The organism is Enterococcus diestrammenae (assembly GCF_049384045.1).
GTDB lineage: Bacteria > Bacillota > Bacilli > Lactobacillales > Enterococcaceae > Enterococcus_C > Enterococcus_C diestrammenae.
In genome coordinates this window covers 1-57,671 of record NZ_JBMRGR010000010.1, presented here as the reverse complement: position 1 = coordinate 57,671, position 57,671 = coordinate 1, and the positions used below count along the sequence as shown (strand labels likewise).

52 protein-coding genes and 1 other RNA gene (1 of these 53 running past the window's edge) are annotated in these 57,671 nt (G+C 43.9%); 8 read left to right on the top strand and 45 right to left on the bottom strand.

Features of this window, described 5'->3' with window-relative positions; genetic code table 11:
• Positions 1-908: the 3' portion of a fibronectin-binding protein EfbA gene (efbA, locus tag ACO03U_RS08405; protein WP_204686900.1), read on the top strand. It extends 799 nt beyond the left edge of the window; only the last 908 of its 1,707 coding nucleotides appear in the window; its start codon lies off the left edge, out of view; the stop codon is at positions 906-908.
• A 610-nt stretch (positions 909-1,518) separates the two neighbouring features.
• Here the strand turns inward: efbA and ACO03U_RS08400 are convergent.
• The 17 genes from ACO03U_RS08400 to ACO03U_RS08320 form a co-directional block, all read right to left on the bottom strand.
• A complete protein-coding gene (locus tag ACO03U_RS08400) occupies positions 1,519-2,232 on the bottom strand; it encodes a carbonic anhydrase family protein (RefSeq protein ID WP_423104582.1) in 714 nt (237 codons plus the stop codon).
• 96 nt (positions 2,233-2,328) lie between these two features.
• Positions 2,329-2,970, bottom strand: a complete 642-nt coding sequence (pyrE, locus tag ACO03U_RS08395; RefSeq protein ID WP_161869236.1) for an orotate phosphoribosyltransferase — start codon at positions 2,968-2,970, stop codon at positions 2,329-2,331.
• On the bottom strand, positions 2,967-3,683 hold the full coding sequence (pyrF, locus tag ACO03U_RS08390) for an orotidine-5'-phosphate decarboxylase (protein WP_204686899.1): 717 nt from the start codon (positions 3,681-3,683) through the stop codon (positions 2,967-2,969). Before pyrF ends, pyrE begins: the two co-directional genes overlap by 4 nt.
• Positions 3,680-4,615: a dihydroorotate dehydrogenase gene (locus tag ACO03U_RS08385; RefSeq protein WP_161869238.1), complete on the bottom strand. Its 936-nt coding sequence runs from the start codon at positions 4,613-4,615 to the stop codon at positions 3,680-3,682. The genes pyrF and ACO03U_RS08385 overlap by 4 nt, the downstream gene beginning before the upstream one ends.
• Entirely contained in the window at positions 4,616-5,413 is a 798-nt protein-coding gene (locus tag ACO03U_RS08380) for a dihydroorotate dehydrogenase electron transfer subunit (protein ID WP_161869239.1), read from the bottom strand.
• Positions 5,414-5,545: 132 nt separating this feature from the next.
• A complete protein-coding gene (carB, locus tag ACO03U_RS08375) occupies positions 5,546-8,731 on the bottom strand; it encodes a carbamoyl-phosphate synthase large subunit (RefSeq protein ID WP_204686898.1) in 3,186 nt (1,061 codons plus the stop codon).
• The gene (locus ACO03U_RS08370) at positions 8,731-9,807 is read right to left on the bottom strand and encodes a carbamoyl phosphate synthase small subunit (RefSeq protein WP_204686897.1); all 1,077 of its coding nucleotides are present in this window, start codon (positions 9,805-9,807) and stop codon (positions 8,731-8,733) included. The genes carB and ACO03U_RS08370 overlap by 1 nt, the downstream gene beginning before the upstream one ends.
• Positions 9,808-11,091 carry a dihydroorotase gene (locus tag ACO03U_RS08365; RefSeq protein WP_204686896.1) on the bottom strand — a complete coding sequence of 428 codons (1,284 nt, stop codon included), beginning with the start codon at positions 11,089-11,091 and terminating at the stop codon, positions 9,808-9,810.
• A gap of 39 nt (positions 11,092-11,130) precedes the next feature.
• Entirely contained in the window at positions 11,131-12,063 is a 933-nt protein-coding gene (locus ACO03U_RS08360) for an aspartate carbamoyltransferase catalytic subunit (RefSeq protein WP_161869243.1), read from the bottom strand.
• Between the two features lie 53 nt (positions 12,064-12,116).
• Entirely contained in the window at positions 12,117-13,394 is a 1,278-nt protein-coding gene (gene uraA, locus ACO03U_RS08355) for a uracil permease (protein ID WP_204686895.1), read from the bottom strand.
• A gap of 20 nt (positions 13,395-13,414) precedes the next feature.
• Positions 13,415-13,948: a bifunctional pyr operon transcriptional regulator/uracil phosphoribosyltransferase PyrR gene (pyrR, locus tag ACO03U_RS08350; protein ID WP_161869245.1), complete on the bottom strand. Its 534-nt coding sequence runs from the start codon at positions 13,946-13,948 to the stop codon at positions 13,415-13,417.
• Positions 13,949-14,197: 249 nt separating this feature from the next.
• Positions 14,198-15,106: an RluA family pseudouridine synthase gene (locus ACO03U_RS08345; RefSeq protein ID WP_161869246.1), complete on the bottom strand. Its 909-nt coding sequence runs from the start codon at positions 15,104-15,106 to the stop codon at positions 14,198-14,200.
• Positions 15,103-15,564 carry a signal peptidase II gene (gene lspA / locus ACO03U_RS08340; protein WP_202625827.1) on the bottom strand — a complete coding sequence of 154 codons (462 nt, stop codon included), beginning with the start codon at positions 15,562-15,564 and terminating at the stop codon, positions 15,103-15,105. The genes ACO03U_RS08345 and lspA overlap by 4 nt, the downstream gene beginning before the upstream one ends.
• A gap of 59 nt (positions 15,565-15,623) precedes the next feature.
• Positions 15,624-16,331, bottom strand: coding sequence for a CBS domain-containing protein (locus ACO03U_RS08335; RefSeq protein WP_161869247.1), 708 nt, complete (start codon positions 16,329-16,331; stop codon positions 15,624-15,626).
• Positions 16,332-16,353: 22 nt separating this feature from the next.
• The gene (locus ACO03U_RS08330) at positions 16,354-16,749 is read right to left on the bottom strand and encodes a hypothetical protein (protein ID WP_204686894.1); all 396 of its coding nucleotides are present in this window, start codon (positions 16,747-16,749) and stop codon (positions 16,354-16,356) included.
• Between the two features lie 275 nt (positions 16,750-17,024).
• On the bottom strand, positions 17,025-18,695 hold the full coding sequence (locus tag ACO03U_RS08325; protein ID WP_204686893.1) for a formate--tetrahydrofolate ligase: 1,671 nt from the start codon (positions 18,693-18,695) through the stop codon (positions 17,025-17,027).
• 191 nt (positions 18,696-18,886) lie between these two features.
• Entirely contained in the window at positions 18,887-19,309 is a 423-nt protein-coding gene (locus ACO03U_RS08320) for an EbsA family protein (RefSeq protein ID WP_204686892.1), read from the bottom strand.
• Positions 19,310-19,482: 173 nt separating this feature from the next.
• Here ACO03U_RS08320 and ACO03U_RS08315 point away from each other — a divergent pair, with 173 nt between their 5' ends.
• Positions 19,483-19,905: a ribonuclease HI family protein gene (locus ACO03U_RS08315; RefSeq protein ID WP_204686891.1), complete on the top strand. Its 423-nt coding sequence runs from the start codon at positions 19,483-19,485 to the stop codon at positions 19,903-19,905.
• Here ACO03U_RS08315 and cls read toward each other — a convergent pair.
• From cls to ACO03U_RS08295, 4 genes are all read right to left on the bottom strand, one after another.
• Positions 19,885-21,363 (bottom strand): cardiolipin synthase, encoded by a 1,479-nt coding sequence (gene cls / locus ACO03U_RS08310; RefSeq protein ID WP_204686890.1) that lies wholly within the window; start codon positions 21,361-21,363, stop codon positions 19,885-19,887. The two genes, ACO03U_RS08315 and cls, sit on opposite strands and share 21 nt — an antisense overlap.
• A 44-nt stretch (positions 21,364-21,407) precedes the next feature.
• The gene (locus ACO03U_RS08305) at positions 21,408-22,562 is read right to left on the bottom strand and encodes a cation diffusion facilitator family transporter (protein WP_204686889.1); all 1,155 of its coding nucleotides are present in this window, start codon (positions 22,560-22,562) and stop codon (positions 21,408-21,410) included.
• Between the two features lie 586 nt (positions 22,563-23,148).
• Positions 23,149-25,788, bottom strand: a complete 2,640-nt coding sequence (gene alaS / locus ACO03U_RS08300; protein ID WP_204686888.1) for an alanine--tRNA ligase — start codon at positions 25,786-25,788, stop codon at positions 23,149-23,151.
• 724 nt (positions 25,789-26,512) lie between these two features.
• On the bottom strand, positions 26,513-27,571 hold the full coding sequence (locus ACO03U_RS08295; RefSeq protein WP_204686887.1) for a DUF7278 family profilin-like fold-containing protein: 1,059 nt from the start codon (positions 27,569-27,571) through the stop codon (positions 26,513-26,515).
• Positions 27,572-27,635: 64 nt separating this feature from the next.
• On the opposite strand from ACO03U_RS08295, the gene ACO03U_RS08290 reads away from it, so the two are divergent.
• Complete coding sequence (locus tag ACO03U_RS08290; RefSeq protein WP_423104577.1) at positions 27,636-28,091, top strand: GNAT family N-acetyltransferase; 456 nt, start codon at positions 27,636-27,638, stop codon at positions 28,089-28,091.
• Positions 28,092-28,288: 197 nt separating this feature from the next.
• Here ACO03U_RS08290 and ACO03U_RS08285 read toward each other — a convergent pair whose 3' ends face one another.
• Positions 28,289-29,638 (bottom strand): DEAD/DEAH box helicase, encoded by a 1,350-nt coding sequence (locus tag ACO03U_RS08285; RefSeq protein ID WP_204686886.1) that lies wholly within the window; start codon positions 29,636-29,638, stop codon positions 28,289-28,291.
• Positions 29,639-29,774: 136 nt separating this feature from the next.
• The gene (locus ACO03U_RS08280; protein ID WP_204686885.1) at positions 29,775-30,917 is read right to left on the bottom strand and encodes a VanZ family protein; all 1,143 of its coding nucleotides are present in this window, start codon (positions 30,915-30,917) and stop codon (positions 29,775-29,777) included.
• A gap of 81 nt (positions 30,918-30,998) precedes the next feature.
• Here ACO03U_RS08280 and ACO03U_RS08275 point away from each other — a divergent pair, with 81 nt between their 5' ends.
• Entirely contained in the window at positions 30,999-31,337 is a 339-nt protein-coding gene (locus ACO03U_RS08275; protein ID WP_204686884.1) for a hypothetical protein, read from the top strand.
• A gap of 489 nt (positions 31,338-31,826) precedes the next feature.
• Here the strand turns inward: ACO03U_RS08275 and ACO03U_RS08270 are convergent, their stop codons facing one another.
• The 7 genes from ACO03U_RS08270 to ACO03U_RS08240 form a co-directional block, all read right to left on the bottom strand.
• On the bottom strand, positions 31,827-32,183 hold the full coding sequence (locus ACO03U_RS08270; protein ID WP_270789389.1) for a hypothetical protein: 357 nt from the start codon (positions 32,181-32,183) through the stop codon (positions 31,827-31,829).
• Between the two features lie 79 nt (positions 32,184-32,262).
• Positions 32,263-32,910 (bottom strand): HD domain-containing protein, encoded by a 648-nt coding sequence (locus tag ACO03U_RS08265; RefSeq protein WP_204686883.1) that lies wholly within the window; start codon positions 32,908-32,910, stop codon positions 32,263-32,265.
• Positions 32,903-34,414: a carboxypeptidase M32 gene (locus tag ACO03U_RS08260; protein ID WP_204686882.1), complete on the bottom strand. Its 1,512-nt coding sequence runs from the start codon at positions 34,412-34,414 to the stop codon at positions 32,903-32,905. Before ACO03U_RS08260 ends, ACO03U_RS08265 begins: the two co-directional genes overlap by 8 nt.
• A 27-nt stretch (positions 34,415-34,441) precedes the next feature.
• Positions 34,442-35,614, bottom strand: coding sequence for a THUMP domain-containing class I SAM-dependent RNA methyltransferase (locus ACO03U_RS08255; RefSeq protein ID WP_204686881.1), 1,173 nt, complete (start codon positions 35,612-35,614; stop codon positions 34,442-34,444).
• A 169-nt stretch (positions 35,615-35,783) separates the two neighbouring features.
• An RNA gene (gene rnpB, locus ACO03U_RS08250) (RNase P RNA component class B) lies at positions 35,784-36,154 on the bottom strand.
• Positions 36,155-36,173: 19 nt separating this feature from the next.
• Entirely contained in the window at positions 36,174-36,620 is a 447-nt protein-coding gene (gene gpsB / locus ACO03U_RS08245; RefSeq protein ID WP_204686880.1) for a cell division regulator GpsB, read from the bottom strand.
• A gap of 80 nt (positions 36,621-36,700) precedes the next feature.
• Positions 36,701-37,249: an SLOG family protein gene (locus tag ACO03U_RS08240; RefSeq protein ID WP_204686879.1), complete on the bottom strand. Its 549-nt coding sequence runs from the start codon at positions 37,247-37,249 to the stop codon at positions 36,701-36,703.
• A gap of 61 nt (positions 37,250-37,310) precedes the next feature.
• On the opposite strand from ACO03U_RS08240, the gene recU reads away from it, so the two are divergent.
• Both recU and ACO03U_RS08230 read left to right on the top strand, forming a co-directional pair.
• Complete coding sequence (gene recU / locus ACO03U_RS08235) at positions 37,311-38,009, top strand: Holliday junction resolvase RecU (RefSeq protein ID WP_204686878.1); 699 nt, start codon at positions 37,311-37,313, stop codon at positions 38,007-38,009.
• Entirely contained in the window at positions 38,010-40,445 is a 2,436-nt protein-coding gene (locus tag ACO03U_RS08230; protein WP_204686877.1) for a transglycosylase domain-containing protein, read from the top strand.
• Positions 40,446-40,641: 196 nt separating this feature from the next.
• On the opposite strand, the gene nth is transcribed toward ACO03U_RS08230, so the two are convergent.
• The 8 genes from nth to ACO03U_RS08190 all read right to left on the bottom strand — a co-directional run bounded on the left by nth (position 40,642) and on the right by ACO03U_RS08190 (position 47,623).
• Positions 40,642-41,322, bottom strand: coding sequence for an endonuclease III (nth, locus tag ACO03U_RS08225; protein WP_161870434.1), 681 nt, complete (start codon positions 41,320-41,322; stop codon positions 40,642-40,644).
• A gap of 5 nt (positions 41,323-41,327) precedes the next feature.
• Positions 41,328-42,047 (bottom strand): DnaD domain protein, encoded by a 720-nt coding sequence (locus ACO03U_RS08220; RefSeq protein ID WP_204686876.1) that lies wholly within the window; start codon positions 42,045-42,047, stop codon positions 41,328-41,330.
• A gap of 99 nt (positions 42,048-42,146) precedes the next feature.
• Positions 42,147-42,527, bottom strand: a complete 381-nt coding sequence (locus ACO03U_RS08215; protein ID WP_161870436.1) for a RidA family protein — start codon at positions 42,525-42,527, stop codon at positions 42,147-42,149.
• Positions 42,528-42,531: 4 nt separating this feature from the next.
• Positions 42,532-42,963 carry a Fur family transcriptional regulator gene (locus ACO03U_RS08210; RefSeq protein ID WP_161870437.1) on the bottom strand — a complete coding sequence of 144 codons (432 nt, stop codon included), beginning with the start codon at positions 42,961-42,963 and terminating at the stop codon, positions 42,532-42,534.
• Between the two features lie 111 nt (positions 42,964-43,074).
• The gene (cysK, locus tag ACO03U_RS08205; RefSeq protein WP_204686875.1) at positions 43,075-44,004 is read right to left on the bottom strand and encodes a cysteine synthase A; all 930 of its coding nucleotides are present in this window, start codon (positions 44,002-44,004) and stop codon (positions 43,075-43,077) included.
• A gap of 176 nt (positions 44,005-44,180) precedes the next feature.
• A complete protein-coding gene (locus ACO03U_RS08200; RefSeq protein ID WP_161870439.1) occupies positions 44,181-45,095 on the bottom strand; it encodes a glucosaminidase domain-containing protein in 915 nt (304 codons plus the stop codon).
• A 206-nt stretch (positions 45,096-45,301) separates the two neighbouring features.
• Positions 45,302-47,293 carry a transketolase gene (gene tkt, locus ACO03U_RS08195; protein ID WP_204686874.1) on the bottom strand — a complete coding sequence of 664 codons (1,992 nt, stop codon included), beginning with the start codon at positions 47,291-47,293 and terminating at the stop codon, positions 45,302-45,304.
• A gap of 87 nt (positions 47,294-47,380) precedes the next feature.
• Positions 47,381-47,623 (bottom strand): DUF896 family protein, encoded by a 243-nt coding sequence (locus tag ACO03U_RS08190; RefSeq protein ID WP_161870441.1) that lies wholly within the window; start codon positions 47,621-47,623, stop codon positions 47,381-47,383.
• 293 nt (positions 47,624-47,916) lie between these two features.
• Between ACO03U_RS08190 and lexA the strand changes: the two genes are divergently transcribed.
• Together lexA and ACO03U_RS08180 are read left to right on the top strand one after the other, a co-directional pair.
• Positions 47,917-48,540, top strand: coding sequence for a transcriptional repressor LexA (gene lexA, locus ACO03U_RS08185; protein WP_161870442.1), 624 nt, complete (start codon positions 47,917-47,919; stop codon positions 48,538-48,540).
• 120 nt (positions 48,541-48,660) lie between these two features.
• Positions 48,661-48,861, top strand: coding sequence for a hypothetical protein (locus tag ACO03U_RS08180; RefSeq protein WP_161870443.1), 201 nt, complete (start codon positions 48,661-48,663; stop codon positions 48,859-48,861).
• A 328-nt stretch (positions 48,862-49,189) separates the two neighbouring features.
• Here the strand turns inward: ACO03U_RS08180 and ACO03U_RS08175 are convergent, their stop codons facing one another.
• From ACO03U_RS08175 to ACO03U_RS08145, 7 genes are all read right to left on the bottom strand, one after another.
• Positions 49,190-49,702, bottom strand: a complete 513-nt coding sequence (locus ACO03U_RS08175) for an adenine phosphoribosyltransferase (protein WP_161870444.1) — start codon at positions 49,700-49,702, stop codon at positions 49,190-49,192.
• A gap of 112 nt (positions 49,703-49,814) precedes the next feature.
• A complete protein-coding gene (recJ, locus tag ACO03U_RS08170; RefSeq protein WP_204686873.1) occupies positions 49,815-52,118 on the bottom strand; it encodes a single-stranded-DNA-specific exonuclease RecJ in 2,304 nt (767 codons plus the stop codon).
• 197 nt (positions 52,119-52,315) lie between these two features.
• On the bottom strand, positions 52,316-53,107 hold the full coding sequence (locus ACO03U_RS08165) for an SDR family NAD(P)-dependent oxidoreductase (protein WP_204686872.1): 792 nt from the start codon (positions 53,105-53,107) through the stop codon (positions 52,316-52,318).
• A 44-nt stretch (positions 53,108-53,151) separates the two neighbouring features.
• Positions 53,152-54,075: a ribonuclease Z gene (gene rnz, locus ACO03U_RS08160; protein ID WP_161870447.1), complete on the bottom strand. Its 924-nt coding sequence runs from the start codon at positions 54,073-54,075 to the stop codon at positions 53,152-53,154.
• Between the two features lie 148 nt (positions 54,076-54,223).
• The gene (locus tag ACO03U_RS08155; RefSeq protein ID WP_161870448.1) at positions 54,224-54,820 is read right to left on the bottom strand and encodes a DUF1269 domain-containing protein; all 597 of its coding nucleotides are present in this window, start codon (positions 54,818-54,820) and stop codon (positions 54,224-54,226) included.
• A gap of 299 nt (positions 54,821-55,119) precedes the next feature.
• Complete coding sequence (obgE, locus tag ACO03U_RS08150) at positions 55,120-56,436, bottom strand: GTPase ObgE (protein WP_270789458.1); 1,317 nt, start codon at positions 56,434-56,436, stop codon at positions 55,120-55,122.
• A gap of 177 nt (positions 56,437-56,613) precedes the next feature.
• Entirely contained in the window at positions 56,614-57,126 is a 513-nt protein-coding gene (locus ACO03U_RS08145; protein ID WP_204686871.1) for a GNAT family N-acetyltransferase, read from the bottom strand.
• Positions 57,127-57,671: the final 545 nt, after the last annotated feature.

Here is a 57,671-nt window from a genome sequence, read left to right as displayed (position 1 = left end):
TTTTCCCGGATTTAAGCAGTCTCTTAGATGCCTTTTATCACGACAAAGCCGAACGGGATCGGGTGAAGCAACAAGGTGGCGAGTTGATTCGCAAAGTTGAAAACGAGTTGAAACGAAATCGCAGTAAACTGGCCAAACGCCAAAAAACCTTAAAAGACTCAGAGAATGCAGAGGAGTTTCGCCAAAAAGGAGAATTACTCACGACGTTTTTGTATCAAGTTCCTCGGGGAGCTTCTACAGTTGAACTGGCAAATTACTATGACGAAGATCGCCCGTTAACCATCGCCCTTGATCCGGCGTTGACCCCCAATCAGAATGCTCAAAAGTATTTTACCCGTTACCAAAAATTAAAAAATGCTGTCAAACTAATTCATACCCAAATAGCGGAGTCTGAAGCGGAGATTAATTACTTAGAATCAGTAGTTGCCCAGCTAGAAATTGCCGGTCCCTTAGATTTGGCAGCAATTCGTGAAGAACTCACTACTCAAGGGTATCTTAAAAATCGTAACCCGAAAAAGCGGAAGGAAAAGCCTTCTCAACCGGAGCATTTTCAATCCTCCGATGGCACTGAAATCCTGGTAGGTAAAAACAATCACCAAAATGATCAACTCACCTTACGCACGGCCAAAAAAACGGATATTTGGCTGCATGCAAAAAACATCCCCGGCTCCCATGTGATTATCAAAAGTGCGTCCCCCTCAGAGACTACCTTGTTGGAGGCCGCTGAATTGGCCGCTTATTTTTCAAAATACCGGCAATCGGCTCAAGTGCCAGTGGATTACGTCCAAGTCAAACATATCCGTAAGCCCAATGGTGCCAAACCTGGCTACGTTATCTACGAAAACCAGAAAACCCTCTATGTGACCCCTGAAGAAAGTCAAATCAATCGCTTACGGAAAAAACTATAATAAAACAGCGTGGACATGCTTCCGGAGACTCCTTCCAGCAAGTCCACGCTGTTTTATCGATAATCGATTATTGGCTTTGCGCCTTAAGACTAGCATTTTTCTTCCTGGGAAAGATAGCAAGCCTATCGTAACAAAGATGAAATTTTGCGCAGTAGGATTAACATGGCTTTAAAAGCACAACGCATATAGTCATTTCTAAGCAGAGAACGCTAAGAAAGACTAGCAAATGTACTTAAAGTTGGCGGCACTTGCGACACTTACTCTAAGTTTAAAGCTCATAGACAAAGCTAAAGATACGTTCGCGCATACAGTTACATCTAAGCAAAAACCGCAAGATGAACATGCAATGTCAAAGTGCTTTGTAATTAGTATTTTCCGGTCTAGCTATCGTCATGTCAATGCCTAGGTCACTAATTGCGCGACATCAAAATGACGGCATGATACGCCACTTAATTCCTGATAGATCAGCCTGTTGGGCGCATGATTTTTTAAAAGTTCTTTATCCACTAAAAAAACAGCAGTGCTTCAAATATTGAAGTTCTGCTGTTTCTTTGTCCTTTTATCCAATTCAAGGCACTCGCTAAAAGCAAGCCCTGCGATTGTCAATAAACTATTCGGTTCTATCTGGAAAATAATAGACGTCGCGTCCTTTTAACTCCTGCAATGGTCGGTTGTTTCCTTGCAAGATTTCCTCTTGAAACTGAGAGAGGAAAGCACGGGAAAGTTGGGCGATTTCATCAAAAACAAACCAGTTGATGGGCCCTTTGGTGGGAGGTGTCGTTAATGATCCGACATAGTGAAAATGGCTACGTGTTTTTGGTAAAAAGACACTTGGATCAAACACTTCTAAATGGCGATCCAAATCCCACACTGCTGATTGACGCAAAGGTCCCTCGGCCAGTATTTCTGGAGCAATTTCGCATAAGACACCAACGACGAGGTTATTGCCTTCTTTATCCATATGCACCAAATGAATTTCTACTGATTGCTGTTGGCCATCGATCCAATGCTCGCTAGGCAGATGATAATGAATATCTGTCAACGCATAATCCACGTTATTGAAGGTCACATAGCTGTCACATTCAAAGGGAATGAAGTGAATCGTATTTTTAAATTCTTTTTCGGTAAACCTTTCTGTCTGGTAATGAAAGGAGATTGCTTCAGATGAATCCACTATCTGGCTAGCTGCGTCATGTCGCAGGTGAATAGGCGACTGATAGCGAAAGGTTGCGCCTTCTGCATACCAGTCACACAAGGTATGCCAGTACTCAGGACCGTTGGCGCCACTGTAACTCCAGGGCACATCCATATTTCGTTTGACCATCTCCATCCTCCTCTCCTAATCCTGCAAAACAAGATGAATTCCAAGAACCTGTTGTGCCAGTTTACCCCTAAAATATTTTTCCAGCAAAAAAAGTGCTCAAGCTTGCAACCAGCCGTTTGGATCTTCTTTAAACCGTTGCAACAATTGCAAGTCTGCTTCATTGATGTAGTTGGTTTCCAACGCCGCTTGTATCAAGGTGGAGTAATTCGTCAAGGTTAACAAAGGAATGCCAGCTTTTTCAAAATTGGCTTGGCCTTTGGGAAGTTCATAGGTGAAAATTGCAGCAACGGCTAAAACATCAGCTCCTTCTCGTTTGGCTGCTTCAGCTGTCCCTAGAACCGAACCGCCGGTAGAGATCAAGTCTTCAATAATTACCATTTTTTGACCTTTTTCGATACGCCCTTCGATTTGATTGCCTTTACCATGATCTTTGGCTTTTGCTCGGATGTAAACCATTGGTAAATCTAAAATATCTGCCACCCAGGCAGCGTGAGGTACACCACCAGTAGCCGCACCAGCAATGACTTCTACATCAGGATAGGCTGCTTTAATTTTCGCAGCTAAGCCTTGAGCGATTTGTTTACGCACTTTTGGGTAACTGATGGTGATCCGGTTATCACAATAAATCGGACTTTTAATCCCAGAGGCCCAGGTAAAAGGATCATTGGGACTTAAGAAGACGGCCTTAATAGCTAATAAGTCTTTTGCAACTGCAGCTTCAATCGATTGATTTGTCATTTAGCAACACCATTCCATTCTTTTTTGATTTGAGTATAAGCGTCATAAGGGTCAGCAGCCTGTGTGATTGGCCGACCCACCACGATGTAATCTGCGCCGATTTCGCGGGCAGCACCAGGAGTCATAACCCGCTTTTGGTCCCCAACTGCTGCACCAGTTGGGCGAATTCCTGGTGTCAAACAAATAAATCCTGCATCGGTAGCCTTTTTGATAGCGGCAACTTCTTGACCAGAGCAGACTACCCCATCGAGTCCGGCTTTTTGAGCACATTGGGCATAGTGACGGACGCTCTCTTCAAGACTGGCTGCAATCAGTTGATCTGCTTGCATTTGCTTTTCAGAGGTCGAAGTTAGCTGGGTGACAGCGATTAATTTCGCCCGTGTTGCGCCTGCTGGTTTACCAGCTTCCAGTCCACGCAAGGCAGCCGCCATCATTTCCGTTCCGCCTGCCGCATGGACATTGGTAATCGCGACGCCCATGCCAGCAATTCGGCGCATTCCACTTTCGACAGTGTTGGGAATATCATGTAATTTCAAATCCAAAAAAATATCGTGGCCTTGACGTTTTAAGTAGCGTACCACTTCTGGGCCATCTTCATAAAAGAGCTCCATTCCGACTTTTACAAATAATTTTTCATGGCTAGGAAACTTTTTGAGAAACAATTGAACACTTCCTAAGTCAGGAAAGTCTAAGGCAATAATTGGTCGATTCATGCGCGTTTTTTCTCCTCTCGTACTTCTCGGATCAATTGCTCCAAGCTGGTAATCCCCAGTTCGGCCATCCGCAGGGGTAATTGTTGTATTAATTTCGGACAAATCCATGGATCCGTGAAATTTGCCGTACCCACTGCTACTGCAGAGGCCCCGGCCATAAACATTTCCAAGACATCATCCACGGTTTGCACGCCTCCCATCCCGATGATCGGTAAATTGGAGATGCTCGCCACTTGGTGGATCAACCGAATCGCGACTGGTTTAATCGCTGGACCAGATAAGCCCCCAGTTTGATTTGCCAAAATCGGTTTACGAGTCTGTAAGTCAATCCGCATTCCCAACAAGGTATTGATCATGGTAAAGCCATCCGCGCCACCGGCTTCCACCGCTTTAGCAATCGGTACAATATCAGTTACGTTAGGAGAAAGTTTTACATAAACAGGGACTTTCGCCACTTTTTTCACAGCTGCCGTTAAACGACCTGCAACTTCAGGATCCGTACCAAAGGCAATGCCACCATGACGAACATTGGGACAGGAAATGTTCAATTCAATAGCTTTGACGTTGGGGGCATCTCCTATGTGAGCGCAGACTTCGACATAGTCCTCCTCACAAGCACCAGCCACATTGGCAATAATTGGTAGTTCGGGATAGTCTCTGGCTAGTTCTGGCAAATAGCTAGCCATCACCACTTCCATCCCCGGATTTTGCAAACCGATGGCGTTTAACATCCCACTAGGAGTCTCCGCGACCCGTGGTGTTTCATTGCCAAAACGAGCCTTAGGGGTGGTAGCTTTAATCATGATGGAGCCTAGTTCATTGAGGTCATAATAATCCCCGTACTCCTTACCAAAGCCAAAACACCCGCTGGCTGGCATGATAGGATTTTTTAAATCCAATCCCGGCAATTTTACTCGTAGCGTCTCTGCCATTTAGATAACCACCTTTCCGACAGGGAAAACAGGACCCTCGTCACAGACCTTCAAGCTTTTTTGTCCCGTATCATCATCAGCTACATGACAGACGCAAGCGTAACAGGCGCCTACACCACAAGCCATTCGAGCCTCCATGGAAATTTGAGCGTTGGGATGATTTTGGAAGAGTTGGTCGACGGTTTTTAACAGCCCATTGTTGCCACATGCAAAGACTGCTGCTGGTTGCTTAGTTTCATAGTCGGGGTGATGCATCGCGGCTAACAACAAATTGCCGACGTTGCCTTGTACGCCAAAACTGCCATCATCGGTTGCAAAACGGCATTCCCCTAAGGCTAGAAACTCTTCTTGGTAATACATCACTTCCTGACTAGCGAATCCTAAAAAGTGGACGGGCTGGGCGCCTAGTGCCAAGAGCTGCCGAGAAAGCTCGTATAAAGGTGGAATTCCGATACCACCCCCGACAATGTAGACGAGATCGCCAGCCGTTATTTTTGACAGATCAAAGCCATGACCTAAAGGCCCGAGAACATCTAATTGGTCCCCGGCTTTTAGTTCGGCAAAAGCCTTGGTGCCGGCTCCTTCTGTGCGGTAAATGATCCGACAAGTATTGTTAGTTAAATCCACTTGATTCAGACTAATCGGTCGCCGTAACAGCAAGTCTGCTTGTGGTACTCGGATATGCAAAAACTGGCCAGCTGTCGTCATTTCTTGCACCAATTCCCCTTGTAAGGTGAGCTCATAAATCCGAGGAGCTAATTGGCGTTGTGCCGTGATATTCATCATTTCTTGTTTCAATCAAAACGCCCCTTTTTCCTGTATCCTGCCATCATTTGAGTGACGGTGTCATGATTCTTAGCGAAAGCTGTCTTCCCCCAAGCTTTCTAACTTTGGGAAAAACAGCTTTCAGCATGTTATTGTTCGATTATCTTAAATTGCTTGAGTAGCAAACGCCCGATCTTCCATGACTTTTAAGATTGCATCCGCCGTATCCAGTGAAGTGAACAATGGTACGCCATGTTCCACAGCTTCCCGTCGGATAATAAACCCATCCTCAGATGTCCCTTGGCGATTTTTATCCATAGTGTTGATGACCATTTGTGTATTGCCACTGCGAATCAAGTCAATCACATTTTCATCACAAGCGGTCTCAGATATCTTGCAGATTGTTTTGACCCTTAAGCCTTGTGCTTCAAAGTATTGGGCTGTACCACTAGTCGCTAATATGCTAAAGCCGACTTCTTGAAACCGCTGTGCCAAGGTCAGGGCTTCTGCTTTGGCATCATCGGCAATCGTAAACAAGACGGCACCATAGTCAGGAATTTTTAGTCCAGCGGCTTCAAATGCTTTGTACAGTGCTTTTTCAAGACTGCGGTCAGAACCCATGACTTCCCCAGTGGATTTCATTTCTGGTCCCAAGTAGGTGTCCACTTTCAAAAGCTTCGTGAAGGAGAAGACTGGGGCTTTGATGTGGACATTTTTATCTTCTGGATAAAGCCCGTTTTGGTAGCCTAAATCTTTCAGTTTCGTCCCAAGAATCGCTTTGGTTGCGATTTGTGCCATTGGAATTCCGGTGACTTTACTCAAAAATGGTACGGTCCGACTAGCACGTGGATTGACCTCGATGACATAGACTTTGTTTTCATGAATGACAAATTGGATATTCATCATACCGATACAGTTTAAGCCGATTGCTAGCTTTTGAGTATAATCAGCGATCGTCCCTTTGATTTCTTCTGACATAAATTGTGGGGGATAAACCGCCATGGAGTCTCCTGAGTGGACCCCTGCCCGCTCGATATGTTCCATAATGCCTGGAATCAAAACCGTTTCCCCGTCACAAATGGCGTCGACTTCACACTCAGAACCAGTTAAGTAACTATCCACTAAGACTGGATGTTCTGGTGATGCTTTCACCGCCGTCTCCATATAGTTTTCCAAGTCTGCTTGATTTTCGACGATTTCCATCGCGCGACCACCCAAGACATAGCTTGGCCGTACGAGGACGGGGTAACCAATTCGTTGGGCGATGGCGACTGCTTCGGCTTTGTTTGTAGCGGTATCCCCTGGTGGTTGAGGGATATCTAACTGTTTCAAAGCTTGTTCGAACAAATCACGATTTTCTGCTCGGTCCAAGTCTTCAATAGCGGTACCGAGAATCTTAACGCCATTTTTTACCAAGGGTTCCGCTAAGTTGATGGCTGTTTGGCCCCCAAACTGGACGATGACACCGATTGGCTGTTCCAAATCAATCACATTCATAACATCTTCCAAAGTCAGCGGTTCAAAGTAGAGTTTATCGGATATTGAAAAGTCGGTTGAGACTGTCTCTGGGTTGCTATTCATGATGATGGCTTCATAACCGGCAGCTTGAATGGCTTTGACTGAATGAACGGTGGCATAGTCAAACTCTACCCCTTGACCAATCCGAATCGGTCCCGAGCCTAAGACCAAAACGGACGGTTTTTTGGTTGGAATACTTTCATTTTCAAATTCATAAGTGCTGTAGAAGTATGGTGTTTCCGATTCAAATTCGGCGGCGCACGTATCAACCATTTTGAAGACCGGCAGCAGCTTTTCCTCATGACGTAGCTGACGAACTTCAGCCTCTGTCAGGTTCCAAAGTTGAGCGATTTTACGGTCAGCAAAACCATGCTGTTTGGCTTGCTTTAAGACATTAATATCTCCGGGGGCTGCGGCTAATGCTTGCTCGATTTCGACAATGTGCAAGAGTTTGTCTAAGAAGAAGAGATCAATCTTAGTCAAATCAGCAATTTCTTCGATTGGATAGCCCCGGCGAATTGCTTCTGTGACATAAAACAAGCGATCATCTTGCGCGCGCACCATTTTTTTGGTCAACTCAGCGTCACTAACGGCAGCAAACTCTGCAATTTCCGCGTGATAGGTGCCGATTTCTAATGAACGAACAGCTTTTAACAGAGACTCTTCGATATTGCGACCAATCGCCATCACTTCTCCAGTGGCTTTCATCTGAGTTCCCAGTTGTCTTTCGCCACTTTCAAATTTGTCAAACGGCCAACGAGGAATTTTTGCGACAACATAGTCTAAGGCTGGTTCGAATTCAGCGTATGTGGTGCCAGTGACGGGATTCTTCATCTCATCCAAGGTTAGACCAACAGCGATTTTAGCGGCTAACTTAGCAATCGGATACCCTGTCGCTTTTGAGGCCAAGGCTGATGAACGAGAGACTCGAGGATTGACTTCAATGACGTAATAATTGAAGCTATGAGGATCCAAGGCTAGCTGAACGTTACAGCCCCCTTCAATCTTCAAGGCGCGAATAATCGATAAGGACGCGTCCCGCAACATTTGGTACTCGTAGTCACTCAAAGTTTGGCTTGGAGCAAAGACGATGGAATCCCCTGTATGAATCCCCACTGGATCAAAGTTTTCCATGTTGCAGACAACGATTGCATTGTCAGCGGAGTCCCGCATCACTTCGTACTCGATTTCTTTAAAACCGGCAATGGAGCGCTCAATCAAGCACTGAGTTACCGGAGAAAGCTTCAAGCCATTTTCAGCAATAGTCCGCAGCTCTTCTTCGTTATCACACATCCCGCCACCAGTTCCGCCGAGGGTAAAAGCCGGTCGCACGATGATCGGATACCCGATTTGGTTGGCAAAGGTCACCGCTTCTTCCACCGTAGAGACGATTTCAGATTCGGGTATTGGCTGGCCTAAATCTTCCATCAACTGTTTGAAGAGATCCCGGTCTTCGGCTTGGTCGATGGCGGAGAGTTTGGTCCCTAAGAGTTCAATGTTTAACTCGTCCAAAATACCGGATTCCGCCAGTTCCATCGCCATATTTAACCCAGTTTGCCCGCCTAAAGTTGGCAAAAGCGCATCGGGATTTTCTTTCCGCAGAATTCGTGAGACAAACTCGTAAGTGATGGGTTCGATGTAGACTTTATCGGCGATTTCTTTATCGGTCATGATGGTAGCTGGATTTGAGTTCACCAAAACCACTTCATAGCCCTCTTCTTTTAAGGCGAGACAAGCCTGAGTTCCGGCATAATCAAATTCGGCAGCTTGCCCAATGATAATCGGACCGGAACCGATCACCATAATTTTCTTGATATCTGTACGTTTTGGCATTATCTCTTCTCCTTTGTCGCATCCATCATTTCGATGAACTCGTCGAATAAATGCAAGGCATCGTGGGGACCAGGTGCTGCATCTGGGTGAAATTGTACGGTAAAGGCAGGGTACTTTTTGTGACGCACGCCTTCGATGGTCCCATCGTTGACTTCAACGTGAGTGACTAACAAACGTTCAGGGTCAATGGAGTCCCCATCGACTGCATAGCCGTGGTTTTGTGAGGTAAAGTCGATTCGCCCGGTAGCAATTTCCCTTACTGGGTGGTTCAAACCTCGGTGTCCAAATTTTAATTTGTAAGTATCTGCCCCATTTGCTAAGGCAAATAATTGATGGCCCAGACAAATCCCGAAAATTGGAACTTTTCCTTGAATCTTTTGAATCATTTCAATGGCTTCTGGGACATCTTTAGGATCGCCGGGGCCATTAGTAAGCATTACCCCATCAGGAGCCAGCTCCAAGATGGTTTCTGCCGGCGTATTGTATGGTAAAACTGTTAAATTACAATTGCGACGGGATAGTTCCCGTAGGATTGAGTGTTTCAACCCAAAATCGATAACCACCACATTATGACCGATACCAGGACTTGGGTAAGGTTTTGAAGTAGAGACTTGTTCCACCTGATTGGTAGGCAAGACCACCGCCTTTAACTGGTCGTAGGCATGGGTGAAATCCTCTTCGGAAACAATCGAGGCTTTCATCGTTCCGTGTTGGCGAATTTTGCGAGTCAAGGCCCGGGTATCGATGCCGGCAATTCCGGGAATTTCTTTGCGCTTTAGAAATTCGTCTAAGGTAATCTGATTGCGCCAATTACTAGCCCGGCGCGCATGTTCCTTTACCACGACCCCTTTACAAGTAGGGGCAATCGATTCGTAATCATCACGGTTGATCCCATAATTTCCCACCATCGGATAGGTGAAGGTGATGATTTGTCCATTAAAGCTTTGGTCGGTGATGGTCTCTTGGTAGCCGGTCATGCTGGTGGTAAAGACGATTTCACCAGAAACATTGGTAGCCGCGCCAAAGCCTTCTCCTTCAAAATAGGTGCCATCTTCTAATATTAACCATCGTTTCATTTACTTACTCCCCTTTTGCCAAACTGGTTGTCCTTTTACAAAGGTAAATATGGTGTCCCCATAATTCTCCCACCCCACAAACGGTGTGTTGACTCCTAGGGATTTAAATTCTTTGTCATCGATAGTATAAGATTCATCGATGGCAAAAACTGCTAAGTCAGCGGGTTGGCCGACTTCCAAACGGCCAGTGTTCAGCCCGAAAATAGCGGCAGGCTTTACCACCATCCAATCGATCACTTGCTCTAAAGTAAAACGGCCATTTTTGACGAAGTGGGTATAGATTAATTGAAAGGCGTATTCCGAACCTACGATACCAAAAGGAGCCTTTAGAAAACTCTGATTTTTCTCTTCAAAACCATGGGGGGCATGATCGGTGGCGATACAGTCTAAAGTCCCATCCAATAAGCCTTCAATCAACGCTTCTCGATCCTCACTACCTCGCAAAGGAGGATTCATTTTCCAATATCCGAAATCTTCTGGAATATCCTCCTCACATAAAATCAAGTGATGGGGAGAAACCTCTGCAGTCACCTTGATACCGGCTTTTTTCGCATCTCGAATCACTCGGACACTTTCTTTCGTAGAGACGTGGCAGACGTGGTAATGGCACCCCGTCGCTTCCGCTAAAAGCAAGTCCCGGGCAATTTGTGAGGATTCAGTGACGCTTAAGATTCCCGGTAAATTCAATTCGGAGGCTCGTTTTCCAGCATGTATCACTCCACCGAATAACAAGGATTCATCTTCTGTGTGGGCGACCACAGCCATGTCGTTTGCTGCTGCTTCTTTCATAGCCAAGTACATGGTCCCTGCCGTTTGTACACCGACGCCATCATTGGTAAAGGCAAAAGCTCCCGCCGCTTTTAAGGCGGCCATATCGGTTAATACTTCACTGCGAAGATCTGCTGTTATCGGTGCATACTGCAAGACGTTCACCACAGCGTCTTTTGCGATTAAGTCGTAAATTGCTTTGAGCTTTTCGGGAGTATCTGGTACTGGATTTAAGTTAGGCATGGCGCAGACGGTGGTGAAGCCTCCCCGTGCAGCGGCTTCACTACCCGTTTTGATCGTTTCTTTATAAGTAAAACCAGGTTCTCGAAAATGGACATGGACATCCACCAAACCTTGCGTGATCAATTGTCCTTGGGCATCGTATACCCTATCGAACGCTTCTTCTGCAAAATCGGTACCTATGGCTTTGATCAGCCCTTCTTCGATCCAGATAGCTGCATCAATTAATTGATTGTCAAAGGAATTGATTTTGCCGTTTTTGATTAAGGTTTTCATGTCTATGCCCTCCGTTTATTGTTATATCGTGGTTGCAGCTTACGCCCGACCAGTTAAAATTGCTTCTAAAATGGCCATGCGTACATAAACGCCGTTGGTCATTTGTTGGACGATCCGGGATTGGATGCCTTCGACTAGCGCATCGGCCAATTCCACATCTCGATTGACGGGGGCTGGGTGCATAATGATGGCTCCCCGCTTCATCTTGCTCCCCCGTTCCAAGGTCAAACCGTATTGTTGATGGTAGCCTTCTTTGGTAAATCCCTGCTCTTCATCATCTGTATGGCGTTCATGTTGGACCCGTAACATCATCATGACATCTACCATAGAAACGAGTTCATCTAGTGGTAAATAGTGCCCATAAACTTCAAAACTAGGATCATACCAACTTTCTGGTCCCGAGAAGTAAACTTCCGCCCCTAAACGTTTCAACATTTGCATATTGGATTTAGCAACTCGCGAATGAGTAATATCCCCCACAATCGCTACTTTCAACCCTTCAAAATGACCGAACTCCTCATAAATGGTCATTAAGTCTAAGAGACATTGGGAAGGATGTTGGCCACTGCCATCGCCACCGTTGACGATAGCGCACTGGATCGTTTTCGATTCGATTAACTCATCGTAGTACGCTTCATCCCCATGGCGAATCACTGCTACGTCCACTCCCAATGCTGACATGGTTAAGACGGTGTCATAGAGGGTCTCGCCTTTTTGCACCGAACTGTGACCAGCATCAAACTCGATAACTTCAATCCCTAATTTTTTTTCAGCTACATCAAAGCTTTTATGGGTTCGGGTACTATTCTCAAAAAACAAGTTTGTCGCAAAATACTGATCTTTTTCTGGGGTCCATTTGGCGCCTTGCTTGAATTCACGGCCTCGGCGAATGAGCCCCATTACTTCTTGATCCGACAGCGCTTCGACACTTAATAAATGTTTTAAACTGATACGTTCCGATTGGATGATCATCGTTGTTCCCCCTGTTGATGATGTGTCATTGTGCCAAGTTTTGTTCGCTAGCTTTAAGCTTTTTCACTACGAGATGTTTCTGGCAAAATCAGATTCAAGGCAATTCCTAGCACGGTTGCTAAGGCCATCGCAGATAAGGTAAAGGTGCCTGCTTCGACATACAATCCACCAATCCCAATAACCAAAATTACTGAAGCAATCAGCAAGTTTTTCTTCTTGTCAAAGTCGACTTTATTTTCAATCAAGATTTTCAAGCCACTTGCTGCAATGACCCCAAACAGAATAAAGCTAATACCGGAAATCACTGGGTTGGGAATACTTAAGATCAAGGCGCTAAGTTTGCCGACAAAGCCTAAGATGACGGCTAAGACTGCCGCACCGCCGATAACAAAGACACTGTGGACGCGGGTGATTGCCAAAACGCCGATGTTTTCACCATAGCTTGTGACTGGCGGTCCACCGACTAACCCAGCCACGATTTGGGCTAACCCATCCCCTAGCAAGGTACGGTTTAAACCAGGATCTTGAAAGAAGTTTCGTTTGGTCAGCTTGTTTAAGACCATCAGATGGCCGATATGCTCCGTCATGGTGACAAAAGCGATGGGCGCCATGGTAATGATGGCACTAAGGTAAAATTTCGGTTCGTAGTTCACAAAGGGAATTTCAAAGTTTGGCAGAGCAAACCAAGCAGCATCGATAATCGGTTGGGTATCGACAATCCCCATCAGTAAAGCGAAGAGATAGCCTGCGATGATTCCCAGCAAGATAGGAATTAAGCCTAGAAAACCTTTTAAAAACATATTGAAGAAAATCGTAATTCCCATGGTAACCAAAGCCACCAAGAGAAATTTGTAATCATATTGGCCGTCGTTAAACATCGCGTTATTGGCCGCATTGGCCGCTAAGCCCAAGCCAATTACCATGATGACGGGTCCCACTACGATTGGCGGTAAAATTTTATCCATCCAAGCAGAGCCGATTTTTTTCACAACTAGTGAAACAATCAAGTAAACCAACCCAGTCGTGATCGCCCCTTGAGCGATTGCAGGATAACCATCGGTGGACATTAATAATTTCATTGCTGCAATAAAGGCGAAACTGGAACCCAGGTATGCCGGTATTTTCCCTTTGGTGACGGTCAAGTAGACTAATGTCCCTAAGCCTGAACTAACCAAGGCAATACCAGGATCGATTCCCACCAAGATTGGTACGAGGACGGTGGCTCCAAACATTGTAAACAGATGTTGAATGGATAACCCTAACCAAGGTAGGGCTTTTGGTTTGTCTTTGATATCTAAGACGACATCATCATTGTGAAATTCCTTTGCCATAAGTGACTACTCCTATACGTTTATTTTTCGATCAAGATGCGATCTTGACCGTCATTTTCTTCCATTTCGACGATAATTGCTTCAGCTTGAGCGGTGGGAATATTTTTTCCCACATAATCCGCACGAATCGGTAATTCCCGATGCCCCCGGTCGACCAAGACGGCTAACTGAATTTTATTAGGACGGCCGAAGTCCATGATGGCATCCAAAGCAGCACGGATGGTCCGGCCGGTGTAAAGCACGTCATCTACTACAATGACTTCTTTTCCTTCTAAAGCGACGGGAATGCTGGAGGAGTGCACTTCAGGATCTTCCAGTTCCCCTGCTTTCACATCGTCACGATATAAGGTGATATCTAGCTCTCCTACTGGTACATCGATATCTTCCAACTGCTTCAGCCGTTCGGCAATCCGTTGGGCGATAAAAATCCCTCGAGTCTTAATCCCTACTAAGACCAAATCTTCTAAACCACGATTTCGTTCGATAATTTCATAGGCAATCCGCGTCAAAGCACGTTTCATGGTAACCGCGTCAACTACTTCTTTTTGTGACATAATGTCCCCTCCAAATAATTAATCATTCCCATACAAAAAACCTCTTGCCCATGTTGGACAAGAGGTTTGTTTTCCGACTTTGGTTACAGTGTCCCAGTTATTTTAGGTACACTCGTCTTCAGGCAAGTAAAGTTTCTTGGCGCACCAAGTCTCGCTTACCCAATCCTTCTCAGCCTCACAGGACTAAATTAAAGGTTTCAATATGTTGTTTTTTTGCTAAACCAATAATACACGTTTCTGATTTAAAAATCAATCTTTTTTTCTTAGTTGTGCTAAAGTTTTTTGGAAAATCGCCGGTAGCGGAGCTTCAAAGACCATCTCCTCGCCAGTTCGCGGATGTTTGAAGCCCAACAATTTTGCATGCAAAAATTGCCCCTGGCCTTTTAAAGTCTTCTTCGGCCCGTAGACGGGGTCACCGGCCACAGGGTAGCCGATATACGCCATATGAACCCGGATTTGGTGGGTCCGTCCGGTTTCTAGTTGCAATTCAATCAAGGTATAGTCACCAAAGCGTTCCAATACTTCAAAATGGGTCACTGCTGCTTTGCCATCTTCCACTACCGCCTGCATCTTACGGTCGACTTTTGATCGACCAATGGGAGCCTCAATCACCCCTTTGTCATGGGGAATATTGCCGTGAACCAGAGCGACATAGCGCCGCAGACTCGTTTTATCTTTTAGCTGTTGTGCTAAAGATAAGTGGGCGGCATCATTTTTGGCAATCATCAATAAGCCGGAAGTATCCTTGTCGATACGATGGACAATCCCCGGACGGACCACATCATTGATTGAAGATAAATCCTTGAGATGGTATAACAAAGCGTTGACCAAAGTCCCATTAGGGTGGCCCGCTGAAGGATGGACCACCATGCCTTGAGGTTTATTGATAACGGCTACATCTTCATCTTGATAGACGATCTCAAGAGGAATGTTTTCGGCAATCAGCTCCAATTCTTGGGGCTCAGGGACTTCAATTTTGATAAGGTCTTGTTTTTTCACTTTATAGTTTGCTTTCACCGGGACATCGTTTACTAAAACAAGTTGTTCTTTTAACCATTGTTGGACTTGCGAACGGCTATAATCGGTTAAGCGAGCACCTAATAATTTATCAATGCGACCCAAATCTTTTTCTGCAGTCAGTGTAATTAATTCTTTCATTTTTTCTCCTTAAAGCGTTCTTCAAACATGGCATAAATAAAGATGATGGCTACACCAATGGTTAAACACATATCGGCAACATTAAAGATGGGAAAACTGATAAAATCAGTCTGGAACATATCCACCACGTAACCTAGTCGCAGGCGGTCAATAAAGTTCCCCACGGCTCCGGCAATCACCAGACCCAATCCGAGGGCATAAAATTTACTGCCGTGACGATTTCGCCAAAGCAAAATGCCACAAGCAGGCACGGCAATCACTGTCACAAGGGTAAAAAACCACATCTGCCCGGCTAGAATACTCCAGGCTGCCCCATCATTTTGATAGTGAGTCAATGAGAGGACTTTGGGAATCAACGTGGTGGTCTCACCTAGAGCAAGATTTCCTACAATCCAAAATTTGACAAGTTGATCAGCCACGACTAACAGGGCTGCTAATATTAAAGGTAAGATAAACAAAATGGTAAACTCCTTTATAGTTATTCTTGGAAAAGCCTCTTGAAGACGTACTGGTTTAGTTACTGTCCGTTCCGTTCTTTTTTATGAAACAAGTCCCGTGGTCGAATGATACCTACTAAATTGCCATTGGGATCCCCATTTTTAGTAATCAAAACAGCTTCTAACAAAGGGTCGTTTTCAAAAAATTGCTTCACCTCGATAATTAAGGCTTCCCCACTGACAAAGCGATAATTGGTGGATTTGCCATCCTTTAAAATCAAATCGGCAGCAATCCGACCCTCAAGGTGTATATCTCCTTTGAGGCTTTCTCTGGCAAACCAATAGCCTAACGCCCGCAAAGTAATCAATCCTTTAAACTGACCCTGATGATATAACGGAAATTGTGAGTAGCCCTTTTTGGCAATTGTTTCCAAGATTTCGGTAATAGGCAATGTATCTTCAAAGCCGGTAACTCGCTTAGCAAACTTTGGCAAAACATGTTCTGGCTTAGTCAGATGCTGTTCGATCTCAGTTATTCGCTTAACGGTCCATTCATTGGGTTCAGCGATAACAAAATCTTCATCCACTTGATCATGCACAATCGCATTTCGCAGACGAGCCATCTGCAAAAGATCATCCGCAGCATTGCTGATTTCTGGGTTATGTTGTTTATCCAACCGACGAACCAGTTCGCTAAATCCCATGTTGTGAGGATTGCCTAATTCATCTTGCATCCACTTTTCGATCCGATTAAAACTTGCTAAAAACTGTTCGGCTCTCTCTGCCATAACAATCCCTTCCCCTCTGTTGCTAATAAACTTCTTTTGAAATCGGCCGAATCACTAAAGCCCGCCGACTCATCATTACTAAAAAGACGAAATAGGCGATCAATCCGATGACTAGAAAAACTAGACCGGCCGCAGCGACGACAAACAATAAAAATAACCCGATATAAAGTAAGACAAAACTCGGATTAAAAACAACTTCTAACTCTTGATCAGCTATTTTTTTGACATCATAATAGTAAGGTGTACTTTGTAAGATGGAAAATTTGACAATAATTACTCCTTGAACTTCAGTATCAGCTAACTGAATTGTCTTGGTCTGGCCTTGACGGATAGCCCCATACTTTTTGCCATTCACCAACAGCACAAACGGGCTGCCCATCCCATAAAAGCCAGTTTTACGTGTCAACTGGAGGTTCACGTCACTGTCCCCTCTCTTCTGCTTGATCCGCAATTTTTAGGTCGCGGTCTATTATCTGTCAAATGCCACTAAAAAACAAGTTCTTTGCTGGTTTTATGATAACATATCTCAAGGTAAAACAGGCAATTTGTTGTGAGTGGGCTCCTCTGGTATAGAAGCTCAAACACCCGCCCTTTATTCTTTGACCTGAAAGCAAATCTTTTCGTAAAAGCAAAAAGATACTTGATGACGGTCCTGAAGAGAAACTAGCGTCACCAAGTATCTATTCTGCTCTTTTAAAACAAACCTAGGGCATTTCCTTGCGCATCCACATCCATTTTTAAGGCTGCTGGTTTTTTCGGTAAGCCAGGCATCGTCATGACATCACCAGTCAAGGCCACTAAAAAGCCTGCTCCTAATTTGGGAACAAATTCACGAATCGAGACTGTAAAATCAACTGGTGCTCCGACTGCGGTTGGATCATCCGAGAAGGAGTACTGGGTTTTGGCCATGCAAATCGGCAAACGATCCCAGCCTAAGTTTGCAAAAGTTTTCATTTGATTCAGAGCTTTTTTCTCGAAAACCACTGTTTTCCCACCGTAAATTTTTTGAACGATAGTGGTCACTTTGGCTGCAATCGTAGCTTCATCTTGGTAGAGGCGTTGGTAGTTGGCTTCTTTGGTTTCACAAGTTGCCACCACTGCTTCAGCTAAGTCAAGCCCCCCGGCACCCCCATTTGCCCAGACGGCTGCGCGTTTGACAGTTACCCCTAGTTGGTGGCAAAGAGTTTCCAATTGCTGAAATTCGGCTTCCGTGTCTGTCACAAATTCGTTGATAGCCACTACTACAGGGAGACCATAGGCTTGCATATTTTCAACATGGCGTTTGAGGTTGGCAAAACCGGCTGTTACAGCAGAAACGTTCTCTAACCCTAATTGGTCTTTTTTCACACCACCATGCATCTTCAAAGCACGAATCGTAGCGACAACCACCACTGCATCTGGGGCTTTCTTTAAATGAGGAACTTTGATATCCAAGAATTTCTCCCCACCCAGATCTGCTCCAAAGCCAGCCTCTGTCACTGCATAATCCCCTAGTTTTAAGGCGAGTTTTGAAGCCATGATCGAGTTACAACCGTGAGCGATGTTGGCAAAAGGACCGCCGTGAACAAAAGCCGGCGTGCCTTCAATCGTTTGCACCAAGTTTGGTTTAATGGCATCTTTTAACAACAGGGCCAAGGCACCCTCAATTTGGAGATCAGCCACCGTGACTGGCTCTTTTTGATAAGTATATCCGACGACAATCTTCCCCAGCCGTTCTTTCAAATTGTCAATATCGGTTGCTAGGCATAAAATGGCCATAATTTCACTTGCCACCGTAATGTCAAAGCCGTCTTCTCGAGGCACCCCTTGGATTGGCCCGCCTAAGCCCACAATGACATGCCGCAATGCCCGATCATTTAAATCTACTACCCGTTTCCAAATAATCCGGCGCGGATCAATGTTTAGTTCATTTCCTTGGTGCAGATGGTTATCTAGTAATGCGGCTAGCGCATTGTTCGCAGTGGTGATGGCATGCATGTCGCCAGTAAAATGTAAGTTGATATCTTCCATCGGTAACACTTGTGCGTAGCCCCCACCGGTAGCGCCCCCTTTGATCCCCATCACTGGTCCTAAAGACGGTTCTCGCAAAGCAATCACCGTTTTTTTCCCAATTCGATTCAAGGCATCCGCTAAACCAATCGTAATCGTGGATTTGCCTTCGCCGGCTGGTGTCGGATTGATAGAAGTTACTAAAATCAGTTTTCCATCTGGTTGCGCCGCCAATTCATGAATTTTAGTCATATCAATTTTGGCTTTGTACTTGCCATAAAGCTCCAGGTCTGCTTCTGTCAGCCCAACTTTTTCAGCAATTTCAAGGATGGGTCGAATCTTAGCTTGTTGTGCAATCTCAATATCTGTGGTCATTCCCCTAACCCCTTTTTTAATTTTTCCGAACATTAAAATGTTTTTTTGTATTTTTGTTAAGTTATCCTCATTATAGCGAAGGATTTTTAAAAACACTATGGCTTTTTAATAGTTTTTTTCATATTTCAGTGGATTGTTCGTATCTTTTTGCTGAAAACTTTCAAAGAAAAAAACCGATACCCTTGTACCGGTTAACGAATTTCAATTTGATCGACAATTTTTATCGCGTCTTCCGGAAAACGTTCATACAAGGCTTCTTTTAGTGCAATGAGCGTTTTTTTGCGAAAAATAAACGTATGGGCAACCCCTTCATAGACAAATGAGAGTCCGTTGGGATTGAGGGTGATTTCCTTCATATCTTCCAAATAATAGGCATCCCATTTCCAAAAACGAGCATAGCGCACCAGTAGTCGATCTTCCCCAAAAAACATCGTTCGCCGACAACCAATCACAATCAAGAGGGCAAACGCCGCTAACACGAGATTGCTCTTCCAATAGGGTCGGGTGTTTTCCAAAGATAAGGTTAAGCTGTAAAATAAGACCATCAATGTCAGCGACCAGTAAATAATCGAAATTGCCAGTTCCGGTTGCCAATGATAACGTTTCGTGTTCATGTTCAATCCCTTCTACCCAAAAGCGACACCAGCTTTTGACGACCAGTGCTGCACCTGTTACACTTTTTCTAACGAAGAATTTTACTGCCATTTTTTACTAGTGCTTTGGACACACCTACCAAGGTTTCCTCCAAAATTCTAACATAGACCTTATCAGAAAGGAAACTTTTTATATGATTAAAGCCTTCATTGATGCTTCTACTAAAGGAAACCCCGGTCCCTCCGGTGGGGGAATTCTTTTGGTATCCACCGACTCGCCACAAGAGCAGTACCACTTTTCACTAAAAGGCCAGCTCACCAATCATGAAGCTGAATTTGCTGTCTTCTTGCACCTGTTACATTTGCTGATTGAAAAACAGCAAACGGCTGAAACGGTACTGGTCTACTCGGACAGTAAAGTTTTGGTGAGTACCGTGGATCACAACACTACCAAAAATCCCCTATTTCTCCCTTGGCTTACCGCAATTCAAGACTTACTGCCTCATTTTCAGCTATTAATTTTACAATGGCTTCCGGAAAGTCAAAACAAAGGCGCCGATCACCTCGCCCGCCAAGGCTTAGCCAAGGCTCTGAAACTACAAAATCGGCGAAAGTAACCGGGAGAAATTTTGTTTGAAGCGAAGCCAGCGACTTTGACTAGCAATCATTTCATCAGTAAGTTCGAAACAGTCTTCCATGTCCTTCAAGAAAATTTGTTGCATTTCCAGTGTCGTTTCTTGATCGTAAATAAAGGCACTGACTTCAAAGTTCAAGGAATAACTACGAATATCTTGATTGGTAGAACCCACTGAGCAGATGGTATCATCCATCAAGATGGTTTTGGCATGGAGAAATCCTTTTCCATCTTTTTGGTACTGGTAAATTTTGACACCGTTTTTTTGTAATAAATTGCAATAATACTGGGTCGCCCGATAGATAAAGGGATGATCCGGCATGGAAGGCACCATGATGCGCACATCTACTCCAGATTGTTTGGCGATCAAAATCGCATTAATTACGGTGTCATCAGGAATCAAATAAGGGGTTTGAATCCAAACTTTTTCTTCCGCTGCTAAAAGCATTTTGACATAGGCACTTTTTAAAATATCCACGTTGTTTTCAGGACCATCGGACACGATTTGCATGGCAACATTTCCTACATATCCGGTTGGCTCCACGAAGTAGTTATCAGCATATTGCAACTGTTGCTTTTTATTTTTTACTGATGCATTCCAGTCCTTGATGAAAATCTCTTGTAGACTAAAAACCGCTGTCCCCACAATGCGAGCATGGGTATCTCGCCAATAGCCAAAACGTTCGTACTCACCTAAATATTGATCCCCCACATTGAAGCCCCCGGTCCAACCAATTTGTCCATCCACTACGACAATTTTTCGATGCAAATGGTAGTTTAGACGTGTTTTGCGAATCAAATCCCGTGAAGTAATAAAGGGCGTCACTCGTCCCCCAGCCTCTTGGATAGGAGCAAAGAAACTCGCTGTTGACCCTTTTGCCCCCCAAGGATCATAAATGACGCGTATTTCGACCCCTGCTTGGGCTTTTTCTACCAATAAATCCCGGAAGGCTGTCCCGATTTTATCTGGGAAAAAGGCATAGTATTCCACATGAATATTGTCCGTAGCATTGCGAATGTCTTCAAATAAAGCGCTAAATTTTTCTTTTCCATCTAAATAAAGCTGAATGTCGTTCCCTTTCGCCAAGGGAGATTCTTCAACATTACGTAAATAGCGTTCCAAAAGCTTTGAGCCAGAAGTGTTGACACTGCGATGATACTTCAGATTGTGCTGATGAATACGAGCATTGATTTCTCCAATTTTTTTGCGGTCTTCATTGTCAAACTTGTAAACGGTCTCTCCATCGATTCCCCGCCCACAGAAGAGATAGACAATAAAGCCGATAATCGGAAAGAAGGTCAAGGTCATCAGCCAAGCCAAAATACTTGTAATGGAGCGCGGTCGTCTAAAAACCGTAACAATCGCTCCGATGGTATTGATCAAAATAATCATGATTATGACACTATTGATCACACTTAAATCCATTTTGATTGCCGTCATTGTTGAAGCCCTCCTTGTCTGCGAATAAGCTAAATTTGATCGTCCTATTGTAAAAGATAGGTATGATCGAAGGTGATTTCAATTTTTTGATGCCCCAATCGTTGTTGAATCTTAAAATGAATGGTTTGGGTCAACTCTTCGTCTGTCAGTGGGCATTCTTTTGGCACCACCACATCAAAACTCATCTGTTCCGGAGCATTCACACGAAAATCATGCATCGTCAAGCCCTCTGCAACACCGGCCACAATACTAGTCACGATGGCTCGCTTTTCTTGATAAACGTCATCTCGTAAGGCGACGGGATCCAAATGACAAACCAGTTGGACAGCCAAGGACTTGGAAAAGTCTTTTTCAATTTTATTGATCACCTCATGGGCTTGATTTAATGACCAGCGATCATCCACTTCGATATGGACGGAAGCAAAGGTTTTTTGCGGTCCGTAGTTATGAACCAATAAATCATGATATCCATAAATTTCCGGATATGCATTTAACCGTGTTTCCATGGCACTCAACTCCTCTTGCGTTGGCCGACTCCCCATCAACTCATTAATAAAGGCTCGGACCATACTGATCCCACTATAGAGGATATAACAGGCAATCAAAAAGCCAATTACTCCATCGACTCGCCAGTTAGTCAACCCTTCAATAATCGCAGAAATTAATACCGCCGTCGTCATCAAGACGTCGTTTAGCGCATCTTGGCCACTTGCTTTTAAGGTAGTTGACTGGATTTTTTTTCCTAAAGTGTAATACATGCGACTTTGCCAAATTTTGATGAGAATTGACACAATTAAGATAATGTACACAAAAATACTTAATCTGACATGTTGGGGAGCTAAAATCTTTTTAAAGGAAGATAACAAAAACTGGCCACCCACAAAGGTGATCACCAAACTGATGACAAAGCCGGAAATATATTCAAAGCGTTCGTGACCATAAGGGTGTTCGTTGTCTGCTGGTTTGCTGGCAATTTGAAAACCAACTAATGTCAAGATCGAGCTGACAGTATCTGTTAATGAATTAATAGCATCCGCCATGATCGAGACCGAGCCAGCTGCAACCCCGATAGTAAATTTACCGAGAAACAAAAGAGCATTGGAAAGAAAACCCAGCGCCCCTGCCAAGCGTCCGATACCCGTGCGTTGCTGCTCCAACGCCCCATTAGTAGCAAACTTTTGAATGAAATATTTTAACATAAAAAACCGCTCCCTTAACTAAAGCTACTAAGAAAAAACCTCCTAGTAGAAAAAACATCTTTACCCATTGTAACGCGAAAGCCAGTTGTCAGACAAGAAAGAGACTAGCGGCTCACTGATAATTTTATTCACCCCGTCTATCGCGGCCATCACTTCCAAAAATTACCCATTCGAGTGTTTCCACTAAAAAATACATTCCCTAAAAAAGGTTTGCATTCTTCTCCAAAAATACCCACAGACGAGGCCAAGAGCAGGAGCTGACCTAAGTTTTTTGCTTTACCCGCTTAAAAGTATTCGATATTGCTGTACCCTAAGAGAAGATTTCTTTTAGCCCTGTATCCCATCCACTGCCTTCAACTGATTGTTCTGACAAGTCAATGAGCCTATCAGTAGCAAACAAGAGCTGGCGCTTCGCATTTAAAAACCGAGCAAGTTAGCCCCGAGGAGTAGTGTCTAATATTAGACACTATCCGCAAGCTAACTTGTTCGGTTTTAAGTTACCTATAAATGTCTTGCTAATCTCGTTCGGCTGTCACAAAATGCGTTTGTAAGGCCTGTTTATTGGTTGGTCGACCAAGTACTCAGATTATTTAGCCAGCCAATTAGCAACTTCAGCTAACGCATCCTTGATTCCAGCTGGATTTTTCCCACCAGCTTGAGCCATATCAGGACGACCGCCACCGCCGCCACCAACTTTTGGTGCAATAGCTTTGATTAAGTCTCCTGCTTTAAGGCCTTTAGCGATAGCTTCAGGACTCATAGCAGCTAACAAATTCACTTTACCGTCATTCGATGTAGCTAAGACCAACACATCGGAAACTGCTTTTTGCTTCCATTGGTCAGCCAATTGCCGCAATTGGTTCATATCCTTGACTTGAACTTCAGCTGCAACATAGGAAATAGCATTGGCTTCTTGCACATTGCCGAAGATATCGCCGGCCTGTTGGTTAGCCAGTTTTGAGGCCAAGGCTTCGTTTTCTTTTTGCAAGTCTCGTAATTGTTGTTGCAGTTGTTCGGTTTTCGCCACGACTTCTTTCACTTGTGGTGATTTGACAATTTGGGCAATCGCCTTTAACTGATTCTCTTCTTCATGGAAAAGTTGATAGGCTTCTTTACTAGTGACTGCTTCGATACGACGGACACCAGCGCCAATTCCTGATTCAGCGACGATTTTGAAAATACCAATGTCTTCGGTATTTTTCACATGGATCCCACCACAGAGTTCGATGGACCAATCGCCGACATTAACCACCCGAACATCATGACCGTATTTTTCACCAAATAAAGCCATAGCCCCCATTTCTTTGGCGGTATCAATGTCCGTTTCAATGGTAACCACAGGAATTGCTTCCCAAATTTTTTGATTGACAATAGCTTCCATTTCTTTCAATTCGGCGGCAGTTACTTGACCAAAATGGCTAAAGTCAAAACGCAAATGACCAGGAGCCACTAAAGAGCCTGCTTGGTTGGCATGACTGCCTAACACTTCTTTCAAAGCTTTATGCAATAAGTGGGTCGCCGTATGGTTTTTGATGATGCGGTTACGGCGGGCACCATCCACTTGCAAGAAGTAATGTTCCCCTTCACTGACCGCAGCTTTAAGGGTCACCTTGTGGAGAAATTGCCCATTTGGAGCTTTCTGAACATCATCCACCACGGCTACCACGGCACCCGCTTCGTCACAAATGACACCAGTGTCAGCTACTTGACCACCCATTTCCGCATAAAATGGTGTTTGGGCAAAAATCAATTGCGCTTGGCCGGTTGCAATACTGCTAACCAGCTTATCATCTTGTATGATAACTAGCAATTCGCTTTCAGCTGCCTCAGCATGGTACCCAATAAATTGGCTTGCTACTTTGATGTCTGTCAATAAAGCGGATTGAACACCCATGGACATTTCAGTACTACGAGCAGCCCGAGCCCGTTCACGTTGGGCTGCCATTTCTTGTTCAAAACCAGCATGATCGACTTTTAAGCCTTCATCTTCAGCGACTTCTTCGGTCAATTCAACTGGGAAGCCATAGGTATCGTAAAGTTTAAAAATATCTGCACCAGACAAGGTATCTCCCTGTTCAGCTTTCACTTTTTCGATAACTTGGTTTAAAATTTCCAAGCCTTCATTGATTGTTTCATGGAAGCGTTCTTCTTCATTGCGAACGACTTTTTCAATAAAATCTTGTTGCTTAAGAACCTCAGGGTAATAACTTTCCATAATGTGACCCACAACTGGTACTAATTGATACAAGAAAGCCGTATCAATCCCGAGTTTTTTGCCGTGCATCACCGCCCGACGCAACAAACGACGCAAGACATAGCCCCGGCCTTCATTTGATGGCAATGCGCCATCGCCAATGGCAAAAGACAATGCGCGAATATGGTCTGCAATTACTTTGAAAGAAATATCTGTTTGCACGCTTTGACCATAGTGGAATTTGCCACTCAGTTCTGCCACTTTTTCAATGATTGGCATAAACAAATCTGTTTCAAAGTTGGTTGGTGCATTTTGAACGATGGAAACCATCCGTTCTAAGCCCATGCCGGTATCAATATTTTTATGTGGCAGAGGTTCATAGCTACCGTCTGGTTGGTGATTGAACTCAGAGAATACCAAGTTCCAAATCTCCAAATAGCGTTCGTTTTCCCCTCCAGGATAATCTTCAGGATCGCCGGCAGGCAAGTTATTAAACTCTTCTCCACGATCGTAAAAGATTTCGGAATCCGGTCCACAGGGGCCAGCACCGATATCCCAGAAGTTGTCTTCCACCTCGACAATATGATCTTTGGGTAAGCCGACTTCTTCAGCCCAGATACGCTTGGCTTCGGTATCTTTTGGATAAACAGTTACATACAGCTTTTCTGGATCAAAAGCCATCCATTCTGGCCCTGTCAAAAATTCCCACGCCCAGTGAATTGCTTCAGTTTTAAAGTAATCCCCGATTGAAAAGTTACCTAACATTTCAAACATCGTATGGTGGCGAGCCGTTTTCCCAACATTTTCGATATCGTTGGTACGAATCGATTTTTGTGCATTGGTAATCCGTGGATTTTCCGGTACAACTGAACCATCAAAGTATTTTTTCAAGGTAGCAACTCCGGAGTTGATCCAAAGTAAGGTTGGATCATTCACAGGTACTAAAGATGCACTAGGTTCAACGGTATGATTTTTGGTTTTAAAGAAGTCCAAGAACATTTGGCGTACTTGCGCACTGGACAATTGTTTCATCACAAATCCCTCTTTTCTAAATTTTACGGCAAAAAAAAGACACCCTCACAAGCCAAGGACGTTTCCACGCGGTACCACCTTGGTTGCAATGCTGTCTGACATTACCTCTCAAACTCGTTAACGCGGAGTCGACGTCGACGTTTCCATCGAAGCTGCCACAAAGGGAGCAACTAGCCGCCTCATCCCGTTCTCTTCTCAACACCGAGAACTTTCTGTAGAGATCATTACGTTAGTCATGTCCTTTGCGATTCTTGTAAAGTATAGAAGATGCCAGCCTTTTTGTCAATGCCAAACCTCCTTAACCCCTCAAGCATCCCCTCTAACAACGAGTGACAAACATTCACAAAAGGGGGTGCTTCTGAGCATGCAAGGGAACACTTTGTTAGAGGGAGGTAACGAACTTTTTTTACTTTAAATCTGGTTTTTTGCCACTAAGGAAAAGTACGGATATGTTTGGTAGGCTAGATAAAATGGTCGCTCCTGGTAGGCCAGGTAACAAGCAAAACGCGATTTGTAGGGCTCCTGATCAATCAACTGCCGCGCTTCCGCAAGGCTCACCCACTCCGTCTCAGCATTTTCATCGGAAGGGCGAATCTCTCCTGATAGATAGCGACAAGTAAAATCAGCGACAACCTTTGTGGGAACACGCGTAACACCATTGTAACCCGGATGTGAAGAGAGATTTGATGAGAGACAATACAGCCCCTCTCCCCTCACAGGCAAACTACTTGTCTAAATCAACAACAACAGCGCGACGGTAACAAAAATCGGTAATAGGTAACACGTCATTGTCTTCAATCAGGCGAGGTGCTCGATAATAACTAGCCATCGGTAAAAAATCCAATAATGTCATTCCCGTGGGTTCGGTGATATCGAGTTTAAGAAAACTTTCGGCAGTTATTTCATAACGATGCAAACGATCATCCACCAACACGCCAAACATATTTTCATCACGTAAGTAACGTCGAACTTGCCGTCCCCAATAGGAATGATCATGGTCCAACTCATTGCCCCATCGAAATAAACGCCGCGTACCTGCACCAACTGCATACTCCCACTGATCTTCTGTCAGCAAAGTAAAGCCGTTTTTTCTGAGGGCTTTTTGCAAATCTCTTTGATTATCGGTAAATGTCTGAAACACATAGTAACAGTCCATCTCTTGGGATAACTCAATATAAAAATTTTCCCCGATTACCATTTGATCTGGCAAGTTTTGACTAAGACTTTCTTCAAAAGTTTTCGGCGGTGCAAATAAGTGACGCACTTCCTCTTCAATTGGTTGAAAACGTTCCACTTGACCAGTAAACTCACCAGTTATGGTATCTAGTGAGCCGATGTAACGACTTCCAACAGGCATAGGGTATTTTTCCACTAGCATCGGCGGAATTGCGACTTTTCGCAAAGGGGTCGTGTGCAAATTGATATAGTGGTCCCACTGTTGGCTAGTGACTAAGCCGTATTCTTTAATTAATTGTTGCGTTTTTAGCGATTGTTCTTGTGGGAAGGGTTGACTCCAAGTATTTGTCGCCAAACCTTGCACTCCGAGATCCCAACCTAAAATGGCTTCATTGTTCCCTGGGATAAAAATAAAGGGATCCCCATCAATTTCTAACTCAAAGGTGGCGCACTTCACTCCTCCCATATCAAATTCTCGTGCTTGAATATTGGTGACCAGCTTCAACGGGCTGACAAAATACATCAAAACCTTTGCCAACACTTGCCGTTTCGTGGTTTCAGTCAAATTTTTCCAGTTACTCCATTCCATCATGTCCATAGTGTTCATGCGGTCGTCCCCTTTTATCTGCAAGTTGCTTTTGTTATCATTAAGTATATCATGATTCGAGGTGATGCGTTTGAAAAGCGTCCGTTTTGGAAACCAACCCTGGATAAGAGCAGCTGCTTTTTACTTGCGGTATCAAGTCTTTGTAGAGGAACAAAAAATTGATCCTAAACTGGAATTTGATGCTTTGGATACCAGTGATCGTTGTTATTTCGTAAGTTTTGTAGCTGATCAGCCGGTAGCCACCATCCGTTATCAAGCATTTGCAGAAGACCCCACAGCCATTCAGCCAGATCGATTCTGTGTGGCACAAGAATTTCGTAATCAAGGGATTGGCTCAGATTTGCTACGAAGATATGAAGAGCATGCAAGACACGCAGGTTTCCTTCGTAGTATCTTGTCCGCAGAGCTCAGTGCCCAGGACTTTTATCTGAAAGCTGGGTATTCCTCGGTTGGCGCACCTTTTGAGGAAGATGGTATTTTGTGTGTACGAATGATCAAAAAGTTAACCAAAAATAACTAAGCCGCAAAATTTCTTTGAGAGGGGGCAATTCTAGAATCCCGACTTAAAACCTACTTCCTATTTTAAATTCCAGCAATAGCTGGGAATCTTTTTCTGATTAAAAGAACTAAAAAAACGGAACCCTCTTCGCTAAGGACTAACTGCCTAGAGAAGAGGGTTCCGTTTGTGGTATTTATTGAAAGAAAAACACCGAAACCTTAGCCTTGGCTAGAGTTTTTCTTATGCTTTCGAGCACTACGCTGTTCTTGACGACGTTCGACCTTACGTTTCTGACGGTTATTTTCTTGGACGGCTCGTTGGATTTTTTTCTTGTAACCTGGTTTAATTTTTTTCTTTTTCTTTTTCACTAAACCAATCATCGTCGGATCTAGTTCAACACGACTTTTCTCTCGTTTTTTACGGCGATTACGGTCATAGCTGTCGACGATTTCATCATTTTTAATTTCTTTAGGCTCAAAGGTAATTCCGAGTTTTTCCAAAGCAATAATCGCTTGTTCATCGGAAGGATCATACAAAGTAATCGCGGTACCCGGCAACCCATTACGGCCAGTCCGCCCCACTCGATGAATAAAGAATTCCAAGTCATCAGGCAATTCCGCATTGATCACATGAGAAACCCCTTCGATATCAATCCCACGAGCAGCTAAATCGGTGGCTACAACATATTGAAAGTCCATATTTTGTACTTGCCGCATTACCCGTTTACGCTCACGGGGTGAAATGTCTCCATGAATTTTCGCTACTTTTAAGCCTTTCCCCTTCAAAAAGTCGGTAATTTCGTCTACCCGTTGTTTCGTATTGGCAAAAACGATGGCTAAATAAGGATGGCCCACTGTCAACAATTGGTAAATTTGCTGCTCCGCTTGCCGGCCTTTAGTCGAAATTAACCAGTTGTCGATTGTTTCGGAAAGAATCGCTTTCGGTTTGATTTCTTCAATTATTGGATTTTCTAAATATTTCCGCAAAAATGGTCGTAACTTTTCCGGAATGGTGGCTGAAAAAACCAATATTTGAAGCTTTTCTGGTAAGCGACCAGCAATCTGGTCAACTTCACTTAAAAAACCCATATCTAATGTCATATCGGCTTCATCCACCACAAATGCTTGGGCCGTATGGATATCGAGAGCTTGTTCATTTAGCATATCCAAGATGCGTCCGGGAGTCCCAATGACAACATGTGGTTGCTGATGTGTGAGGCGCTCGATTTGTCGTTGTTTATCAGTACCACCGACAAAATTAGTCACCCGAATTTCCGGGTTTGCAAAACTGGCGATTTGACGAGCTGCTTGGTAAATTTGTGTCGCCAGCTCTCGACTTGGGGCCGTGACCACTAGTTGAACTTCTTCTCGTGTGGCATCGATTTGGTCCATCAGTGGCAGTAAAAAGGTATGGGTTTTACCAGTCCCAGTTTGGGATTGGCCCACGACACTCTTTCCTTTTTGAATTAATGGAATCAATCGTTCTTGGACTTCAGTTGGTTCGCGAAATCCTAACTCTGTTAATGCTTCTTGAATAAACGGTTTAAAATGAAATGTTTCAAAGGTCATTTATTCCACCTTCTTTCTATGGCAATCCTTGCGATTATAGCACAACTGCCATGACTTTTCTAATATTGGAAAAAAATTTTAGCTCAGATTACTCAGCAAAACTATCATTCTAGCATGATAATTACTTGAATGACGATTACTTGGGTACGACCGTACTAAAAACATAGGTCTTGCTGGCATTTTCATAAAATAGTTGGCGTTTACGGCGTAGGAAGGACCAAACCATCACCAAGAAGAAAATTCCCGTAATCAGAAAACCGAAAACAACGAGACCGGTACTAATAAAGATCAAATAGAGATTTTCACTTTTCAAAAAAGGAGCAATTCCTTGAAAAATATGGCTATAGCCACCGTAGAAAAAATACAGTATCCCATACCGTTTTAAAAGGGCCGTGAATCGAATCCGTTTCCTCCCCACCTCGGCGACTTGAATTTTGACGATCGCCTTGCCGAGAGTTTTGCCATTGGTCAGCCAAGGGATACAGACGAAGTAGAGGAATACTTCCAGAAGATACCACCAGAAGGTATTGGTAATCTCTGTTCTTTGGCCAGTACCTATCGTGATACCAAGAGTGACGAGGATATCAACACCTCCTAAAAAGAGCCAGTCCAAGCCAAATGCCACCAGCCGCCGCACCAAGGTAACTTCTTTGCCTCGTTGGTATGCCGTTTCTGCCAGTTTTTCATTAGATGGTAGCAAGAAAGTCAGCAGCGGTTCCAGCCAGAAGCCAATCAAACCACCAAGGGTATTATGCAGCAAATCGTTGACATCAAATAAGCGATAGGAACGCGGATAAATAAAATACAAACCAGTGAGTTGAGTCAGTTCAAAAAATAAAGACAAACAAAAACTAGCTAAGACAATCTGGTACCAACGTAGCTTAGTCAAATACCTTAAAAAGACGCCAAAGGGAATCAAAATCAAGATATTAAATGCCGGCTCCAAAAATACGCTTTGTTTCATGGCCGGCAAATAAGTGCTAGGGTCTTTGATATTCAACACAGTTTGCTCCATAAAATGACGGAGTGAAGCACCAAGGGAGAGCTCCATTGAAGGCCCTGTCAGTTGTGCGACGGCTCCTCTTGATGGTAAAGGTAAGATTACCAGTAAGTATGCACACAAAAGATAAAAAACAAAACTATACAAGACCACTCCTCGAAAAACGAGAAAGCTTCCGTATTTTCGGTATTCATAAACAAAGAAAATAGTTGAAATTGCTAAAGCTAAAAAAGGAAAAATCAATAACGCTGTTTTTATAGGTTCGATATAAGCCGCCAAAAAAGCCACTCCTCCCATTCAGATATTTTTCATTTTATCAGAAATACAGTATGATAGAGACAAAGGAGGTGCCAAAAAATCATGTTGAATCCCTACTTTGCTTTCGGTGTACCGGTGGGTCTCTTACTCATCTACGCCATCTTTGCAATTATTCGCAAAAAAACGAAGATTCATTATCTTGGTTTTGCTTTATTTATTATTTCGGGTTTTTTGACCGCATTTTGTTTGCAAGTCATCCAATATGCCTATCACGAAAGCGCCCTTACCAGTGTCGCTGCTTTGGAAGAAAGCGCCGGCTACCCACTTTGGTTGTTGTTTATTGGTTTTGGCATTGGCTTGTTTTTGGTCCTCATCAATCTCGTGCGGGCGTGGCGTCGAATTCAAAAAATCCGCAACCAGACGTCAGACCATCGCAACTAAATACCCATCTATTCTAAATTATGATCCGGACAGTTCATTTTTCATGAGCCGTTTTTTTATTAAGAGAGCTAAAGAACTTATAAAAATTCAGCTCCAAAATGGCTAATGGTTCAGGAATTAAGTGGCAAACCATGCCGTCATTTTGATGTCATGAAAAAGATGAAATTTAGCGACCTAGGAATTGATATGCTGATAGTTAGACCAAAAAATGCCAAATACAACGCAATTTGTCATTGCAAGTTCATCTTAGCGGTTTCTACTTTGAAATGACTCTATGCGTAGTGCTTTTATTGCCATCTCAATCTTGAAAGCTACTATCGTATCGATCCTACTAGGTTAAAATTCATCGTGTTCAAGACCTCCTACCGTTCTTCTAAGCGACTTTAAAGAAACTTTTTGAAGTTTTTTTAAAACCTTTTTAGCGGGGTACGATACCCTTCATAATCCCAGTAAAAAATCCGAGCCACGCAATCAGTGGTCCGGATTTTTTCAATCTAGAAATTCATAATAGTAGATATCGATACCATTTTTGGCAGTCAACTTATCCAGAGTCGCCAGCTCCAAGAATAAATACCCTCGATCTACTAGCAAGTACTTATTTTCCTCTAACGCTTCCTCAATATAGGGAAGGATTAAATTCTCATCGCCTTCTTGATTGCCCCGCGTACCGAAAATTTCTCGAAAAACCCGATGGTCCGTCAACAAAAAATATTCATGGTCGTATTTGTAGACTGCGACACGGTATTCTTTTTTAGGAAAGTGGCCTTCAATAGTAAAAAAGCACTCACCAATGTGGGGCAGGACTGATGCCAGCTGATCTGGCTTCAACGCCTGTTGATAAAACATATACCTCACTCCTTGTTGAGCCAATTATAAAAGAAGTTTGGTAAAAATGAAAACAATAGGATTTTTCACTAATCTTTTCTTAAAGATCCCACTCTTCGTAAAATTCCGCTAAAAAGGTCTCCATAAACGCTTTTCTTCGCTGTCCTTCTTTTTTCCCATAAGGCGTTTTCATCAAGTCAACAATACGGTACAATTTTTCGTAAAAATGATTAATAACCGTGGAGTCCTCCCGATATTGAGCTTTACTGGTCAATTTTCGAGGAGCAATTGTTGGATCGTGAAGAATGCTGCCATGAGAACCACCATAATAAGCTGTACGCAAAATTCCGATTGCTCCCAAAGCTTCTAACCGATCGGCATCTTGAACAATTTGCCCGTTGATGGTCAACTCGGCTGCCTTTCCAAAAATCTCTTTAGAAAAAGACAAATTATCCATGATAAAGATAATTTCTAAGATTTGGGTACTGTCAACACCAATCATTGTCAAATACTCCCGCAGCTCTTCCAAAGCGATTTCCGGACTAGCAACAACTTTGTCATCGATAGTATCGTGGAGATAAGCAGCGGCTAAGACTACAAACTCATCCACCGCTGGATCCCCCAAATCAGCAATAATCCGCTTTGCCAATTGGGCGACGCGTTTCGCATGGTCAAAGCCGTGACCACTGCCATCGTGAGCCAAGCGTTCTTTAGCAAATTGGATCACTAGTTCAAGCTCTTTAAACATGTTCAATCACCTGCACTTGGTAGACTTCAAAATATAGCTCCTGCAAATAATCTAGCAGGTACTGCGGATTTAACGTTTCACCAGTCGCGTCTTTAATTATTTCTGAAGGGGTCTTGCTCGCTCCAAAACGATGGACTTTTTCTGTCAACCATTTGCGAATCGGCGAGTAATCATCCGTAGCTAAGACAGTGGCAACATCGATCGTTTCTTGCATCTTATGATAGAGCTGCGCAGCATACATATAGCCCAAAGCATAAGATGGAAAATAACCAAACATTCCGCCTGACCAATGAACGTCCTGAAGAATACCGGTCAAATCATCCGGCGGGGTAATCCCAAGATATTCTTGGTACTTCTGTTTCCAAACCGCTGGTAACTCATCGACAGTTAAGGTACCGTTAAATAACTCTTTTTCGATTTCATAACGAATAATGATGTGTAGCGGGTAAGTCAGACTGTCCGCCTCAATTCGAATCAAACTAGACTGGGAGTGTTTCATGCCCCGATAAAAATCAATAAACGGAAGATCATCAAAGACCCCTGCTGCACATTCTTTAAAAAATGGGTATTGCTTTTCCCAAAACTGACGACTGCCGCCGATGATTAACTCATTAAACAAAGATTGGGATTCATGGATTCCCATTGAGGCACCTTCGTGAACCGGGGTATACTCGTATTTCTCAGCGATATTTTGCTCGTAAATCCCATGACCGGCTTCATGGATAACTCCAAAAATCGCCGTCATAAAGTCTTTTTCCCGCCAGCGAGTCGTAATACGGACATCGTTGTGATTGATCCCGGTAGCAAAGGGATGAATGGTGTCGTCCAAGCGGCCACGATCAAAATCATATCCCAGCTCTTCAGCAACTTTCGTGATAAATTTTTGTTGTCCACTTTTTGGCATTTTACGAGTAAGAAAGTCTTTGGCGGGGGCTTGCCCTTTTCCAGCTAGAGTTGCCCGAATCGCCATAATTCCTTCCCGCAATCGATGAAAAACTTGATCCAATTCCGCTGTAGTTAAGGAAGGTTCGTATTGATCCAGCAAGACATCGTAGGCATTGGCTTGTTCTTTTTTCTGATAGCGAATCAAGTCTTTGGTTAAGCGAATGTTGTCGGCTAAGGCATCCCGAAACAAGCTGAAATCATTGGCTTGGCGGGCCTTAGACCAGGCACCATGCGCTTTGGAAACCGCTTGGGAATACGCAGTCATCACATCTTTAGGCACCGCTTGATTCAATTCATACTCTTTTTTCACTAAACGGTAAGCCGCTTGCCCTACTTCTGAAAGGTCTTCTGGGTGTTCAGCAAAATAATCAAGGGCTTCAGCGATCTTAGGTCCCGTCGCTTTGTCAAAATATAAGCCACTTAGATAACCATCCACCTCACTGCGATAGTCTTGTGCTGCATCAGGCATCCCCGTTTGTGCGTCCCATTCTAAGATTGACATCGCTTGCTTTAACAGGTCCAATTCCTTCAGCTCTTGCAAAAAATCTGCTTCTTTCACATCGATAGCCTCCTTTTCTAAGGTCAATTATTCCGCGGATTGTGATCGTGGCGTCCGAGGTGGTCGTGTGCCCCAATATTGGAAGAAGTCGGTTCGTAATGCGCCATTGTAAAGTTTGCGTTTTTTAGTCGCTTTGGCACCGTAAAATTCTTCAAATTGTAAATCGCTAGTCAAAATGTATTTGCTCCAAGTGCTTAAGGGTTTGAAGGCTTGGCCCATTTGCTGATAAAGTTCTCTGACGGTTTCTGCTTCGCCCAAACGTTCGCCATAAGGGGGATTGGCCACAATAACCCCGTATTCTTTCTCGGTAGTAAAATCTTTGACCGCTTGCTGTTTGAACGTAATGGAATCGCCTAAGCCAATTTCATCTGCATTGGCTTGGGCGATTTCAATCATTTTACCATTGATATCAAAGCCTGAGATATCCAGTTCCACGTCATAATCTGCTTTTTCTTCTGCATCTTTACGAACCGTTTCAAAAATACTGTCACTAAACCAATCCCACTCTTCGCAAGCAAAGCTCCGATTGAAGCCAGGCGCGATATTATGCCCCAGCAAAGCGGCTTCTATACAAAGAGTCCCGGAGCCACACACTGGATCTACAAAAGGGCGATCCTTGCGCCAGTTAGTCAACATCACAAGGGCAGCAGCCATATTTTCTTTCAAGGGAGCCCCCCCTTTTTCCAGACGATATCCCCGTTTAAATAAACTTGGACCAGTCGTATCTAAAGTCACCATCACATGATCTTTCAACAGGGCCACTTCCAATTGAAACAAAGCCCCCGTTTCTGCTAAGGGCACATTGGCTGGTCGATGGTAGTAGCCACGAAGCCGTTCCACGATGGCTTTTTTAGTAATCGCTTGGCAATCTGGAACACTATAGAGTTTTGATTTTATCGATTTTCCTGCTACTGGAAAACTCGCATCCAAAGGTAAAAAGTCTTCCCAAGGCAAAGCTTTAACTTTTTCAAATAATTCATCAAAGGAATAGGCATCAAATTCGCCAACAACGATTTTGATCCGATCGGCAGTTCGCAACCAAAGATTTGTCGTGGCAATCGTCGCCATCGTCCCTTTAAACCGTGCTCGACCATTCTCGACTGCACATTCAATGCCCAAGTCTCGAAGTTCTTTTCCTACCAAAGCTTCTAAACCACTGGCAGCTGTGGCCACCAATGAAAATTCTTGTTGTGTATTCATTTATTTTCTCCGTTCTATTGTTTCTTTTGTGACTTGGATGATTCGTTTTTGAAGAATCTATTGCTAAGAGTGCTTCTGATTTCTTAATTCGCAAAATCGACAGGCTCATAACTGTTTCGAAAATAGAAACAATTATGAGCCTGTCGACATTCCCTGAAAGACTGTGATTTTCTGTAAGCCATGTTCTGTCCAATGACTGCTTCAGGGAAACAGCCACTTGGGCAATCATCTATCTGCAATTGCTTGCCTTCTTGTATTCGTTTAATTCCGTCAAAGAAGCGCCCCTACCATTGTTTGGGTTGCTCGCTCGAGGGGTTTACCGCGTTCCACCGTCGCTGTTTCCAGGCGACGCTTCGTCACTGTGGCACTTTTCAAGGATACTAGTCCATGGCCGAAGCTTTAGGACGTTTTCCTGCCGTTACCGATCACTCGGTACCCTGACTTATGGTTTCGTCAGGCACGAACACTACCAGCATCTCAGCCGGTGCGAGCATGGACTTTCCTCAGCCCGGTCAAGCCGGACCGCGATTGCCTGAAAATCACAGCAGTCATTGTTTGGTTAGAATTGACGGGTCCGCTCGTTATCTTCGGAATTTTCGTCATTTGAGTAGTTAGCGGCATTGACTGATGAGCGAGTGACGCTAGCAGCAGGTGTTTCCGCCACTTTCACAGTCGGTGCAGCATTGTCTTGATCTAATTTTTTGCCAAAAACCTCTTTTTCCAAATTAGAAAGACGTTTCAAAATGTCAAAATTCGTAACAGTTTGACTCTTTGGCGCTTCTTGTGGCACTCGTGGTGCTTGTGTAGTGCTCTTTTCTAATTGTGCAACCCGCGCTGTCAGGCGGTCATTTTCTTCTTGTAAAGACAACATTTCACGATTGTAGCTTTCATAATCTTTAATGATATTGTCCAAGAACTCATCGACTTCAACAGGATCATAGCCCCGCATTTTGGTTTTGAATTCTTGTTGCAATATGTCTTTTGGACTATAATTCAAGTTTGCCATATTTATCTACACCTCATCCGCTTATTGAAAAGATTCCTCTTTCCTACCTATTTTATCAAAAAACCGCGATAAATCAAACACTATCCATCCGTTATTGCATTTTGTAGGTCGTCCATCGTAATTTTATCTATTTGATAAGGAAATTTTTCAGAAAAATGGCTAGCATCTTTTAAAAACCATTGGGGCTTGCCAGGAAACTCCTCATCATACAAAATCAAAGCACCACCTGAATGGCTCAACAAAAACTGGGTATGGTTTTTTAATTGGTTGGGATTTTCATACGGCTGATGACTAGTAGCCTCGACAAAATCCGCTTGTGCTTTAATTTCCGTTAAGAGTGCGGCATTTTTTTCCTTCCATTGGCTGCCGTATTCTAAAAAGGGGAAAATAATCCCAATTTTAAAATCCGGATAATCCAAGCGCAGCTGATAAGCCACTTGGGCGCCCCATAATTCCACGCCAAGATTTCCTCCAATCAATAACCATTCCAAACCGTTCTCCAAATAAGCGATGAGCCGGTCTTTTACCACTTTCTTAATAACTTCAATTTTAGGGTCGTTTTCTTGAAAAATCCCCAACTCATAACTTCGATAGCCAGTCAGAACTAGCGTTTTAATCGTCTCATCCATGGTTCTTTTTTCCTTCTTCATGGGTTTTTGGTATAATAATGCCGCAAGGAGTGTGAAAAAAATGGTTTTTAACTACCCTGATGGGCGCAGTTTTCAAAACGCACCTACACCTAAGAATAACCAAGTCACAAAAGAAAAGCAAATTTCCCAACAATCGACTTCTAAGCTCAAAACCACGGGGACTAAACCATTCACTACGACGAAGGGCTCAGCTTCTACCGTAAATTTTGGCAACCGGGGTATGCGCTTTGAAGAAGCCATCAATGAAAGCAACACCTATTATCTCACCCATAAAATGGCGGTGGTCCACAAAAAGCCAACCCCCATCCAAATCGTCAAAGTTGATTATCCTAGACGTAGTGCTGCGATGATCAAAGAAGCCTATTTTAAAGAGGCCTCGACCACGGACTATAACGGGGTTTATCAAGGACGTTATTTAGATTTTGAAGCGAAGGAAACCAAAAATAAGGCTTCCTTTCCTTTTAAAAACTTCCATACTCATCAAATCACCCATATGAAAGCTTGTCTTGAACAAGGGGGCCTTTGTTTTGTCCTCTTATGGTTTTCCAGTTTAGAACGTTGCTTCTTTTTAGACAGCAGGACCCTGATCGCTCATTGGGACCAACAAAAAGCAAACGGAAAAAAATCACTACCTTTAACTACGATTGAATTAGAAGGAATCGAAATTACCCGAAAAATCGCCCCCCGCATTCCCTATCTGGAAGCGGTGGATCATTACTTGAAAAAGGAGGCCCTCTAAATGGCCAATCAAGAAACTCCCTCACGGCTCACCCGTCGCAGCCAGCAAACTGGGAAGCCAAAGAAAACTGGTGGCTCCAAAAAACCGAAAAAATCCCAAAAAACACCTATCAGTAAGATTATCCTACGGGTTTTTGTCAGCCTTTTTGTCTTAGGTTGTTTTGCGTTTTTAGGCGGAGTGGGTCTCTTTTGGTTTTATGCCAAGGATGCCCCCAAGATTACTGACGACCAGCTGGATGCTTCCGCCTCCTCCACTCTTTACGCGGGTGATACCGCAATTGCCGATTTAGGCGCTGAACGGCGAGAAAAAATCACCGCTCAAGAAATCCCCCAATTGTTGGAAGATGCCATCGTCTCAGTCGAAGATAAACGGTTTTACAAACACGTCGGTGTGGACCCCATTCGCATCGTGGGTTCGGCCTTATCCAATGTCCGCAATGGTGGTATGCAAGGGGGGTCGACTTTGACCCAGCAACTGATCAAACTCTCATTTTTCTCCACTAAGGCCAGTGATCAAACGTTAAAACGAAAAGCCCAGGAAGCCTGGATGGCCGTGCAATTGGAAAAAGAGAAATCCAAAGAAGAAATTCTGACTTACTATATCAATAAAGTGTACATGTCCAATGGTTTATCCGGAATGGAGACTGCCTCTGAGGCTTACTTTGGCAAAACACTCTCTGAACTCAATCTAGCCCAAACAGCTTTATTGGCGGGGATGCCACAAGCGCCGGAAAGTTATGATCCTTATCGTCACCCAGAAGCTGCTAAAAAACGTCGTAACATCGTTTTGCAGACCATGTTGGAAAATGAAAAAATCACCCAAAAAGAATACGATGATGCTATCAAAATGGATATTGCATCGGGGCTGATTGATTTTCAACGAGAAAGTCAATCTTGGGCTAAATATGATGGCTATGTCAAAGAAGTCATCCAACAAGTCAAAGACCTCACCGGTAAAGATGTCTATACTGACGGTTTAAAAGTTTACACAAATCTTGATTTGGAAGCCCAAGATCGCCTCTACGAAATCGTCAATAGTGATGACTATGTCCAATACCCTGACGAGGACATGCAAGTTGCTGCCACCGTAATGAATACTGATAATGGGAAGGTCATCGCCCAAATCGGCGGACGCAACATTGCTTCGGATGTGGTGTTGGGGACGAATCTAGCTGTCAATACCGCACGGGATTTCGGTTCGACGATGAAGCCTTTAACAGATTACGGGCCAGCCTTCGAGTATTTAAAAAATTCTACCGCCGATCGGATCGTCGATGAGCCTTATCAATACCCTGGTACCGATATTGAGGTTCGTAACTGGGATGGACAATACTTTGGTGATATCAGCCTGCGTACCGCCTTGGCTTATTCCCGGAACGTCCCTGCAGTAAAAACCCTTGATGAAGTAGGATTAGACCAGTCGAAGAAGTTTCTGTCAGGTTTGGGTATCGACTACCAATCGATGGAGTATTCCAATGCGATTTCTAGCAACACCATCCAAGAAGGCACGAAATACGGTGCCTCTTCCGAAAAAATGGCAGCAGCCTACAGCGCTTTTGCCAATGGTGGTACCTATTACAAACCCATGTATATCTCAAAAATTGTTTATCAAGACGGTTCGGTGGAAGAATTCCAGTCAGAAGGCAAACGCGCGATGTCACCTGGGACGGCCTATATTATCACGGATATCTTAAAAGGAGTCATTTCAGAGGCAACCGGAACCAACGCCCAGATTCCTGGGTTAATCCAAGCCGGGAAAACCGGAACTTCCAACTACACTGATGATCAACTTGAAAAACTAGGAACTACAAGCGGTGTCTATCCCGACATTCTCTTTTCTGGTTATACTCCAGATTATGCAATGGCCGTTTGGACCGGGTACAACAATATCATGACCCCGGTCACCAACCAATCCAATCTGGTTGCTTCCTCTGTTTACCGAGAATTGATGTCTTATATTACTAGTAACATAGACGTCTCGGATTGGGATATGCCTGATGATTTGGTCCGCTACGGTGGGGAATTATACTTTAAAGATACCTATGTGGCCCCTACCCCTTCCGTCTCTGTGACGCCATCAAGTAGTAGCACCTCCGAAGCAAGCTCTACAACTACTGAAAGCACCACGGAAAGCAGTACCACTGAGTCAAGTACCGCTAGTTCTACCAAAGAAAGTGAAAGCACCTCTAGTTCTTCAGAAGCTAGCAAATCCAGTGAAGAGTCAAAAGCACCGGAGTCTTCCACCGCTCCGTCTAAGTCCAGTGAACCTTCACAATCCAGCGAATCCCAAGAGACCGCTCCGTCTACTAGTGAAACCACACCAGAGGAATCCGCTCCAGCTCCTTCCGATAGCTCTTCACAAGCTCCGGAAGAAAAAGCTGATGCTGCTGACAAGAATTCAAAAAACGAAACAGATAGTATTAAATCAGCAGCTTAATTACTCAATAAAAGCCACCTTTCTCGCAAGCTTTATCAGCTTACATGAAAGGTGGCTTTTTAGGTTATGCATATCAGGCAAGACTTTCTTATTTGTAACGTTAAGCTTTTACGAGAGCAAACAGCGGTCCAACCAGGTTTCCTGCTTCCACAAAAGCACGTCGATATTTTCTTTTGAGGAAGCGGGCGACCAGTGTCTACTTCGCCACTGAATGAAAGTTCTCACCATCATAACGCACTTGCAGGCGTTGCTGACCATCCATGCACATGAATAATAACGGACAACCTTGGCATTTGGGACTGCGAGCCAGACAATGGTAGCGGCCGAAGAAGATGATACGATGGTGAGCAGTTACCCAAGAATCTTTTGGTAATTTTTTCATCAACGTTTCTTCTACTTCCAGCACACTGGCTTTTTGCTTGCAGATTCGCAGTCGTTTTGAGACCCGTTCCACGTGGGTATCCACCGCAATAGCTGGCACACCAAAAGCATCTCCTAGGACGACATTAGCCGTTTTCCGCCCCACCCCTGGTAATGACATCAAGGCTTCCCGGGTTCTTGGCACCTCTCCACCAAAATCTGTCAGCAGTTTTTCTGCGCAAGCTTTGATATTTTTGGATTTGTTACGATACAAGCCGATTGTTTTGATTTTGGCCATAATATCTTCTAAGGGGGCTTGAGCTAAGGCTTGGGGCGTGGGATAAGCTGCGAATAGTCCGGGTGTGGCTTTGTTTACTCCGACATCGGTCGCTTGAGCAGACAAAATTACCGCAATTAGCAGCTGAAAAGCATTTTCATGTACCAGTTCCCCGTGGGCCTCAGGAAACATCTCTCCCATAATCGCCAAAGCTTGTTGTGTTTGGGCTTGATTTAGCATCGACTTCAGTCCTCCTTGAAGGGATTGTGTAATGTAATCGGTGGCAACTGTTGATCATCAGCGGTGCCAGACCCTTGACTGACTTCCGCTTCTTTTTGCAACAACGCCATTTTGCGCCGAGCTTGTTCGTTGGTAACGGCTTCTTTTGTTTTGATATTTTTGCTTTCCCAATTCAGTAAAATCCGGTCGATATAGCTTAAGCTGCGGGCTTGATGGGTCACCGCCTCTTTTAAAGCCAAGCGAACCAGCTCCGGATCGTAGTGATCTTCATCTAGCCAGCCAGCAATCCGCTCATACTCTAATGGGGATAAGGGGCGTCCAAATTCCTGTTCGAAAATTTGATACAGGTGACTGACTTGATCTTCTTTACTAGTAACTTCTGCCTGAGCGGCATCAGCTTGTAGAATTGTCGTTAATTTTTCATATAGCGGCGAAAAATCGTAGCTATCCGTCTGGCGCCCTTGGCTGTCTTGGGCTGTAACAATTTGCAAGACTTCTTTAGCGACCACTTGTTCTAAAAGTTTAAAAACTTGCGCTTGAGACAATCCCATCTGTCGAGCAATCTGATCCAAGTCGGGAAAAGTCTCCCCTTGTTGACTGTAACTATTTAATTCTAACCAAAAGACCAATTCTTCAGTGGTTAAACCTAAGCGGTGATAATGTTGCAATAGCAGTCGCGAAACAGTCATCTGACCAGCCTGTAACCATTCTTTTACAAAATCCATACTTCTCCTTCTTTCCCCTACTTCATTAAAAGTCTAACAGAAAGACCCCCATTAGCCAAAAAGAAAGACAGAAGTTCCCACCTCTGTCTTCCCTAGATTTTAGTTAGATACAGCAGCGATGATTTCCACTTCAATCAATACATCTTTTGGCAAACCAGCAACTTCTACCGCTGAACGAGCCGGTAGTTCATTATCAAAAAACGCCCCATAGACCTCATTAAACTTGGTAAAGTCGGCAATGTTTTTCATAAAACAAGTTGTTTTTACTACCGCATCTTTGGTCAAATTTGCAGCCGTTAAAATCCCTTCGATGTTGGAAAATACTTGTTGGGCTTGGCTTTCGATATCCGTCCCCACGATTTCACCAGTTTTTGGATCTAGGGGAATCTGTCCCGAAGCAAATAGAAAGCCGTTGACAATCTTACCTTGTACATAAGGGCCAATGGCTTTTGGTGCTAGATTGGTTTGAATCGTTTTCATTGAATTACTCCTCTTTTTGGCAATCTGGACATAAGCCATAAACCTCAAGGCGATGCTGGCTAATGTCATACCCCGTCAAGCGCCCGGCTGCCATTTCCACATCTTCTAACCCAGGATAATAAAAGTCCTCGATTCTGCCACATTTTTTACAAATCGCATGGTAATGAGGTTGGTCCGTAAAATCAAAGCGACTAGAAGCATCGCCATAATTCATTTCGGTCACCAAGCCCTTATCCACTAATAAACGCAAATTATTATAAACCGTCGCAACACTCATCCCGCTAAAGCGGCTTGCCATTTCTTGATAGATTTCATCAGCTGTTGGATGATTATGGTGATTGGCCAAATACTCCATGATGGCATAGCGTTGTGGGGTAATACGCACCTTGTCCTCTTTCAGACGCGTGATTGCTTCTGCAACCGTTAGATGCTCCATCGAATTGGCCTCCTTTACAAAATTTCTTCTTACATAATACAAGATAATCCTTGAAAATTCTAGCTGATTTAATGAAATGCAAAAAAACCTCAATAATTTGCAATCAAAAGGCTATTCTTTGTCAAACTGATACAAGGCTGTAGACAGATAGCGCTCCCCATTGTCGGGTACAATTGCTAAGACTTTCTTGCCCGCACCAAGCTTTTGAGCGACTTCAACTGCAGCCAAAATAGCTGCGCCGGCCGAAATACCAACTAAAAAGCCTTCTTCCATACCGACTTTGCGTCCCCAAGTCAAGGCGTCCTCCCCTTTGATGGCAATCACTTCATCGTATACCTTAGTGTCCAACGTTTTCGGTACAAAACCCGTCCCAATTCCTTGGATTTTATGGGGGCCGGGTTTACCACCTTCTAAAACAGCTGACTCAGCAGGTTCTACTCCATAAATTTTAATCTCAGGAAACGCCTTTCGCAATACATGTCCCACGCCGCTGAGAGTGCCCCCAGTCCCAATTCCTGCCACGAAGGCGTCCAACCCAAGTTCATTAAAGTCCGCTACAATCTCTTGACCAGTTGTCTCTTCGTGAACGAGGGGATTCACCGGGTTTTCAAATTGCAAAGGCAAGAACCAGCCCTTCTCAGCAGCTAATGTTTCAGCTTTTTTGATGGAACCGCCAATTCCCTCCGCACCCGGCGTTAAAATCAGCTCTGCACCATAAGCTTGCATTAATTTACGTCGTTCAATACTCATGGTGTCCGGCATGACGATCACCACTTTATAGCCTTTAGCGGCCCCCACCGAAGACAAACCAATTCCTGTATTGCCAGAAGTGGGTTCTATGATGGTATCACCAGATTTTAGCTTGCCAGCTTTTTCCGCAGCTTCAATCATCCCTAAGGCAATCCGGTCTTTTACAGAACCCCCGGGATTGAAAAATTCCAATTTTACATAAACATCCGCCGCCCCTGCCGGAACGAGGTTGTTTAACTTCACTACGGGAGTCTGACCGATTGTTGCTAAAATTGATTCATGAATACTCATTCGCTATTTCCTCCTCTTTTAATGACAACTCGTTTTTTATCTATAGTTATCATAACGAATTCCCAAGATTTATGCCAGTATTCCCTTTTCTCGCGAGGTTCATGTCGAATTGAAGTAAAAAAAGTTTCAAGGCATTGGCAGCCCTGAAACTTTTTATCGTTAGTGAATTGACCTAATTATACTGCTAATTGTTGTCCTACAGAAATAGCATCACTGGTTAGCCCATTATTTTCCATCAATTGATCCACTGTAATCCCATATGCACTGGCAATGTCCCATAAAGTATCACCGGAAACAACTGTATATACTTCACCGCTAGTAGAAGCAGTCGCCGTCGCGGTGGTTTCTGTCGCTGTAGTTTCGGTACTTTCATAAGAGGTTTCTTCGTATGAAACATCACTAGTGGTAGTTTGGCTCGTGGCTGTTGTGGGTTGACTCCAGCTTGGTGTGTCGTATTGTGTCAAATTATATGCCGAGATCAAATAGTTTAGTTTGCCAGCATAGCCAGGATCTGTCGCATAACGACCAGTTAAATAGGCCGTAGCATCTAGATAGCTAGTGGTATTGCTTTTCCATGTCCCAGAGTAATGGGAGACCCCTGTCGCAAAGCTTGTGCCTCGCAAAACATCGGCATGGTCTTGCATGGACTCCCAGTAAGAGTTGTATTGACGGAAGGGCTCGTTCATCGTCACCCATTGGCCGTTGAGATATTCTAAAGTTGGCATGTAAACCGCTTGACCATTGTAAGTTCCTTTGACCCCAAACAAATTATAATACGGTGCCTGAGATAAGCCTGAGCCACCATTGCCACTTTCCAACAAAGCTTGGGCAATCATCACAGATGCGTATAAATCATTCGCATCAGCAATCTGGCTGGCAACTGGTCCAATTTGCGCGATAAGGTTTTGGGCAGCACTTGGTTGTTGGTAGTTGTATTCACTGGCTTCTGCTTGTTGACCAGGGATAACGCCACCTAAGACTGGTACGACTGCGACACTAGTACCCACCACTGTCACTGCTTTTTTCGCAAGTGCTTGTTTTTCAGCTTTTCTTGCGTTGCGTCGTTCAATCCGTGTCTGATAACTTTTCATGGGTTCCTCCTGTTTTCAGCTCCAGTTTTTTTAGAGCCTTTTGAATAACGTCATTTATTCATGCTTTCATTATTATACGTATCTCGCAGGAAAAGAACAAGTGAAAGCCCTCGCTCGGCTTATTTTTTCTGACTATTCGACTAAGACAAAATAAAGAAGCCCCGCTGTTTAAAGCAATTGGGCTTCTTTATTAAAGCGACGTTTAATTAAAGACTTTTAAAAGTTTTTACGACATTTTCGACTGTGAAGCCAAACTCTGCTAAAACTTTGTCTCCAGGAGCGGAGGCACCAAAGTGATCAATCGCGATGATTTTTCCAGCATCGCCTACATATTTTTCCCAACCAAAGGAGGCACCAGCTTCGATAGCTACCCGCTTGGTTACAGCTTTAGGCAAGACAGATTCGATATATTCTGGCGATTGCGCTTGGAATAAGTCGAAGCTTGGAATAGAAACCACGGCTACATCGATTCCCTCTTCAGCCAACGCTTGTTGTGCTTGGTAAGCTAGACCGACTTCAGAACCCGTCGCAATTAGAATCCCTGCGGCCGTCTCTTTTGCTGGAGACAAGACATACCCACCTTTAGCCACATTTTCATCCGCATCGGTTGCCGTATTCGGTAAGACTGGCAAGTTTTGACGACTTAAGACCAAGACAGTTGGTGTCTTCTGAGAGTTCATAGCTACTTTCCAAGCGGCACGGGTTTCATTTCCATCAGCTGGACGGATCACGTGCACATTTGGCATACAACGAAGGCTCGCCAATTGCTCGATTGGTTCGTGGGTTGGTCCATCTTCACCGACAGCCACAGAATCATGAGTCAAAACGTAAGTCACAGGGATATTTTGGATAGCTGATAGACGGACAGCTGGACGCAAATAGTCAGTAAACACGAAGAAAGTTCCGCCATAAACATGAGTTCCACCATGAAGTTGGATACCGTTCATCGCTGCTGCCATGGCGAATTCTCGCACACCAAACCAAATATTACGACCATCGTAATTTCCTGGTTCAAAGGCTTTCTCGTCGGCTACCATCGTATTGTTAGAAGAAGATAAATCTGCCGAACCACCCCAGAAACTTGGAACCGCCTTGGAAATTGCTTGAATCATTTCCTTGCTAGAAACCCGACTAGCCTGACTTGAACCTTCTTCATAAACTGGTAAAGCTTCATCCCAGTTTTCAGGCAACTTGTTAGCAAATGCGTCTTTTAACTCGTTAGCCAGCTCTGGGTATTCTTTGCTATAATGAGCAAACATATCTTCCCAAGCTGCTTCTTCTTTTGAACCACGATCAATAATGGCTTCTTTAAAACGAGCAGCCGCTTCTTCTGGAACTGTAAACTCTGGGTAATCCCAGCCATATGCTTTTTTCGCAATTTCCAAACCTTCTGCGCCTAGTGGAGCCCCATGAACCTTATTGGTACCTTCATTTGGTGCACCAAACCCGATGATGGTCTTCACTTCAATCAAGCTTGGTTTGTCGGTTTCAGCTTTAGCTTCCTCGATAGCTTTGGAGATAGCTTCTAAGTCGTTACCATCTTCTACCAAAATATGTTGCCATCCGTATGCTTCAAAACGTTGACCAACATTTTCTGTAAAGGACATGGAAGTCGGACCATCTAAAGAAATATCATTTGAATCATACAACACGACTAATTTATTTAATTTCATATGACCGGCCATGGAACACGCTTCTTGAGAAACACCTTCCATTAAGTCGCCATCACCACACAAAGCAAACGTGTAGTGATCCATCACTGGAAACTCAGGACGATTGTATTTTGCTGCCAAATGAGCTTCAGACATTGCCATCCCTACAGCCATAGCAATCCCTTGTCCTAAAGGTCCTGTTGTTGCTTCAACGCCATCGGTATGATCTACTTCTGGGTGTCCAGGGGTTTTACTGCCCCATTGGCGGAAGCCTTTCAAATCATCGATGGTTACTTGATAGCCAGCACAATGTAACAAACTGTACAGCAAAGCAGAACCATGGCCTGCTGATAACACAAAACGATCCCGATCGACCCAATTACGAGAAGTTAGCGGGTTGATTTTCAAATGACGTGTCCACAATGCGTAAGCCATTGGTGCTGCCCCCATTGGTAAGCCAGGGTGGCCTGAATTGGCTTTTTGAATTGCTTCAATACTTAGTGTACGCAGGGTATTGACCCCCAGCTGGTCGACTTTATCAAACAATACGAAATCCTCCTGTATCTTTATTTAGGTATATTATACCTTTATTTTTTTGTTTTGCAAAGAAGGAATCTAAGCCTTCTTAAAAAGCTATTTGCGATCATGGAGACCTTTTTCTTTTTGAATTTGCTTGAGCTTCTCCGGTGTCACATCGTTGCCTTCAGGATCTACTACTTTCATACCTTCAATATGGTGGCGCATCCCTGAGCGGAAAGCTTCTAAGTACTCCTGTCGTAGAAGAATCTGTTCTTTTTCTTCAGCAGCGGTTAACGTGCCACTCTTTTTTTTGCGACCCAATTCGTTGATTCGTGCCATTTTTTCTGCTGACAGCATTGGCTTGCCTCCTTACCATTGTGAAATGGATTCAATACGATTCCAAATGAAACGAAGGATTGTTAATCGCCTCGATTCCCCGTTTCACCTCCTCTATCATAAACTAAAGCCGGCAAAAATTACAGTACAAATTCACCAATCAAATGGCTAAGAAACCTTCTCCCCTCATTAAAGTTGCCAAATTTTTGCCAAGGGAACAACTAGCGAACAAATTTCGCCAACAAGCGAACATTTGTTTGATTTCGCTTTTTACGTATGGTACACTTAGCATAGTAAAGAAAGTAGGTGTAATCATGGCGAAACGAACAGACTCCCGCCAAGAGGAGATCTTGCGCTTCATACATGAACGAGTCACAGAAAAAGGCTATCCCCCAACCGTACGAGAAATCGGTGAAGCTGTCCACCTGTCTTCCACTTCTACCGTCCATGGGCACCTTTCCCGACTCGAAAAAAAAGGACTACTCCAACGAGATCCAACTAAACCCCGAGCGATTGAATTAACGCAAGCCGGGTTGGACTTAATTGGCATCAAATCTGAAAATATGCCTGTGCTAGGTGTGGTCACTGCTGGTGAGCCAATCCTCGCCGTGGAAGAAGCTTCTGACTTTTTCCCCATTCCACCAAATTTGAGTAACGATATTGGTAGTCTGTTTATGTTGACTATTCGTGGTGAAAGCATGATCAATATCGGTATTTTAGATGGTGACCAAGTCATCGTACGACAACAACGGGATGCCCAAAATGGGGATGTCGTCATTGCCATGACCGATGAAAATGAAGCTACTTGCAAACGATTTTTCCGTGAATCTGACCATGTCCGTTTGCAACCTGAAAATGATTTTATGGATCCCATCATTTTGCCAAACGTGACGATTTTAGGCCAAGTAGTTGGTCTTTACCGCAGCCACGTTGGTTGATTTCTAGGAGATCTTCAACTTTTTGCTTGAAGATTTCTTTTTTTGCTTTACAAACCGAACAAACATTCGTATAATAACTATACAAACATTTGTTCGTATAACTTAGATGAGGTGAAGAAAATGAATGGAATTCGAAATGTTGCTTTAGTGGGATTAGGATTAGTCATTAGCTATGTGGTGGTCACATATGGAGTCGAGCTGGCAGCCATGATTTTTGTTCCCCTCTTCTTCTTATGGTTTACCTTGTGGGATGATAAACAGATTCGCCAAGCCCAACGCCGTCAGAGCCGCCAATCTGTCAGCTATCCTAGTCACAAGTAAATTGATAAATAGAAACAGGAACAAATAGGAGCTGTTGCCAGTTAAAGGCAAGAGCTCCTATTCGTTTGGCTATTATCAGATGAACTTGGTAAAATCGGAAAACAAAATGAGCACATTTCCGGAGATTTTCTCGGATAGTGGCAAACTTTGTTTTAGTGAAATGTATGTGCTTTTGTATTTAAGACTAGCAGGCTCTTCTTTAAAGTTCATGAAGTCATGTCCAGCACACAACAACATGACAGAAAAAGCGTGTTTTTAAGTTTTAATCTATTCGTTTTCAAAGCAATAAAAAAGGTACTGCAACCAAAATTGTCAGTACCTTTTATCATTAGTAATCCATCAAGGTTAAGATTTCGTAATTGGCAATTTTATCACGGCCATGCAAGTCTTTTAGCTCGATTAAGAAGGCACAACCGACAACGATACCCCCCAGTTTTTCAACTAGATCAATGGTCGCTTTGACGGTACCACCAGTAGCCAATAAATCATCACAAACCAAGACTCGTTGTCCCGGTTTGATGGCATCGGCATGTAAGGTCAAGGTATCTGTGCCATATTCCAACTCATAGGATACTGAGATGGTTTCTCGTGGCAACTTCCCTGGTTTGCGGACTGGCGCAAAACCGACTCCCAATTCATACGCCACAGGACAGCCCACGATAAAACCTCGTGCTTCCGGCCCCACTACCATATCAATACTTTTTTCTGCTGCATAATCCACGATTTGCTTTGTAGCTTCCCGGTAGGCCTCACCATTGGCCATGAGCGGGGAAATGTCGCGGAAGACAATCCCTTTTTGTGGGTAATCAGCAATGCTTGCGACATAATCTCTTAAATCCATCTTGTTTCCTCCTATGATGTGTGAAAAACAGTCTTCGCTATAAGTTACTGTGTTTGAAAGTCATCTGATGAATCCCTTTCTATAATCAAAGGAATCCTCCCTATCAGCAAACCTAGTTCGTCAACCAAGCCTTTAATGTGCCAAGATCTGACAACAATAAAAATTCTTCACTTTTTATCTTTTTCAAGCGAGATGCATATAATTTGCTGGATTCCAATGCTTTTTTCTCAGCAGTGGGCTCTCGTTGCAAAACACCATCGCTTATTGTAACAAATTTCAGATCAAAAAACACCTGAATCATGAAAATCAATAATTTTGGTGGTAAATGTAAATATCCCGCGATTTCTGGTAATTTGTTGCGAATATCTAAGCGGGGTTGTGCCGCAATTAGTTTAAAAAGACGAGCGTATTGCTCCCGAGTCCCAATCCCATCTAAATACGCATCATCATGCGCTTCTAAGACGAACATCACCCGATTGATTTGTGCTTGCTGCAGGACCTCTTTAATCAAGGTAGGATCTTCTGGACAATCGAGAAAGGCAATTTCCTGATAATTATCCGCAGTCAAGGTTTGCTGCAACTGTTCCGCTCCACGATAGCGATAAATACTTTCGCCAAACTGACTATCTAACGACCGACTCAAACGATTGAAGGCCAACAACAAGGTTGCCTTTGTAGGATTAAAGAGCCGGACATTTTTTTTGCCTCGGAAATCAAATAACTGTAGGCCGGTGACTTGGAAATCCACTAGCTGCATCTGCGGTTTTTTGACCCCGTTCCATTCATTGATGGCAAATTCCCCTACCAGGGTGAAGGCTTCACCCTTAAATTCCTCTATTTCAGAGCCAAAGTCAAAGCCTATGACATCCAAAGCATCTGCTGATGAATCATCGACTACCGCCATCTTCAAGTGTTGCTGATTGGCGCCTATTTGTCGTAAAACAGTCGTTCCTGTCGCTTTCAAAGCAAAGCGAGGCAAGGGATTATCCGTTCCAAATGGCGCTAACACAGCGAGGCTTTCAATAAACGGTAAGGTAATATCAGTGACTTTTACCTCACCATCAATAAGCAATTCCTCACCAGTCGTCAAATCTAGCTTCTGCTCATCGAGATAGTCAACCATGCGCTGTTTTAACTCAGCCAAATTTTCTTGAGGCAAACTCAACCCAACCGCCGCATGGTGTCCACCAAAACTTGTAAATAAATCCCGCATGCCATCTAACATCTGGTAAAGATTCAAGGCTTCAATACTACGACCAGAGCCTTTACAAATTCCATCTTCTTTAATCGTCAAAACAATGGCTGGCTTTCCGGTACTCCGAAGAATTCGTCCCGCTACAATCCCCAATACCCCCTCATGCCAATTGTGACCAGCGACTAGGTGGATTGGACTATTGGGATCCAGCATCCCCATAACTTCCTCAGTGATGGCTGCAACTAAAGCTTTGCGCTCTTCGTTGATCGTATTTAAACTACCGGCCAACTGGCGAGCTTCCTCTTCATCAAAAGTAGTCAGTAAAGTCACGGCCGGATTGGGATCTCCTAATCGACCAACGGCATTTAGACGAGGGCTGATTGCAAAACCGATCATCGTTTCATCGACATCGGTAATTTTACTTTGGGCTGCTCGAAACAGCTCTTGTAGACCGATGCGCTCCGTCTGTTTGATCATTTGAAGACCAATCGATACCATGACGCGATTTTCATCGGTCAAAGAAACCATGTCTGCAATCGTTCCAATAGCTGCTAAATCCATAAACTCTAGTGGCACCTCATCTAGTAAGGCACAAGCAACTTTGAACGCAACCCCGACGCCTGCCAAATCTCCAAACGGATACTGCCCTTTTGGATGGCGAGGATGAATAATGCCATACGCATTTGGTAATTCTGCTGGCAACTCGTGGTGGTCTGTGACGATGACATCCACCCCTTGGCTATTGGCAAAATCGATTGCTGCATGTCCGGAAACACCATTGTCTACCGTGACAATCAGCTGGATTCCACTTTCAATCTGTTGGTGATAGACATCCAGATTAGGGCCATAGCCATCAGTGAAGCGATTCGGTAAGTAAACGGTAACGTCAGCCCCCATCAATTCTAGCGCTTCTTTCATCACCGTCGAACTGGTAATACCGTCCGCATCGTAATCACCATAGACTAAAATCCGTTCCCCGTCTGCAATCGCTTGTTGGAGACGAACCACGACTTTATCCATATCGTAAAATAAAAAAGGATCATAAAGATCAGTTAATTGTGGATTCAAAAAAAGTTCTAGCGCTTCCGGTTCCCGAATATTTCGCTGCCATAAAAGCTTAGCAATCGCTTCAGATAAGCCACGTTCCTGGATTAACTTACGAAACTCGTCAGTCAAGACGGGGCTCTCCGGAAACTTCCATTGATTTTTTGCCTGATGCACGAAAATCACTCCCAACTGTATGATTATAGCAAAGGCAAGAAAATCTGAAAAGAAACAAAGTGGAAAATCTTTGTTTGCTAGGTAAATTTAAGTAAAAACACAGGTTCACCAACTTTTACTAGAACTTTTTGTCTAGAAGACGCAAGCAATAGTAGCTGATGAACCTGTGTTTAAGCCAGTTAGCCAAAAATGCCGGATTATTTTTTATTGAAGAGACCACCCGCTAAGAAATCACCAATCTGAGGGAACAAGGTGTAAAAACGAGCAGCGACTTCCAGATAACCAGGAGCGTTGATTTCCCGCTTCGGCCATTCCATACTACGAACGATTCGTTCTGCTAGTTTCACCGGATCAAGCACATGATTTCCCATGGCATCTAAATAATTGCCAGATGGATCCGCCTTGTCGAAAAATTCCGTAGCCACCGGTCCAGGATTGACGGTCGTCACCTGGATACCAGCCGGTTTTAATTCCAAACGTAAGGCATTGGAAAACCCTAAAACCGCAAATTTGGTTGCCGAGTAAATAGTTGATTTCGGAGTTGCCATCTTCCCAGCCATCGAAGCAACATTGATAATCTGTCCAGAACGTTTTTGTGCCAACATATCGATGACGATCCGCTGGGTAAGCACCATCATCCCTAATAAGTTCACTTCAAACATTTTATAAACATCCGTCATCTGAAAGTCAACGAAATTTTCGAAAATACCAAATCCAGCATTGTTCACTAAAATATCGACTGGCCCGACCTCAGTGGCAACTTTATCTAAGAGGCTAGCAACACTAGTGGGATCAGCAATATCCAGTTGAAAAGCAAACGCTGGTTTCCCACTGAGCTGTGCGCAAGTTTCTTTTACTTGCCCAATGAGGTTGATGCGCCGGGCACAGGTGACGACGATGGCCCCTTTTTTGGCAGCAGCATAGCAAATCTGCTCCCCTAGGCCGGCTGAACCACCTGTCACCAATACGACTTTATTCGTCAAATCCATTGCTCTCACTCTTTTCCTGCATTTTTTTGCTAAAATCAGCATCATCAGCTGAAAGGAACGTCAATAATGTCAAAATCTTTCACAATACGCGTATTCGCAAACACTTCTTGGGCTTCTTTTTCTAACTGCAATACATCTTTGGCTAAATAGCGAGCGGAAATATGGGTTAACAACAGTTGGTTGACCCCCGCTTCTTTGGCCACGGCAGCTGCTTGTTGTGTCGTGGAATGAAAATAGGCTTTTGCCATCTTGGTTTCATCTTTATTGAAGGTGCTTTCGTGAACCAACACATCGGCGTTTGCAGCCAGCCGCACCGAAGCTGGTGTATAACGAGTATCACCTAAAATCGTAACGACCCGTCCTTTGCGTTTTTCCCCAACGAAATCTCGCCCCTGAATCACCCGTCCGTCAGACAAAGTAACCGCCAATCCTTGTTTTAGCTTGCCATAAAGCGGGCCAGGCTTGATTCCTAGAGCTTGTAGTTTCGCTACTTGCAACTCTCCTTCATGATCGGCTTCAACAACCCGATAGCCGAAACTGTCGACACCATGATCCAATTTTTCACAATAGACGCTAGCTTGTTGATCCTCAAAAACCAGCCCATCAGACACTTCATGGTAGTGAATAGTATAAGACAAGCGGGTTTGGGAAATCCGTAAAGCCGTCTGGACAAACTCCCGCACACCTTTCGGACCATAAATCGCTAATGGTTCGGTTCCTCCTTGAAAGGAACGACTGGATAATAGTCCCGGTAGACCAAAAAGATGATCGCCGTGTAAATGGGTAATAAAAATTTTCTCAATTTTACGGGGACGAATATTGGTACGCAAAATCTGCATTTGCGTACCTTCCCCACAATCAAATAGCCAAATGCCATTACGCTCGTCTAATAGTTTTAAAGCAATACTGGTGACGTTGCGATGCTTCGCGGGCACCCCAGCACCAGTTCCTAAAAATTCGATTTCCATATCTATTGTTACTCCTGACTTTCTGTGCTAAAGAGGGTTAGTCCCTGATTTCCATCACTTTCCCTGATATTTCAATGCGTGTCACGAGAAAATACTTAGAAATAAGGACACACCATTTTTCCAGTATAGCATTATTAAAGGGGAAATGTCAGGCTTTTCCATTATCTGTTGAGTTTTGCGAGTCAGTCTCTTCATCCGTGGCGTGCTGATCTTGCCACGCTTCTTGAGCTTTGCTTTTGGTATCTTCTTCCACTTGTTTCGCCTTGGCAATCTCAGCCTCTACCTCGTCATAATCAAAGCGGGAAATACCTCCCCGCAATTGATTGATGATGATTTCATTGATTGGACGATTGTCCTCTTCTTCAGCAATCAAAATCAACCCTGTTTGGCCAGCACGAATATCACTGACCAGAAATTCAAAAATATTGCGGGCATTTTTGATTTCTTTCGCGTCTTGGGTCGCCCCAATCATACTGCCGCCAACCCAACCTAATAACATCGTTAAAGGCCCCATTAAAATCCCTACCAACATGCCGATTAGACCACCAGTTGAGGTTTTATTGCTGCCGGTGAAATCGATGAAATCTTCCACTTTAAATTTGTGTTGACCATCATCAGAATGGGTCACCACAGCCATTTGTTCCCCTCGTAGCTTTCCTTGAGCAACTAGTTGTTTCAACTGAGAAAATCCTTGATACGCTTGTGATTCCACTTCAAAATTCATGACGATTACTCGTTTTGTCATCCTGCATTCCTCCTGTTTTAAAAACTAACTTGCTAAAATCTTCCTGTTACTAGCATTTTAGCAAGTTTTGGATCAGATTAAAAAGATTCCTACTCTGTAAATAAGAAAAGTTAGCAAAAAACAGGCTGGTCCAGGGACTAAAGGTTTTCTTGAATAATTGCTTGAACCTGATTTGCCCTTGCCTACTTGTCTTTCGCTACTTTTCATCTCTAAATTTCAACGGATCGTGAACCAGTAGCCCTCAAAAAAAGAACCTCCTACGATCAAAGTAGGAAGTTCAATTTGAAAGTTACTAACAATTACTCAACAAACTCAAATTCAAATTTACCGATTCGGACGATATCACCGTCTTTGGCACCGCGAGCTCGCAACGCTTCATCCACGCCCATGCCTCGTAATTGACGAGCAAATCGCATCACCGTTTCATCATGATCGAAATTGGTCATTTGGAAGAGTTTTTCAATCTTCGGTCCGCTTAAGACCCAAGTCGCATCTGGTTCCCGGTCAATCGTAAATTCTGGTTCATCAGAAGTAAAGCCATAGAAAACAGCCTCTTCTTCTTTCGGTTCATCTTCATACAGCGGAAATTCTGGTGTCGTTTCCAGTAGATCAGCAGTCGCATTTAGGAGACTGTCCAAGCCTTTCCGAGTAACTGCAGAAATGCCAAAAATCGGAATATCCTCTGCAAATTCATCGGTTTTCTCTTTGGCTAGCTCGGCTTTAAAACGAGCAAGGTTTTCCTCAGCATCGGGCATATCCATCTTGTTGGCAACAATAATCTGTGGCCGTTCCAACAAACGCAAATTGTGTTCCCCTAGTTCTTTGTTGATGGCAAGATAATCCTCATAAGGATCCCGACCTTCCATCCCACTCATATCGATGACATGCAAAATGACACGGGTTCGTTCAATATGACGCAAAAACTGTGTACCTAATCCGACACCTTGAGAGGCACCTTCAATCAAGCCAGGTAAGTCAGCCACAACAAAACTGCGGTGATCGGTGGTTGTTACCATTCCTAGGTTGGGCACTAGAGTCGTAAAGTGGTAGGCTCCAATCTTAGGTCGGGCGGCAGAAATCACTGAAAGTAAGGTGGATTTCCCTACTGAAGGAAAGCCAACTAAACCGACATCTGCCAACACCTTCAACTCTAATTCAATGCGCCGTTCTTGTCCTGGTTCGCCATTTTCAGCAATTTCTGGTGCTGGGTTCCGCGGAGAAGCAAAGCGAATATTGCCGCGACCGCCACGACCGCCTTTTGCTACGACTAAGGTCTGGCCATTTTCGACCAAATCTCCTAGCAAAACGCCCGTTTCAGCATCCCGTACAGTCGTCCCAGGTGGCACTTTAACAAACGTATCCTCTGAACCCCGGCCATGCATGCCTTTACTCATCCCATTTTCGCCAGCTTGCGCACGAAAATGTCGATTGTAGCGGAAATCCATCAAGGTCCGTAACCCTTCTTCAACCATTAAAACAACATCGCCACCGCGACCACCGTCACCACCGGCAGGACCGCCGTCTGGTACATATTTTTCCCGTCGGAAGGCTACCATGCCATCGCCGCCTTTTCCGGCTTTGACATCAATGGTTACCTGATCTAAAAACATGGACATCATTTGTCCTCCATTTCTTTTCACAAAACTATAGCAAAACGTCTTTCTTATTGTAACGGTGAAAATAAGGTTTGTCCATTCCCAAGAAGGGGGTTAACACTTAAAAAAAGATTATTTTCACTTCATTTTCATGTTATTTTTGATTTTTTAGGGCACGCCAAGCCAGCAAGACCCTTTTCACAGAGGCTTGTTATCCTGCTCAGCTGACAATTGCCTTTGCAGTTTTTCTTCATCGGTTAGTTCCATATGGATGAAATTCACCAGACGATCCCAGCTTAAAGCTAGTTGTTGCTCCACTTCGGTAAACCCTGCAGTGTCGTAAGCACGAATAGCTCGTTGATTAAAATCCGCCACTCGTAACCAAATCTTTCCTCCATGTCGTAACTGACTTCGAGCGAAAGCCACCCCCAACGCTGTAAAAAGCGCCCCTTGATGTTTGCCACATTCCTCTGGGCGCATCCCCAGCCCTAACTCAAGACTCTGGCCGTTAATTTTATAACTAAAAATACCAAAATAGCTGCCCTCGCGATAAACAGCATAGAAATCTGCTCCACTAGTCGGATCTAGGATGGCAGTCAAGCATTCGCTGAAACTAGCTACAGGTGTATTGTAAAAATCATAGGGTTCAGCATAGGACCAGCGCAGATATTCCTCGGCTTCCTGCTGGTCCATCGGTTTAATCTGTAACATTTTCTGTCTCCTTTGAAATAATCTGTTTTAGTCACATTGTGTGGCAAAAGGCTGTTTATGGGAAGCAAACGCCCTCGATTAGGATACGCCTGTTTTACCATGTCATTGACTGCGATTCACAGTTTGGCACAAACCTTGGATCCAGCTCTTTCTTCCACTAATAGATAGTAGTTCCCCTTGGATTAAAAACGACACTACGACTAGCCACTTTGGGTGTAGCATCGTCTTCATCTACTTCCATAAAGGCTTCGGGAAGCGCCGTCATAAGCGTGAATAACTCTTTGGTCGTTGCTGATAATTTCTGATAAGACTCTTGAGCTAAACCATCTTTCCCAGATTTTTCCTGTCTAAGCAATTTCTTAAAAACGAATCAAGCAAGTCAGAATTTGTCCTTCGTTCCTTGTCTTTCTCCGCCTGCTCACAATCCCAGAGCTAGTCTTTATCTACAGTTTACCATAACCACTTCATCAATCGAGTAGGAGATGAGAGATTAATTCCCTCACCGACCTCTCACACCACCGTACGTACGGTTCCGTATACGGCGG

Coding starts and splice junctions, on each gene's coding strand:
- cls (WP_204686890.1), bottom strand. CDS start 21,363: ATGACGGCAATCAAAATGGATTTAAGTGTGATCAATAGTGTCATAATC.
- pyrR (WP_161869245.1), bottom strand. CDS start 13,948: ATGTCACAAAAAGAAGTAGTTGACGCGGTTACCATGAAACGTGCTTTG.
- ACO03U_RS08365 (WP_204686896.1), bottom strand. CDS start 11,091: ATGAAAACCTTAATCAAAAACGGCAAAATCAATTCCTTTGACAATCAA.
- ACO03U_RS08400 (WP_423104582.1), bottom strand. CDS start 2,232: ATGGTCAAACGAAATATGGATGTGCCCTGGAGTTACAGTGGCGCCAAC.
- ACO03U_RS08385 (WP_161869238.1), bottom strand. CDS start 4,615: ATGGCAGAGACGCTACGAGTAAAATTGCCGGGATTGGATTTAAAAAAT.
- ACO03U_RS08230 (WP_204686877.1), top strand. CDS start 38,010: ATGGCCAATCAAGAAACTCCCTCACGGCTCACCCGTCGCAGCCAGCAA.
- ACO03U_RS08290 (WP_423104577.1), top strand. CDS start 27,636: ATGCGTTTGAAAAGCGTCCGTTTTGGAAACCAACCCTGGATAAGAGCA.
- ACO03U_RS08155 (WP_161870448.1), bottom strand. CDS start 54,820: ATGACAAAACGAGTAATCGTCATGAATTTTGAAGTGGAATCACAAGCG.
- ACO03U_RS08215 (WP_161870436.1), bottom strand. CDS start 42,527: ATGAAAACGATTCAAACCAATCTAGCACCAAAAGCCATTGGCCCTTAT.
- ACO03U_RS08175 (WP_161870444.1), bottom strand. CDS start 49,702: ATGGATTTAAGAGATTATGTCGCAAGCATTGCTGATTACCCACAAAAA.
- ACO03U_RS08275 (WP_204686884.1), top strand. CDS start 30,999: ATGTTGAATCCCTACTTTGCTTTCGGTGTACCGGTGGGTCTCTTACTC.
- ACO03U_RS08240 (WP_204686879.1), bottom strand. CDS start 37,249: ATGGATGAGACGATTAAAACGCTAGTTCTGACTGGCTATCGAAGTTAT.
- lexA (WP_161870442.1), top strand. CDS start 47,917: ATGGCGAAACGAACAGACTCCCGCCAAGAGGAGATCTTGCGCTTCATA.
- ACO03U_RS08255 (WP_204686881.1), bottom strand. CDS start 35,614: ATGAATACACAACAAGAATTTTCATTGGTGGCCACAGCTGCCAGTGGT.
- cysK (WP_204686875.1), bottom strand. CDS start 44,004: ATGAGTATTCATGAATCAATTTTAGCAACAATCGGTCAGACTCCCGTA.
- ACO03U_RS08315 (WP_204686891.1), top strand. CDS start 19,483: ATGATTAAAGCCTTCATTGATGCTTCTACTAAAGGAAACCCCGGTCCC.
- ACO03U_RS08345 (WP_161869246.1), bottom strand. CDS start 15,106: ATGAAAGAATTAATTACACTGACTGCAGAAAAAGATTTGGGTCGCATT.
- ACO03U_RS08190 (WP_161870441.1), bottom strand. CDS start 47,623: ATGCTGTCAGCAGAAAAAATGGCACGAATCAACGAATTGGGTCGCAAA.
- ACO03U_RS08305 (WP_204686889.1), bottom strand. CDS start 22,562: ATGTTAAAATATTTCATTCAAAAGTTTGCTACTAATGGGGCGTTGGAG.
- pyrF (WP_204686899.1), bottom strand. CDS start 3,683: ATGAATCGACCAATTATTGCCTTAGACTTTCCTGACTTAGGAAGTGTT.
- ACO03U_RS08325 (WP_204686893.1), bottom strand. CDS start 18,695: ATGACCACAGATATTGAGATTGCACAACAAGCTAAGATTCGACCCATC.
- ACO03U_RS08295 (WP_204686887.1), bottom strand. CDS start 27,571: ATGAACACTATGGACATGATGGAATGGAGTAACTGGAAAAATTTGACT.
- pyrE (WP_161869236.1), bottom strand. CDS start 2,970: ATGACAAATCAATCGATTGAAGCTGCAGTTGCAAAAGACTTATTAGCT.
- ACO03U_RS08220 (WP_204686876.1), bottom strand. CDS start 42,047: ATGGATTTTGTAAAAGAATGGTTACAGGCTGGTCAGATGACTGTTTCG.
- ACO03U_RS08145 (WP_204686871.1), bottom strand. CDS start 57,126: ATGTTACAGATTAAACCGATGGACCAGCAGGAAGCCGAGGAATATCTG.
- recU (WP_204686878.1), top strand. CDS start 37,311: ATGGTTTTTAACTACCCTGATGGGCGCAGTTTTCAAAACGCACCTACA.
- obgE (WP_270789458.1), bottom strand. CDS start 56,436: ATGTCCATGTTTTTAGATCAGGTAACCATTGATGTCAAAGCCGGAAAA.
- ACO03U_RS08270 (WP_270789389.1), bottom strand. CDS start 32,183: ATGTTTTATCAACAGGCGTTGAAGCCAGATCAGCTGGCATCAGTCCTG.
- ACO03U_RS08335 (WP_161869247.1), bottom strand. CDS start 16,331: ATGGCAGAGAGAGCCGAACAGTTTTTAGCAAGTTTTAATCGGATCGAA.
- ACO03U_RS08165 (WP_204686872.1), bottom strand. CDS start 53,107: ATGGATTTGACGAATAAAGTCGTATTGGTGACAGGTGGTTCAGCCGGC.
- ACO03U_RS08320 (WP_204686892.1), bottom strand. CDS start 19,309: ATGAACACGAAACGTTATCATTGGCAACCGGAACTGGCAATTTCGATT.
- ACO03U_RS08370 (WP_204686897.1), bottom strand. CDS start 9,807: ATGAAACGATGGTTAATATTAGAAGATGGCACCTATTTTGAAGGAGAA.
- ACO03U_RS08210 (WP_161870437.1), bottom strand. CDS start 42,963: ATGGAGCATCTAACGGTTGCAGAAGCAATCACGCGTCTGAAAGAGGAC.
- gpsB (WP_204686880.1), bottom strand. CDS start 36,620: ATGGCAAACTTGAATTATAGTCCAAAAGACATATTGCAACAAGAATTC.
- alaS (WP_204686888.1), bottom strand. CDS start 25,788: ATGAAACAATTGTCCAGTGCGCAAGTACGCCAAATGTTCTTGGACTTC.
- nth (WP_161870434.1), bottom strand. CDS start 41,322: ATGCTAAATCAAGCCCAAACACAACAAGCTTTGGCGATTATGGGAGAG.
- ACO03U_RS08265 (WP_204686883.1), bottom strand. CDS start 32,910: ATGTTTAAAGAGCTTGAACTAGTGATCCAATTTGCTAAAGAACGCTTG.
- carB (WP_204686898.1), bottom strand. CDS start 8,731: ATGCCAAAACGTACAGATATCAAGAAAATTATGGTGATCGGTTCCGGT.
- ACO03U_RS08360 (WP_161869243.1), bottom strand. CDS start 12,063: ATGATCATCCAATCGGAACGTATCAGTTTAAAACATTTATTAAGTGTC.
- ACO03U_RS08200 (WP_161870439.1), bottom strand. CDS start 45,095: ATGAAAAGTTATCAGACACGGATTGAACGACGCAACGCAAGAAAAGCT.
- ACO03U_RS08285 (WP_204686886.1), bottom strand. CDS start 29,638: ATGACCTTTGAAACATTTCATTTTAAACCGTTTATTCAAGAAGCATTA.
- ACO03U_RS08180 (WP_161870443.1), top strand. CDS start 48,661: ATGAATGGAATTCGAAATGTTGCTTTAGTGGGATTAGGATTAGTCATT.
- uraA (WP_204686895.1), bottom strand. CDS start 13,394: ATGGCAAAGGAATTTCACAATGATGATGTCGTCTTAGATATCAAAGAC.
- rnz (WP_161870447.1), bottom strand. CDS start 54,075: ATGGAAATCGAATTTTTAGGAACTGGTGCTGGGGTGCCCGCGAAGCAT.